Source organism: Pseudomonas sp. W2Jun17 (genome assembly GCF_023127795.1).
Taxonomy (GTDB): Bacteria; Pseudomonadota; Gammaproteobacteria; order Pseudomonadales; family Pseudomonadaceae; genus Aquipseudomonas; species Aquipseudomonas synxantha_A.
In genome coordinates this window covers 170,050-226,741 of sequence record NZ_SPKO01000029.1, presented here as the reverse complement: position 1 = coordinate 226,741, position 56,692 = coordinate 170,050, and the positions used below count along the sequence as shown (strand labels likewise).

Below are 56,692 nucleotides of genomic sequence, written 5' to 3'. Positions count from 1 at the left end.
TAGGTATGGCGCCCGCCATTTTTGAAGCTGCGAAAGTTCGCATCGCTCATCAAGCGGATGTTGCAGGTCTGTGAGCATTCGATAACGACAATGTCTCCCTCGTTGAGGTGCTCACGCTGGTGAATGAATTTCATGCGGGTGTCTCCAGAAGGGCTTTTTCTGAAAAATCAGAACGATACGTAGGTTAAGATGGAGTTTATCAGCCCCAGCGCGTTTATTATCGGGCCGTCGTCGACGACTTCGACAATTAAAAACAGTTATTTACCGTGTTATCAGAGATAAATCCTACGTTGCTGGGAGAAATTTACCATCCTCGCTGTCGTAGGGTCTTTATCGGAGGTTTTAGTATGAAGTGGAGTGTGTTGGTGCTGGCCTTGGCAATTGCTGGGTGTGCTTCGGTTGCAGATATCAAGCAGACCCCGCCAACGTTGGTGGTCATCTCAGGGAAGAAACCGCAGGAATATGCGGCGTGTGTTGTGCGCAAACTGGAGGCGACCCGTCGGCCGCCACAGATCGAACCCCATAAAGACGGTATCCAGGTCATCGTGCCGCAGAAGTTTTCGGCGGACCCTTCTGCGATCTTCGAAATCGAAGACCGCTCCAGTGGTAGCAGTATCAAGCTCTATGAAAGCATGTCCAACGTGCCGATCCGGCCGGGCGACGTGAAGAAAGCTGGGGAAGAGTGCATTTCCGGCTGAGTCTGGTTGCGCCGGCAAGGCGTCTCACCCTACGCACTGAATCCGATAAAAAGCCCCGATCCTGCAGGATTGGGGCTTTTTTTGCCTATGCGTCCGTGCTGATCGGGCAGGGCATCCGTTAAACTGTCGTGCATTCACTATAAAGATGCCGCTCAAACCTTGGGTTCGAGCGGCATTTGTTCTTTCTGGAAAGCCCGTTATGAAACGAGAACACGTCAAAGCCCGTCAGGCCGAAGGTCAGATTTCGGCGACCCATGTCATCCAGAACCCCGCCGATCTGGGCGAGTGGATCGTATTCTTCAAGAAAAGCGGCGGCCGCAGTTACTTCCTGGTAGACGATCAGGACGAGGTCGAATCATTTGCACGCCTGGATGACCTCATCGAAATCTTGCGCGGCCTGGGTATCAAGTTTGCCGAAGTGCATCTGTAGCCCGGCGGTTTACTTGCACACCACCACCACACTGCGGCCCTTGAAATTGCCTACGTCCTGGCCCAGGGTCTTGTCGCTGTCCTTGAGGGCTGGCGTGCCGTTGGTGCCGACGATGCGGTAACCGGTGCCGGCACAAGAGGCGTCAGCTTTCTCGTAGCAACTGGCCCATGAGTTGGCCTCGCCCGAGCAGTCGATAGTCAAGCCTTGTTCGCCATTTTTCAGCAAAGTGTCGGAAGCGGTCGTGCAGCCGGCAAGTGCTAGTACCGCAGTCAGTGCCAGGATTTTTTTCATAAAAGGTCTTCGTCGAGAGGGTAGAGGGCGCTGACACTATCGTGGGGCGTTGGCGCGGATTATAGCGAACTGCCACCTGGTGTGCAGTCGCCGTTGCAAGTACTGCGCTTGCGCACCTTTGGTTAGCGTAAGTCAGCTGTTGGTGGCCGTCAGGGCACTCCCATCACCAGCACGCCGCTCCCGCTGATTGCCCCAGCTGCAGGGAGCGAGCCCGCTTGTCCCACCAGCGAAAACGTCACATCATCGCCTCCTACACTGTTGGTAATTTGGGTCAGGAATGAACCGTTGACTCGAACCGCAGAGCCTGCACGTACAAGGGCGGTACCTACGTTGGGGTTGGTCATTGTCAGGAGCCGATTATCAAACGACGACGGGATGCCTTTGTAGGTGATGGTTATCGGCGTGGTAATTCCGCTATTCGGGCATGAGTAGCTTAGCCTGCGGTTGGTGCGAATGGGCGTGGTCAGTGGATCGCTGCCGATCGCCCGCTGGTTTACGTCGCCGAAGTTGATCTCGATCGGGTTGTTATTGTTGATCGTGCAAGTCGATGGGGAGACGCCGAAGTTGTTCGCGGCGGTGTACGTGAGTACGAGCCTCGTAGTTCCCGAACTGTAATTGTTCGTTTGGTAGAGATTCAGCATGCCCAGGACATCCCCTCTTTGAACCTCGATAGGGTTGCTCGGATCGTTTCGCAGCAAGATATAGGGGGCCACACTGATGGGATACGCCGCACCGTTATTAGGCATGGTCGCGATCCGGATGTTAAACGGCACTGGAGTGTTATAAAACGCGCCGTTTATGCGTAAGCCGGTACCTTGGTTGGAAAATTTCGGACCGGGCACCCAGGGAGGGCCGGCTGGCGCCGCTGTTCCCCAAAAGTCTATGCGCGTAGGGTGAGCAGCCCAGAAGGTAAATCGGCAGTCCAGCCACGCGCCTTCAAGAATGATACGGGTGCTGTCCGAGCCGAGACTAACGTTGACGGGGACCTGCAGGTTAAGAATTCCGCCGTCGCCTACGTATTGCCATGGTCCGCCATTAACGCGGCAATCCGCTGCTCGCACGGTCGTGGTGACACTACTCAGCAGCACGAGAAGCACTATAGCTCCATAGAGTTGTTTCATTTTTGATCTCTCATTGCTCCTCTGTCCGCAGGTCGCTGCGCAGGTATACAGCCCCGTGCTGAAACCGTCCGGAAGAGAGTTAAGGGTTTGTCCATGCCGTTCTCTGCCGAGGAGCGGCTACGGATAGTCCAACGTAAAAGTAGAGGTCACCCTGTACACGCCTTGCCCGATGGTCTGGTCACTGATGGCCTGCGGCTCGCCCTGCACAAAGGCTTTAAGCGCGATCACATTGCTGCCGTCACTCAACACCTGCGCATCACTGACGGTGTTCAACGGCAGTGGCTTGTTGCTCGGCGTCTCTATGCCAACCCCGATACCCGAGGCGCCACTTCCTGCGTCCAGCGCGAGCATTCCGGGCAGCGCGGCATTTTCCCTGCCGCCAAACGTGATGGTGACGGTGGAGCCAACCGTGGTGTCGCAGTTCTCCAGGTGCAGCCTGAAATCTTTGCCCTGTGAGCGTGTGTTGATATAGAGGTGTTTGCTGGTGACGTCCCAGAGTTCCAACGTGACGGCATCGTCACCAGGACGCAGCGTGCAAGCCTCCTGAACCAGGTTGCCCTTGAAGCTCAGATTGTCCGCTGCTTGTCCCTCGCCGATCAGGCCCAGGGCCAGTATCAGCGCAGTAGACGGCCAAGCTGTATGGCGCTTGTGTCCCATTGATTCGACTCCTACTGGTATTCGGCCAACAGCGTGGCCACCGCCGTAAACCTTGCGGGCGCCAGGGTTGCCCCCGGCTGTTTGACCGGTACCACTTCCAGTAAGGGCGGTGACGACAGGATGATGTCCAGGGGTGTGTTGAGTGGAAACGGCTGGTTATTCTGGAAAACCCGAATGCCCAGCTCCGGCACGCTGGTCTGTACGGCTGAACCGTCAAACGATGTGGCGGTACCGTTGACGCTCAACTTCAGCTCCCATGGCAGGGTGTCGGTGCCACAGCTAATGGTGTAGCCGACGCCCTGGCGGTACCTCACACCGTCGACGCGCTTTATCCCGACGTCACCAAAATCGACTTCAATCGTGTTGCCGGCATCGATGGTGCAAGGCGGCGGCTCATTCAGCGTGCCGCTGAAAGTCAGGTTGGCTGATGCACCACTGCAAAGGCCGATGGAACACAAGGCGAGCAGCGCTCTCTGCGGCCAAAGGGTCATGGCTCGGTTCTCTTTATCGGTGATCGATTTCATTGGTAATCCACCACCAGAGTGGCTGCCGCATCGAATGTTCCACCGGTCAAGGTGCTGCCTGCGCGTTTGACCGGTACTGCCTGCACCACCGGAACGTTGGGATAGGTAAAGTTCACCGCCGTGTTCAAGGGCCAATCAGCGCCATTGACGAACAGCTTCACGCCAAGATCCGGTTTGCGGGTCACGAGCACGCGATTGTCAAACGCGGCACTCGTGCCCTTGAGTTCCAGTGTCAACGCATTGCTGAAAGGGGAGGCGCAGGTGACGGTGTAGGGCACATCTCGACGGTAGTTGACGCCGTCAATCCGAGAGGTCAGCAGGTCATTGCCAAAAGGCACGTTGAGCGTGCTTCCGCTGTTGATGACACACGGGGGCGGCGCGATGATGACCGCTCGGATGGTCAGGTTGGTATCGGCCTGAACCCCCTGGCTGAGCGCCAATAGCAGGTTGCTCGCGATAAATACAGCCCACGAACCGTTTGATTTAGCCATTGCTCTGCTCTTACTCATAATTGAGCCTGAAATCCACCACGGCGCGGAATGCCCCGCTGGACAGTGGCGCGGAGGTGCGAGTGGGCCGGACGTTCCAGGTTTTGGTGTTGCCGCCCAGGGGCAAGAACAGCGGTTCGCCCCTCGATCCCAGTTGTACATCCCGCCCAAGCGAGTCGGTCAGCTGCAGGCCCATCCCGGTGATGCCTTGCACTTTGACCAGCCGTGAATCATCGGCATCCGCAGGCGCAAGGAATGCGACCGATAGCACCGGCTGAAAGGCACTCCACGTAAGATTGCCGGTGCGTTCACTGCGGATGCTGCCAGCGGTGCGATTGCAATCGGTAAAGCGCAACTGGAACGCCACCTGGTTTGCCTGATCGCCGGGCCGGCGTAACTGGCTGGTGGATACCACGCCCAGGTCAATGGTTTGATGCAGCGAGTTCATTTCCAGGCTGCAAGGTGTTTCATGCATGGACCCGGAAATATTCAGCACGCCATTCATACCCTCGACATCCGCGGCCTGCGCACTCCCCCAACAGGCCAGTAACAGGCCGCTCAGTACCTTCATATAGTGCGGTTTCATGGCTTACTCCGGCGGCAGACTTACTGGTTAGGCGGTGCTGCTTGCAGGTTCACCTTGCAAGTCTCACCGCTGCAGGAGAAGGCCAGCAGTGGGCGTGCGCCGTAATCATTGACGTAGGCAAGATGAGGCGTGGAACCGAGGGCTTTGACCGTCGGGCCTAACGTCACAGCACCTTTGGGCGGGACCATCAGCGGCTCGAAGCCCGCGACGGTCTTGCCGTCCTTGCTGCTACGTGCGTCCACCAGCGTCACGTAGTAAGGCGTCGGGTTATTGACTTGATAACGCTCGCCTTGTCGGGTAAGGGTCAGGCGCTCCTGCCAGGGGTTGGAAACTTCTTGTTGGCTGGGCGCGATGGCTTGTGGTCGGTAGAACAATTTGATACGGGTCTGCAACGCGATTTGCAACGTGTTGGCCTTATCGGTGCGAGGTGGAATTTCCCGCAGGTTGAAGTAATAGACCGTCTCCCGGTCTTGGGGCAGGGACTTGGCTGCCGGTAACGCCTGGACCTTCACTTGGCTTTGTTTGCCGGGTTCTACGCGCTGCACCGGTGGCAACACGATCAAGGGTGTGGTGATCTTCTGGCCTTGCTCATCCTCGATCCAGCCTTGGGCCAGATAAGGCAGCTGGGTGTTGTTATTGGTGATGCTCACGCTGGTGGCATCCTTGCCACCATCAAAAATCACCCGGGTACGGTCCAGGCCAATCGCTGCGGTGGCGTTTTGGCTCAGGCTGAGCGCCAGCAGTGTGAGGGTCGAGAGTGTGATGCGTATGTTCAATGTCATGATGATGTAGTCTCCGGGGCGGTGTGCTTGCCGGTCAGCTCTGCCGGCGCGGACAAGGGTTGATCGGTGACTGCCATCCGGCAGTCCAGTTGCAGTGCGTTGGTCAGGCCATCCGCAGGCAAAACGACGGGTAAGGTGAGGGTGCATTGCTCGCGGCCGCTCCAACTGACGACCATCTGCTCGCCTGGCTGGATACCGCTCAGGTAGACATTGCCGCCGTCATTCACAATCCCGGTGTCCTGCTGTTTTGTGTTTTTGACCATTGCACCGAAGGGCGGCGCACTGCCATCCGGCAGACGCAGGACAGCCATGGCTTTCTCACCGGAAATGAGTTCCAGGGCGCGATAACCGATGGCCCCTTCCGTGAGCGTCAGTTGGGTGACCGACTGGGTGGCTTCGACATTGCTCGGCAAGCGTTCCAGGTCGACACTGGCGGCCGTACGCTGGTAGCTGCTCAAATCGGAAATGACGGCCTTGCCAAACGCATTACTGCGGGTTGGCGTGCCGTAACCGCGCACCGGCACATCAGCAACACCGCCGGTATCGACCATCAGGCGGGTCCCGCCCATGCTGTTGGTACGATGCAGCGCTGCCCCGTGAGGCGTGAGCGTGCCACCGCCGCGAGCTGACATGCTGAGGCTGGTGTAGTTGCCTTGCTGTCGACTGGCAGCAAGCGTCAAGTCAGCCTGGTCACCCGCATGGCTCAGATAGCCGCTGGCCGAATTGTCGCTCGCACTGAGTTGGTAACTGTTGCGCTCATCAATGCGATCACTGTAGCGGGTTGAAAACCCGTTTTTGCCCGCGGTTCTGTTAGCGTCCAACGATAGTGTGCCGCTGCGCCCCAGTGGCACACTGACCGTCAGCGCCATACCGTTATCCTTATAGTTGTAATCCTGAGTGCGGTACACGTTCAAAGACAGGCTCATGTTTTTGACGGTGCCAATATTGAGATAACGTGACAGCGTCAAGTTCCAGCGTTGAGTCGCCGGTCGGGTCCAATAAGTTTGTTTGTTGTAACTGGCGTAGACAGTGGCGCCCAAGTCTCGAAACTGCTTATTTACAGTGGCTGTATAAAGCGCCTTGCTGCCACCCACAGGCTTCCATCCACCCGTGTATTGACCGTGCTCATCGTATTTTTCGCGCCCAGCCAGTTCGCCGTTCATTCCGTAGTGACGAGCATCCAAGTATTCACTCATGCTCAAGAAGTTCTTGTCGGAGAACCGGTAGCCGGCAAAGGTTACTTGGCTGTCGTATTGTTCAAAGTTCTTGGAATATTGCAGGCGCAAGGATTTACCGGACAGCGTTTCATTCCACACGTTGGCGTGGGACTGGGTAACATCCAGCGAGAGGGCGCCCAAAGCCAAAAGGTCACGTCCCGCCCCAATCGTTGCCGCCCGGTAGTACTTATCCGTTATAGCGCCGCCAAACAGCGACCAGCCGTTGCTGACCCCCCACGAAAACTCGCCCGTGCCAAAGAGATTACCGTCAGCGCCGTACTGAAGACTGGAAGGGCGACCAGTTGCCAGTTTGTATCGAACCTGCCCGGGGCGCGTGAGGTAGGGCACACCAGCAGTGTTGAGCTTGAAAGTCTGCACCGAGCCGTCCTGCTCCTCGACGCGCACATCCAGCGTGCCGGCGACGGCATCATTAAGATCCTGAATGCGAAATGGGCCGGCTGCCACCAGGGTTTCATACAGCACGCGCCCTTGCTGGCTGACTACCACCCTGGCATTGGTTTTGGCCACCCCGAGCACTTCAGGGGCGTAACCGCGCAAATTAGGTGGCAACTGGCTTTCGTCCGAGTTGAGCGCCGCCCCGGTAAAACGGAAGCTGTCAAACAGATCCGAATACAGGTAGTTCTCTCCCACCAACAGGCGCGCCTTCAGCGCAGGTATCGCGCGATAAGCGTAGTAACGACTCCATTCCAGTTTTTGCTCCCCGGCAGATCTGTCCCTCGCGCTGTCGACACGCCCCTGCCAATCGGCACGCAGGCGCCAAGCCCCGGCATTGGCACCCACGGTGCCATTACCACTGAGGTGATTGCGGGTACGCTCGTTTTTTTGAGCGTTGGACTGCGCCGTCATGTTGTAGTCAATCAAAAGCCCTGGCACCCCTTCATCCCAGCGTGCGGGTGGGTCCCAATTGATCGCGCTGTATTCAAGGTAGGCGTGGGGGAGGTTGATGCTCAGCGTGGAGGTCGCCAGATCCGCGCTGACCTCCGTACCTGGCAGGCTGTGAATGTCCAGGCACTCGCTACCTTTCCACCAGGTCAGGCTGGCCGCTTCGGATGCCTTCAGGCCCAGTTGTTCCACCAGGTCAACTGACAAACACGCCTGGCTTCCTTTGGGGTCATCCTCGGGCGGGTAAAATGCCACCGATTGCTCGGAAACAGGCTGGCCATTTATCTGTACAAGCATCGTGTAGGTGCCGGGCAAAATGAACCCGCTGCGTGCAAATCGAGACAAATCGATATTGGTGCGATCATTGAGATCAAGAACGTCCGTATTGAATTCGATATCACCGCCGGCCCATGCAGTTCCTGCCAGTGACATCAGCCCGCCAACCAGACTCGGACGCAGCTTGTTTTTGATCTTCGACGCATTCAGCATGAAAGCAACCCATCAATGTTCAAAAGTATTCCAACTTGAACCGCACGGCGACGCGATGTGCGCCAGGTGCCAGCGGCAGCCCGTTACCCACCAGCCGCAGCGTGTAGTGAAGTGTCATGTCACCTTCCGCCAAGGGGTGCGGCGCCATCTGCTCACCCGGAACACTCTCCTGGCCGGCCGAATCCCAAATATGGAAGGCGATCCCCTGTGAATCACCAAAGGCGGCAAAGGAGCGGCCTTCTCTGTCACGAGGGCCGTCAAACGTGACGCGCAGATGTTGCCAATCAGGCAACGTCGCCCCTGGGCGATGTGGGTCGGGACGGGTCAGCGAGCAATTGACCAGGCGCAACTCGAAAGGGTGAGGCTCTCCCAACGCATTGCGTAAAAGCCGACCTATGGGTTCGGGCGTCATTTCAATGGATTGATCAGCACTGGTCAGCTCCAACCCGCAAGCCGAGTCAACGACTTCTCCGCCCAGCGTGACCACACCCTCGCCCTGTGCAAGCGTCTGCGCAAAAACGTAAGGGCTGATGAGCATCGCCAGCGACGAGGTGATCGCTAGACTTATGAATGTTTTCACCGCTATCTCCACCAGCCCCCCGCCACCGAAAGTGGCGGGGGGAAAACTTACTGATAAGCCAAGGTGAAATTAGTGACTGCACTGAAATCGCCCGGGACGATGTCGCCGGTAGCAGCGCCTTGAACATAGGCGCCGAACTCCAGGGTGTTATCACCGGTAGAAATGGCCTGGGGCACCGTCGCCACACCGAGCTGAACAGGACTGCCGCCATGGGTCATCATGATGCCCACGCGGCCTGCACTACCGACGGTGCCGATCGCCCCAGGGACGTCGGTTGACGGCGCCGCGGTAAAGGTTGTGGTCACGGTGTTGTCGGTGAGGCCCGCCAGGTCACAGCCTTCAAGCTCTATCAGCACACGGCGGGCTTCAGACTTTCCGCCTGCCTGCAATTGATGCTTTGCGATTGCGCCCAGGTGAACGCTCTGATCTACGGATTCAGGCTTGATGGAGCAGGCCCCCGAGTGGACCGATCCCAGAAAGGTAATGGTCCCATCTGCCGCGTTAGCTCCAGAAATCGAGCCCGCGAACAGCCCGAGGGTAAACAGCGCAGTTTTGAACTTGGTTTTCATTTGCAGATGCCCGCATAAAAATGTCATTGAAGAGCCCCGTCACCATTGCGAGCGGGACTGACTGTTTCACCCCAAACGTAGCTCCCGGAACGCCGGCCAGTCGTCGGCCGAGTCGGCTGTTGAATAATCACAGTTTCCAACTAGTTGTATTGCAATTCACGGGTACGATCGAAGTGGAAGTGATTGTGCTGTTTTGCCATGAGAAAGTAAGTCGGCACATTCCGTTAGTTGTGTAGCTACACGGTGTAAGGATATATAGGAAGGATATGGCGATTTGCCAAAAAGCTGATTTTGACTGTAGGAAATGAGCCACGCTCTAATAAATAAGAATATGTTAGTTGGGGCTGCGGATGTAAGAATGGGATTACGCGAACTAAAAAACAATAGTTAATTACGAAGCGAAACAACTAAGTGTCGAGGGCGGAGAGGTCGCACGGCGCCGACAAATACAGGCGTCCAAAAAAAAGCCCCGTCGACCGGGGCTTTTTTGTGGCGGTGTGGCGAGGCTTACTTGTTTTTCGGACGTTTGCTCGACGCGTGGCCTGCTTCATCCACAAACACTTCAGCTACGGCAATCGCCTGGCTCTCGGTCGCAAATGTTCCGGCAACGCTGTCGCCGTGAAAATTGATCAAGTGCCAGCCGTCTGCACGCTGCGTGATCAGGTAGCCGTTTACACCTTTGGGTTCTGACATCTATTGGCAATCTCGTGGTCTGATTCAAGGCGGCCATGATACCTCCAAACGGCTGAGGGGGGCGCAAGTTGTTGCAGGTCAGTGCCAGGCGGCGAAAAGCGTGCTAAAACCATTGCAGCCCTTTTAAATAAAGGGGGGCGGGTGTGTTTCGTCTGATCGTGGGCAACCCCTTTGCAAGATCAGCGGAACTTACGCCGACATTTTTTCTCTATGATGACATCGCAACGCCAGCAGGACCCATTGTAAGGTGACTGCGGCCTGATTAGACTGCGCCGAATTCCGTACGCACAGCCCTTTGTAAGGACTCATATGATCAAGAAATGCTTGTTCCCAGCAGCCGGTTACGGCACTCGCTTCTTGCCAGCGACCAAAGCCATGCCCAAAGAGATGCTGCCGGTGGTGAACAAGCCACTGATTCAGTACGGTGTGGAAGAAGCCCTGGATGCCGGCCTGAACGAGATCTCCATCGTTACCGGCCGCGGCAAACGCGCCCTGGAAGACCACTTCGACATCAGCTATGAGCTGGAAAACCAGATCAAAGGCACCGACAAGGAAAAATACCTGGTCGGTATCCGTAAATTGCTCGACGAGTGCTCGTTCTCCTACACCCGTCAGACTCAAATGAAAGGCCTCGGCCACGCTATCCTTACCGGTCGCCCGCTGATCGGTGACGAACCGTTCGCCGTGGTTCTGGCGGATGACCTGTGTGTGAACCTGGAAGGTGATGGTGTGCTGACCCAGATGGTCAAGCTCTACCAGAAATACCGCTGCACCATCGTTGCGGTGATGGAAGTCAACCCAACCGAAACCAACAAGTACGGTGTTATCGCCGGCGACGATATTGGCGATGGCTTGATCCGCGTGCGTGACATGGTCGAGAAGCCAGCGCCGGAAGATGCTCCGTCGAACCTGGCGATCATCGGTCGTTACATCCTCACCCCGGACATCTTCAAACTGATCGAAGAAACCGAGCCGGGCAAGGGTGGCGAAATCCAGATCACCGATGCGCTATTGAAGCAAGCCAAAGACGGTTGCGTAATTGCCTACAAGTTCAAAGGGCAGCGTTTTGACTGCGGTGGCGCCGAAGGCTACATCGAAGCAACCAACTTCTGCTACGAGCACTTCTACAAGACTGGCAAGGCCTACTGATTCACGCTTGCCGCACTGTTTCAAGAGAAAGCCACCTTCGGGTGGCTTTTTCGTTTTTCAGCCCCATGTAAGTCGGTATGCTGGTGTTCTGCCGAGGAGAGTGAAATGGCCTACGATTTTGACCTGTATGTAATTGGCGCCGGTTCCGGCGGTGTTCGTGCGGCGCGCTTTGCCGCAGGCTTCGGTGCCAAGGTGGCCGTTGCGGAAAGCCGCTATCTGGGCGGCACCTGTGTGAACGTCGGCTGCGTGCCGAAAAAGCTGTTGGTGTACGGCGCGCATTTTGCCGAAGACTTCGAGCAAGCCAGTGGTTTCGGTTGGTCATTGGGCGAAGCGAACTTTGACTGGGCAACCCTGATTGCCAACAAGGATCGCGAGATCAACCGTCTTAATGGCATCTATCGCAACCTGCTGGTCAACAGCGGGGTGACCCTGCATGAAGGCCATGCGCGTCTGGTAGATGCGCATCAGGTAGAGATCAACGGCGAGCGCTTTACTGCCAGGCACATCCTGATCGCTACCGGCGGCTGGCCGCAGATCCCGGAAATTCCAGGGCGTGAACACGCGATCGGTTCCAATGAGGCGTTCTTTCTTAAAGAGCTACCCAAGCGCGTACTGGTGGTGGGTGGTGGTTACATTGCAGTGGAATTCGCCGGAATTTTCCATGGTTTGGGTGCCAACACCACCTTGCTGTATCGCGGTGACTTGTTCTTGCGCGGTTTCGACGGTTCGGTGCGCACCCATCTGAAGGAAGAACTGACCAAGCGCGGGCTGGACCTGCAGTTCAATGCCGATATCGAGCGCATCGACAAGCAAGCCGACGGTAGCCTCAAGGCCACCTTGAAGGATGGCCGCGTGCTGGAAGCCGACTGTGTGTTCTATGCTACCGGCCGCCGCCCGATGCTCGACAACCTGGGGCTGGAAAATACCGGTGTGAAGTTGGACGAGCGCGGCTTCGTTGAGGTGGACGATCTTTACCAGACCGCCGAACCATCGATCCTGGCCATTGGCGATGTGATTGGTCGGGTGCAACTGACGCCGGTCGCCCTGGCTGAAGGCATGGCCGTGGCGCGGCGCCTGTTCAAGCCTGAGCAGTACCGTGCGGTGGATTACGCCAACATCGCAACGGCGGTGTTCAGCCTGCCGAATATCGGCACCGTCGGGCTGACGGAAGAAGACGCGCGCAAGCAAGGTCACAAGGTGCAGATCTTTGAAAGCCGTTTCCGGCCTATGAAGCTGACCTTGACCGACTGCCAGGAAAAGACCCTGATGAAACTGGTGGTCGATGCCGACACCGACAAGGTCTTGGGCTGCCACATGGTCGGTCCGGATGCAGGCGAAATCGTGCAGGGGCTGGCGATCGCGCTCAAGGCGGGCGCGACCAAACAGCATTTCGACGAGACCATCGGCGTGCACCCGACGGCGGCCGAAGAGTTCGTCACCATGCGCACGCCTGTGGCCGATTGATCAGGATGGTTGTGCTGTCTCTGGCGCCGCTGCAACGGCGGCGGCCAGGCGCAGCGCGTCGATGCTGGCCTGGGCCTTGATCAGGTCCAGTTCCAGTGCCTTGTTGCGCTGCTGATTTTCAAGTAGCGCCTCCTGGCGTGCCTGACTGTCCAGTGCTGCAACCCGCAGGCGCTCCTGAAGCAGGGCGCGCTCGCTGTCGATCTTGCTCAGATGCTCATTGAGCTTGAGTTGTGCGGCCTGATCCTTGCGGGTCTGATCCTGCAATGCGTTCAGTTCCTTGGTGGTCACTCGCTGCTCAATCAGCAGGCGTTCATTATCGCGATGCAGTTGGGTGATTTCATCCTGGCGTACGAGTGCGCTTTGCTGAGCCTGGCGCAATTCGGCTTGAACCTGCTGCAGCTGGCCTTCATGGCGACGCTGCTCTTGCTCGCGCTGTTCCTTTATCGCGTTGCGGTAATGCTCAAGCGCGTCGCGTGCGTGCAGGTGTTTCTCTTCCAGTGAGCGAATCTGTTCGTCCTTGTCGTTGATCCGCAACTCGTAATCACTGCACGCCTGGCTCAACCCGGCGTTACGGGTTTGCTCGGTTTGCAGGCTGGTGCTGACGGTTTGCAGCGCAGCGCTTTCTTCCGCCAGGGCTGCGGCCTGGATATCAAATTGCTGCTTGAGCTGAGTGTGTGCCTCTTCAAGCGCCTCAACCTGGGCGAGCAGGGCGGTTTTCTGCTGTTCAAATTGCGCCAGCGCCAAGTCAATCGGCTCCTGAGCCTTCTCTTTCAGGCGCTGGGCCAGACGTGCAACCAGCTCGCCTAGCTCGTCGTCAATCGGCGCCTCGGTAATGGTCAGCCGGGTTTCACTTTCGTCCAGCTCCTTCAAATAGCGATGAATAGTGGTTTTGGAACCGGTATTACCCATCTCGATCCGTACTGCGTCGATGCTGGGGTTTTCGCCGCGGGCAAGGATTGCCAAGCGTGCCGTTTGAACTACTGCTTTGTTTATGCCGCCGCGAGCCATGGAGTCTCCGTCGATTTAGTACTGTGGTACATGGTATGTATATACATACTTTAGCACGTATAAAAAATCGTTGAAATTCATGATTTAACAGATGGGATATTGGCGTATTATCCCGTGTCATAACGGTTTTAACCGCCACTTCCCCTGCCGGCAGTACGAAACGACACCCATGAGCGAGCTGGATCGATATCTCAACGCTGCGACCCGAGACAACACGCGCCGCAGCTACCGTGCGGCGATCGAGCACTTCGAAGTGAGTTGGGGAGGGTTTCTGCCGGCCACCAGCGACAGCGTGGCGCGTTATCTGGTGGCGCACGCCGGAGTGTTGGCGGTGAACACCTTGAAACTGCGGCTTTCGGCACTGGCGCAGTGGCATACCAGCCAGGGCTTTGCCGATCCGACGAAAGCGCCCGTGGTGCGCAAGGTGCTCAAGGGGATTCGTGCCGTGCATCCAGCGCGCGAGCGGCAGGCAGAGCCTTTGCAGCTACAGCATCTTGAGCAGGTCGTCACTTCACTGGCGCTTGAAGCAAGCCAGGCCAGCGAAAACCAGGACCAGCCCCGATTGCTGCGCGCCAAGCGTGACACTGCGCTGGTCCTGCTGGGCTTTTGGCGGGGGTTTCGCAGTGATGAGCTGGTCCGATTAAGCATTGAGCACGTCCAGGCTGTGCCCGGCGCCGGGATCAGCCTGTACCTACCGCGTAGCAAAGGCGATCGGGAAAACCTGGGCAAGACATACCAGACGCCAGCGCTGCTGCGCCTGTGCCCGGTGCAAGCTTACAGCGACTGGCTCAGCGCCTCGGCGCTGGTTCGCGGCCCGGTCTTTCGCGGCATCGACCGTTGGGGCAACCTGGGCGAGGAGGGGCTGCATCCCAATAGTGTCATCCCATTATTGCGCCAGGCCCTGGAACGTGCAGGCATCCCCGCCGAGCAATACACCAGCCACTCCCTGCGGCGCGGCTTTGCCACCTGGGCCCATCGCAGTGGCTGGGACTTGAAGTCGCTGATGAGTTACGTCGGGTGGAACGACATGAAATCCGCCATGCGCTATGTTGAAGCGACGCCGTTTCTCGGCATGACCTTGGCCACCCAGCCGCTGATTTGAAATTTCTTCTATTAATACCGCCACTTGATAGAGAAAGCCAATCATCAGCATCAGGTTTGCCAATGGGCCATCGACCGAAAGAGTCGGTAGGATTCATCTCATCAACTTCTTAACCCCTGACGGAGAGTCAACGATGCCTATCATCAACAGCCAAGTAAAACCGTTTAAAGCCACCGCTTTCAAAAACGGCAGCTTCCTGGATGTGACCGACGCTGACCTGAAAGGCAAGTGGTCGGTAGTATTCTTCTACCCAGCCGACTTTACCTTCGTTTGCCCAACCGAACTGGAAGACCTGGCTGACAACTACGCCGAATTCCAGAAGCTGGGCGTCGAAATCTACAGCGTGTCCACAGACACCCATTTTGCCCACGCTGCCTGGCACAACACTTCGCCAGCCATCGGCAAAATCCAGTACACCATGATCGGTGACCCAACCCTGACCATCTCCCGCAACTTCGACGTACTGATCGAAGAAGCCGGCTTGGCAGACCGCGGTACTTTCGTGATCAACCCGGAAGGTCAGATCAAGATCGTTGAACTGAACGACGGCGGTGTTGGCCGTGACGCTTCCGAGCTACTGCGCAAGATCAAGGCTGCTCAATACGTCGCTGCCCACCCAGGCGAAGTGTGCCCAGCCAAGTGGAAAGAAGGCGAGGCTACCTTGGCTCCGTCCCTGGACCTGGTCGGCAAGATCTAAGTCTGTGAAGACGTATCAAGGGCGGGAATCCGCACTTAAGTAAGCTGCATCCGCCCTCAAAACGCCCGGGCGAGATTCGCTCGGGCGTTTTTTTGTCTGCAATAAACCGAATGAACAGGAAATCGCCCGTATGTTGGACGCCAATCTTAAAGCTCAGTTGAAGTCATACCTGGAACGGGTCACCCAGCCGATCGAGATCGTCGCCTCCCTCGACGACGGCGCGAAATCCCAGGAAATGCTTGCTCTTTTACAGGACGTCATCAGCCTCACCACGCTGATTACCCTGAAAACCGATGGCGATGATGCGCGCCGGCCATCGTTCTCCATCAACCGCCCGGGTGCCGATATCAGCCTGCGCTTCGCCGGCATCCCCATGGGTCATGAATTCACTTCGCTGGTGCTGGCTCTGTTGCAAGTCGGTGGCCACCCGTCGAAGGCCAGTGTCGAAGTGATTGAACAGATCCGCGCCCTTAAAGGTGAGTTCAGCTTCGAGACATACTTTTCGCTGTCGTGCCAGAACTGCCCGGACGTGGTCCAGGCCCTGAACCTGATGGCGGTGCTGAACCCCAATATCCGTCATGTGGCCATCGACGGCGCGCTGTTCCAGGCCGAAGTCGACGAACGCCAGATCATGGCGGTGCCCAGTGTCTACTTGAATGGAGTGAACTTCGGCCAGGGCCGCATGGGCCTGGAAGAAATTCTTGCCAAGCTCGACACTAGCGGCCTCGAAAAAGCCGCCGAGAAAATCAGTGCCAAAGAGGCGTTCGATGTATTGGTTGTCGGCGGCGGCCCAGCCGGTTCCTCGGCGGCCATCTACGCAGCCCGTAAAGGTATCCGTACCGGTGTAGCGGCGGAACGTTTTGGTGGCCAGGTGCTAGACACCATGTCCATCGAGAACTTTATCTCGGTACAGGAAACCGAAGGGCCGAAACTGGCCAGTGCGTTGGAAGCGCATGTGCGTCAGTACGACGTGGACATCATGAACCTGCAGCGCGCCAGCAGCCTGGTGCCGGCGAAAAATGCCGGTGAGTTGCATGAGATTCGCTTCGAAAGCGGTGCGACCCTCAAGTCCAAGACCGTTATCCTGGCCACTGGCGCCCGCTGGAGAGAGATGGGTGTGCCGGGCGAGCAGGAATACAAGGCCAAGGGCGTGTGCTTCTGCCCGCACTGCGATGGGCCGCTGTTCAAGGGCAAGCGCGTTGCGGTGATCGGCGGCGGTAACTCCGGTGTGGAAGCGGCTATTGATCTGGCCGGGATCGTCAACCATGTCACGTTGCTGGAGTTTGACAGCAAGTTGCGCGCCGATGCGGTGCTGCAACGCAAGCTTTACAGCTTGCCGAACGTGGATGTGATTACCAGCGCGCTGACCAGCGAAGTCAAAGGCGATGGTCAGAAAGTCACCGGCCTTGCCTACAAGGATCGCGACAGTGGTGAGTTCAAGACTATCGACCTGGAAGGTATCTTCGTGCAGATCGGTTTGTTGCCCAACACCGACTGGCTCAAAGGCACGGTGGAGCTGACGCCGCGCGGCGAGATCATCGTGGATGCCCGTGGCGAGACGTCACTGCCGGGTGTATTTGCGGCCGGTGACGTCACTACCGTGCCCTACAAGCAGATCGTCATTGCGGTGGGCGAGGGTGCCAAGGCCTCCCTGAGTGCATTCGATCACTTGATTCGCACATCAGCCCCGGCATAAGTGACACGCGAAAAACCAAAAAAGCCCCATGAGCAATCATGGGGCTTTTTCATTCCTGCGTACTGCGCGAGACGCGCCGCGTGTTACATCGGCGCCGGCTGGATGATCTCGACCCAGTAACCATCCGGGTCCTTGATGAAGGCCAGGCTCTTCATGCGGCCATCCGTCAGGCGCTTCTGGAAATCGCAGCCCAGCGCTTCGAAACGCTCGCACGCAGCGACGATATCCGGTACCGAAATACAGATATGGCCAAAGCCACGCGGGTCGGTATTGCCGTTGTGATAGGCAAAGTCGGCGTCGTTTTCGGTGCCGTGGTTATGGGTCAGCTCAAGGATGCCCGGAATCGATTTCATCCACTGGGTGCGCTCGGCGGCGTCGGCCGGGATTTGGGCCTTGTCCACCAGGGCGAGGAAATACAGGCTGAATTCGGCTTCCGGGAAGTCGCGTTTTTCAACCAGGGAGAAACCCAGCACGCGGGTGTAGAAGTCCAGCGATTTGGTGATGTCCTTGACCCGCAACATGGTGTGGTTAAACACAAAATTTGCAGTGGCGGTGTCAGGTTGGGCAGTGACGCCCGGGAAGGTGTTCAGTTCGTGCAGGCTCATGGGCCCTCCAGAAAAAATGGGGCAAAGCGGTCCCTTGGCGTGCGGCAAGCATCCGTGCTGCCGGCTCATGATACGCAAGGGCTACCTGCCGCGCCAAATGAAAAAACGCAAGCGGCCCTTGCGAGCGGCGGGTCCGGGGCCGCAAACTTTGCGGCTTGAACCCTGGGCGTTTTTCATAATGATCGAGTTTCGTAAATCGCTGTTGAGTACGTTGTGCCTGATGCTGGGGAGCCCGTTCGTATTGGCGGCCGACCCGGAGATTCATTGGCCCAGCGGCTGGCAGGTCGAAGAAGTCATACCTGACGACGAAGTCCCCGCGAAGGCTCAAACAGTGTCTCGCCAGCGCGCGATCAAAAATGATGAAAACGGCGCAACCCTGATGGTCATGGAGTTGACCGGCACGCCAATTGAAACCGGACATAAAGTTAATCTTCCAGGCGTGTTACTGGAAATGCGCAAATCGATTCAGAAAGATTTCGCCCAGGGCGGTTATCAAAGCGTGTGCAGCAAGATGCATCCTACGACACTGAGTCGCCTTGAAGCGTTGGAGACTACTTGCGTGATAACCGAAAATGGACGGCACGTGTTGTCACAAACATTAGTCGGCGCAGTGGATACAGATAAGGCCTATGTATTTTCTTACGCGGGCCAGGCGCAAGCCTACGAGGCGAGCAAAGACGAAGTCAGTTCGGTGCGCAACAGCCTGAAACTTTGAATCGACCCTTTTTAGTGGTTTTGAGCAAAATGAACGGCTGGTTAAGTTCGCTTTCGAACCGTCAACTGCAAAAAAGCCCCGCATGTGCGGGGCTTTTTTTAGTGCGGAATGATTAACCGCGCAGCCAGGAATCTACCGTGGCAGCGCCGTACTCTTCTTTCCACGCTTTCAGGCCGCGGTGGTTGCCGCCTTTGGTCTCGATCAGCTCACCGGTATGCGGGTTGTGGTAAACCTTGACGACCCGTGCACGGCGCTGCTTTGGCGCTGCGGCGATGGTTGCACCCGCCTTGCGCGGGGCTGGATCAAGAATGGCGATGACATCGCGCAGACTTTTGCCGTAGCTGTCCATCAGCTTTTTGAGCTTTTCTTCGAATTCGATTTCTTTCTTCAAGCCTGCGTCATTCTTCAAGGATTCCAGCTGGGCCAGCTGCTCTTGAAGGGCTTTTTCTGCTGCGCGAAATTCGGCGAGTCTGGACAAAATCTGTACTCCAATAGTGTAGTGGCTGATATCAACTGCAGACAAAGCTATAAGCCAGAAACGTTAACACGACGTCAACGAAGAAGACCCTTCTGCGAGTTCTGCACAGGCAGAAAAATTGTAGTAGTTAATCCCTCTGGAGTAAATCATGTCTTCTGTCCAAATAACAATCTTTCATCGGTTGCCTAACGATTTAATGAACTCATCGCAGGGTAGCGGCTTGCCGAACAGGTAACCTTGTAAGAAATCCACACCTTGGGCGACGAGGTATTCACACTGTTCTGCTGTTTCCACGCCTTCGGCAACAATGCCAAGGTCAAGCTTGGCTGACAGTTCTATGATGCTGTCCAGAATATGCCGTGACAGTGCATCCACACCGATCATGGCGACAAAGCTCTGATCAATCTTCAAGTAGTCGACATTGAAGTTGCGCAAGTAACCGAGGCTGGAATGGCCGGTGCCGAAGTCATCGATCGCGATCATCACCCCCAACTGATGCAGGGCGTCAAACAGTCTGCGGGTGGTCTCGGTGGGCTCGATCAGCTCGCGTTCGGTCAGCTCCAGTACCAAGGTGACCTGGCCGGGCGGGAAGGCTGCGAGAAACTCCTGGCAATCGTTCACCAGTTCGAGGTCCTGGCAATGCCGCGCGGTAATGTTCACGCCAATATGAAAACCGGGGTTGAAGCGTTCGGCATGGGGCGCCAGTTGCGTGGCGGTCTGGCGCAGCAGGGCGCGGGTCATCGGCACGATGAGGCCGGAGTCTTCGGCCAGGGGAATAAACAAATCTGGCCGCACCAGGCCCTCTTTGGGATGTTTCCAGCGCATCAGCACTTCGCAACCGGCCCACTGACGCGTATCACCGCGCACCACGGGTTGGAAATACGGGATAAATTCGTTGGCGCTTAATGCACGTTGCAGTTCGTGGGTGGGTGCCGACGAGCGTTTTTGCAGCCAATGGGCGAGGATGCCAGCCAGCACACCAAAGAACGCCACCAGGCTGAACACCGCCGGATAGCGGGCCTGCATATAACGCCAGGTTTCCCCGGCAGGCATCCCGGCCTCGACGCTGTAGTGATAGCGCGCCGACGCCAGGTGATGATGCGCCACGGCGAACACGGGCACTGCGTCGTTATGCACTTTGCCGTCGGCATCCAGCCAATTGGGCCCGACTTGCAGCACCAAATAGGCGTAACGACTGATCAGGCGCAAGGCATTGGTGAGGTGGTAGCTGTCGATCGAGGCAAACGCGCCTTGCTCACCCTCCACCAGGCGGTAAACCAGTAACGCAGTATCTGGCGTGACAGGGTTGCCATTCATCAACCACAACCGGCCATCCACATAGTCGTCCGGGTTGACCGGCGATTGGTAGTCGCCGCCAAACAGTGAGCTGCAATAAATGTTTTTCTGCCAGGACAACGTGGTGGCGCGTACGAACGGCCGGCGCGTGACCTGTTCGCGCAGCGCCAGTTTCGCCGCGTTATCGCACGGTTTGCCTGCCAATGGCAGCAAATCCCGGGCGGCGAGGGCGGTATTGTCGAGCATCAAATCGAACTGGCGCACTGCTTCCTGAGCCGTTTGTGTGGTGCTTTGTTCAAGTGTGCGTTCAGCTTGCCAGTAAAGAATCGCGACCCCCAGCAGAATCGGGAGCAGTCCACAGGTTGCGCTGATGACGTAACGTGTGGCTCGGCCTCGTGGGCCTTTGGAGGTCAGGGGCATAGGGACAGTCAGTCGCTGAAAAAAAAGGGTATGTGCCGATGATAGATGGCATTGCTCAAGTACGCTCGCTACCGATTGTTGATTCTGGGCTGAGGGCCTATTCACGCGTGTCCCGGGTGCTCAACCAGCCGGCGCGCTTGCTACAAACCTCTTGCACGAAGGAGGGCAATGGGGATTTGATAAGAGTACGGACAAATCTGTTTACGCTGTGTAGAATCGGTTTACGCATACAAGAATATGGACTTGCGCTCACGCAAGCCTCGGCCGTCAGAGACTGATGACACCATGAAGCTACTCGGCTCCCCCCTCATCTTTGGTGACTTCCTCGCCCGCAGCGTGCGGGGTCTTTCCTGTGCGCCACCCTCGAACCTCATCCTTGCTCGCAACTGATCAATTGCTACCTACAAGAATGATGAGGCATCGAAATGACCGACCAATATGAAAACCCGATGGGCCTGATGGGCTTTGAATTTATCGAATTCGCATCGCCGACGCCTGGCACGCTGGAGCCGATCTTCGAGATCATGGGCTTCACCAAGGTGGCGACCCACCGTTCCAAGGACGTGCACCTGTATCGCCAGGGCGAGATCAACCTGATCCTCAACAACGAACCCGGCAGTCTCGCCGCCTACTTCGCGGCCGAACATGGGCCGTCGGTGTGCGGCATGGCATTCCGCGTCAAGGACTCGCAAAAAGCCTACAACCGGGCCCTGGAACTGGGCGCCCAGCCGATTCATATTGAAACCGGGCCGATGGAACTGAACCTGCCGGCGATCAAGGGTATCGGCGGTTCGCCGCTGTACCTGATCGACCGCTTCGGCGAAGGTAACTCGATCTATGACATCGATTTCGTCTATCTCGAAGGCGTTGACCGCAATCCGGTAGGCGCCGGCCTCAAGGTCATCGACCACCTGACCCATAACGTCTATCGCGGACGCATGATCTACTGGGCCAACTTCTACGAAAAACTGTTCAACTTCCGCGAAGCGCGCTATTTCGACATCAAGGGCGAATACACTGGCCTGACCTCCAAGGCCATGAGCGCACCGGATGGCAAGATCCGCATCCCGTTGAACGAAGAATCGTCCAAGGGCGCCGGGCAGATCGAAGAGTTCCTGATGCAGTTCAACGGCGAGGGCATCCAGCACGTGGCGTTCCTCACCGACGACCTGGTCAAAACCTGGGACGCGTTGAAGAAGATCGGCATGCGTTTTATGACCGCACCGCCAGACACTTACTACGAAATGCTGGAAGGCCGCCTGCCGAACCACGGCGAGCCGGTAGACCAGTTGCAATCGCGTGGCATCCTGCTGGATGGTTCCTCGATTGCAGGCGATAAGCGCCTGCTTTTGCAGATCTTCTCGGAAACCCTGATGGGGCCGGTGTTCTTCGAGTTCATTCAGCGCAAGGGCGACGATGGATTTGGCGAAGGCAATTTCAAGGCGCTGTTCGAGTCGATTGAGCGCGACCAGGTGCGTCGTGGCGTACTGACTGCCGAGTAATTCAATGGATAACGAAAAAGCCCGGTTTTTACCGGGCTTTTTTGTGTCTGTTATATCGGGTTGTAATTGCCGGGCGGTGAAATAGGAACAAATGGTTTTTCAAATATCACACAGAGGCGAGGAGCGCAGAAAAACCTGCGCTTCCATTCCGAAGAGGTCCGCTTATGAATGTGAATTGTCCTACCCCTCAACGCCCGATCGAGCCCAGCCTACCAGCGGAACAGACCGAGCCAGTTCGCTATGTGCGTTCATCCGATGATGCAGACCTGGTCAATCAGGCGCGTAAGAAGTTTCTGGATGATGGCGAAACCGAGTTCCTGGGCGACACCCTCAGTGCCGAGGGTTATCAGTTGGTGAAGGCTGTGGTCTCACCCAACAAACCGGGTGCGCCCGGAGTGCAGGTCTCGACATTCGCGGTTGATGGCGCCCAGTCCAATGACATGATGGTGATCAAGCGGGTGCCGCCTACCGAAGATGGGCCTAATCTCGTCCTGTATATGCCGGAAGATGACGTGACCTCGTTTCATGAGTTCAAGGATGCAGAGGAAATGACGGCCTGGCTCAAGGACGTAGCCAATGACCCGACTGAGCGAAAGCGATTTACCCAGCATTTTTCCAATCCTGAAGCACCCAAACAGCAGGAACGGGTCAACAAGCAGTTCGGCGAGTTCGCGGCTGGCGATATTAATGCGGTCGTGGGTAGTTTCGGCCATGAGCGGGGGGATATTTTCGAGCGGTTGAACAAAGACGCCTCGGTCCCACCCGCTCAGGTCGACGGGCTGGTGCGAACGCAGCTCTATAAACTGGAACCAGATGGAAAGGCGTTTTATGTCGGGTATCGGCCAGATGGAGAAGCCATCGTCTATAGCTACGACGCTTATGGAAACTTGCAAGGCGGCGGCCAAAAAAAGGACGCCAAGGCGAGGAGATTTTATTTCGTCCAAAACGGGTTGAACCAAAACAAACCGCTTGAACCCATGACCTTCAACGAGTTCCGCAAGAAAATAACCAGTGTCTCCCTGGACAACGTGCGCGCTAATGACCTAATGGGTCTTTACGACGAGTTCCTGAAGCAACTCAGAAGTCCTGGGCATGGCCTCGCCACCGCGTTGAAAGCGCTGGGTCTTCCTGACAACGTGGCGAATTCCATCGAAACCATCCTGAAAGACCCCATCAAAGGAACGCTGCTTGAATTGAATCACGACAATCGTGTCGGCAAGGTGTTTGGTGTTGATAAGGCAGAGATGGATGCCAACTTGGAAAGGGTGGGCAGTCAAATCCAGAGCAACATCCCCCATTACGGTAAGTGGAGGAAAAGGTTGGAGAACACAGCCGACGTCATTGAACAAAGCGTAGGTACGCCTGAATTACCGACGACCGAAGTCAGGACCTGACTCGACAGAGGGGAATGGATACCCCACGCCATTGCGCCACTTCCATCCAGCCACTCAAGCTCGGTGCTGACGCACTAGATGTTTGAACCCTTCATACACCAGGACCATCACCGCCAGCCAGATCGGGATATAGGTCAGCCATTGCCCGCCTTGGATGCCTTCGCCCAACAGCAGGGCCACCGCCAGCAGCAGCACCGGTTCTACGTAGCTCAGCAGCCCGAACAGGCTGAAGGCCAGCAAGCGACTGGCAATGATGTAGCTCACCAGCGCCGAAGCGCTGATCAAGCCCAGCATCGGAATCAACCCGTATAGCTTGGGATGCACATCGAGCACCGCAAAACCCTGTTCGCCGCTCTGCACAAACCACCAGGCCACCGGCAGCATCAACGCCATATCCAGCCACAGCCCGCCCAAATGATCGGTGTTCAGATATTTGCGCACCACGAAATACACCGGGTAGCCTATGATCACCACCAGCGTTGCCCAGGAAAAACCACCAGCCTGATACAACTCGTTCAGTACGCCCAGCGCGGCAAACACCACGGCGATCTGTTGCAACCGTGACAACCGCTCGCCATAGACCAGGCGCCCGGTGAGCACCATGGTCAGCGGCAGCAGGAAGTACCCCACGGAAACGTCCAGGCTGCGCCCATTCAGCGGCGCCCACATAAACAGCCACAACTGCACGCCGAGCAAGGCAGAAGACACCAGCACCCCGGCGATCAGGCGCGGCTTGGCCGCCAACATCCGCAACAGTTCCCACACCCGCCGCCACTCGCCGCTGACGATCATGAACACCGTCATGCACGGTACTGTAAGCAACATGCGCCAGCCGAAAATCTCCAGACCACTCAACGGTGTGAGCAGTGACGTGAAGTAATACATCACGGCAAACAACACCGAGGCCAAGACCGATAACACAACACCTTTAGACACACTGTCCTCGCGAAAGCCGATTCATATCCAGTTCCAGGAGGGGAGTATGGCGTTTTTTGCGAGAAATAGAATGTGGGCGGGAGTTTGCTCCCACCCACATTTTAATCTCCATGCTATCAGGCAGATTTCAGCCCGCTCGCAACGCCACGCGGCCGGAAACAAAATGGCCCACGTCGTTGAACCCCGGAGTGGACGAGTGCCCGGGCGTGACCAGCGAATCAATGAAGGCCTCATCCTCAGGCGTGATGTTTACGTCCAGCGCGCGAGTGTAGGCATCCCACTGCGCCTCGGTACGCGGCCCCACAATCGCCGAACTCACTGCCGCGTTGTTCAGCACCCAGGCAATTGCGAACTCTACAATCCCCACGCCACGTCCCTGGGTGTATTGCTGGATCAGCTGGGCGATGCGTAGCGACTCCACCCGCCATTCGGTTTCCAGGATGCGCTTGTCCTGGCGCGCGGCACGGCTGCCTGGCTCAGGTGTAACGTCAGGTGCGTACTTGCCACTGAGCACCCCACGTGCCAGCGGGCTGTAAGGCACTACACCCAAACCATAGGCTGCCGCCGCTGTGATTTGCTCGACCTCGGCCTGGCGGTTGACGATGTTATACAGCGGCTGGCTGATAATGGGTTTATCTACCCCCAGGCGCTCGGCCACGCGAATCACTTCAGCGATGCGCCAACCGCGATAATTGGACAGGCCCCAGTAGCGGATCTTGCCTTGGCGGATCAGGTCGCCAATGGCCGACACGGTTACCTCCAAAGGCGTGTCGTGATCTTCACGGTGCAGATAGTAGATGTCCAGGTAATCGGTATCCAGGCGCGCAAGGCTGGCTTCCAACGCATTGAAGATGCGCTTGCGGTTCAGCCCGCTGCGGTTGGGCAAACCATCGGCGGGGCCGAAGCCGACCTTGGTGGCCAGCACCCAATCCTGGCGATTGCGCGCAATGGCTTCGCCGACGATCTCTTCGGAGCGCCCGCCGGTGTAGACGTCGGCGGTGTCGATAAAATTGATACCCTGGTCCCAGGCCTTGTCGATGATACGCAGCGAGTCTTCGGTGCTGGTTTGTTCGCCAAACATCATGGTGCCGAGCGTCAGTGCGCTGACTTTCAACCCGGACTGGCCCAATGTGCGGTAAATCATGCAAAGCTCCTCATTGCAGGCAAATGTGAGTCATGCAATACCAGACCCGACGGCTCTGGAACAAGCCCTGGGCGCATTTCTTCATCCGCGCAGCAATGTCTGGCAGCGGGCCTGTAAAAAACGATGCAGCACTTTCACCCGCTCCGACACTTGCAGACGGTGAGGGCACATCAGGTTGAACGGCGTGGGTTCGCCTTGCCAGTCGGGAAGCAGCGGCACCAGCCGCCCGGCCTGGATGTCTCGGGCCACATCCAGGTTGGCTTTATAGGCAATGCCATGGCCGGCCAGCGCCCAGCGCCGAACGATTTCGCCGTCATCGCTGAGGTAGTCGCCGCTGACTTCGACCTCCTGCAGCAGTGTGCCCTGGCGGAAATACCAGGTGCTATTGGCCTGCCCGCGGCGCATGTAGCGCAGCGTACTGTGCTGCGCCAAATCTGCAGGCACCTGCGGTGCACCGTAGCGCGCCAGGTAGTCGGGGCTGGCGCAGACGATGCGCTGGTGGCCGGGCACCACCGGCAGCGCCACCAGGCTGGAATCCCTCGGCACGCCAAAGCGCAGGGCGATATCGACGGTGTCGCGAAACAAATCGGCATTGCTGTCGTTGAGTAACAATTGCAGGCGGATGTTCGGATGCTCGAGCTTGAACTCATCCAGCCAGCCCAGCAGCACATTGCGGCCAAAGTCCGAGGGAGCGGCCAATTGCAATAAACCACTGAGGCTTTGGCCTTGTTGCTTGATGGCATGTTCGCCTTCGGACAGGGCTTCCAGCGCCACTCGCACGCTGTCCAGATAACGCCGGCCTTCTTCGGTCAGGCGCATGCTGCGGGTGGAGCGGGCAAGCAGGCGGATGCCGAGCCGGGTTTCAAGACGCTTGAGGGCAATACTGGCCGCTGCTGGGGTAAGGCCGAGGCTACGGGCGGCAGCGGTCAGGCTACCGGTGTCGGCGCTGCGCACAAAGACTTCAAGGTCGAGAATCGAGCCCATTGATAAAAATCCTTTAAAGATCTTGTCGTTTTACCCGGATTTTTCACCGATTGCCAAGCTGTGAAGATGAAGGCTCACTTTCTTATCCAGGTAGTTTGCACATGGTCTCTTCTCTGAGCGGTAAAACCGTCATCGTTATTGGCGGCAGCAGCGGTATCGGCGCGGCAGTGGCCCAGGCGGCCATTGCTCGCGGCGCGCACGTGGTGCTGGCCGGGCGTCGCTTGACCTCCGGCATCGAGAAAGGCGCACGCAGCGAACCGGTGGACGTCACCGATAGCGCGTCGTTGCAGCGATTGTTCGAAACGGTGGGGCATTTTGACCACCTGGTCTACACCTCGGGCCCTTCGGTGCGGGCCAAGCCCCTGATCGAAACCGACCTTGACGAAGCCCAGGAAAATTTCAATGTGAAACTCTGGGGCGCGCTGCGTGCGATTCAACAGGCGCTGCCGTTCCTGAATGAACACGGCAGCATCAGCCTGACTTCCGGTCAGTTGGGGCGCAAGCTGGCACCGGGGCAGTTCATCAAGACCGGCATCAACGCTGCGACCGAAGCATTGGGCAAGCAACTGGCCAAGGAACTGGCGCCACGTCGAGTCAATGTCATCAGCCCGGGCGTGATTGACACCCCGGCCTATGCCGGGTTGGCGCAAGAGCAGCGCGTGGCGATGTTTGCCAACGCAGGCGGGGCATTGCCGGTTGGCCGGGTAGGGCAGGCTGAAGAAGTGGCGGCGGGGTATGTGCTGGCCATGGAGAACAGCTTTATAACGGGAAGCATCATCGATATCGACGGCGGCGGGCAGCTGTAACCGCCCACCGCCGGTGCCCTTTGGTTAATGACGGGCCTTGTCCAGTGTAAACGTCCCTATGGCAGTAAACTCAGGCCCGTCATTTCTTCGAAAGGAACAGGCAAACTCACCCGAGCCATGCTCGTCAGTGACTTCTTCGTTCAGTTTCAGCACCCCAGCATGGGCTGTCACCGTCCCATAAGTGTCGAGTCGTTGAAACTGAACGCGGACGTCATTATTGCCGGCCAGGTCATGGATCAATCCCTTCGCGTCGTTATAGACCACGATGGCAAAAATATTCCGAGTCCGCGGCAAGCCGTCATCGTAATAGTCGCCCATGAAGATTCGGCGATCCGGGCGGTGGCCCCCGAAGTCGGAGCTATCAATCCGCAGGTCGGTTTTGAAAGAGTAAGAACCCGGTAGCGGCCCACCCTCGAAAGTCAGGTCCAGTTCACCCTTGGCCGGATACTGGGCGCTGTGAACCATTGACACGCCTGTCAGGTCGACATCACCTTTTGTCAGCGTTATTTGTTTATCGCTACCAAACTGCGCTTTACCCGAGAAAGACGCCTGCATCCGTTCACCGTCGAATGACACTGTTATCTCCCCGGCAGTTGCCCAATAGGGAGAAATGCCCGAGTTTTCATACGCAGAAAAGAGCAACCTGGCGTGCCCATCGGCAAAGCTATAGCTGTGTTCGGTCTCGTCACTCGGTAGCTCAGCGGGAAGATAAATATCAATGCCATAAAAATGGTTGGGCTCTGGCGAGAGACGTTTTGTCGCCACCAAATGCCATATTCCATTTGGCTCCTGGTACATATCCATTTTATCCGCGTCACCTTGGAAGGTCAGGTTGTGCGCGCCTGCTACTGTGACTGTTAACTTACCTTGGGTGCCCTGTGCTGTTTTACTGATCATCTCGATAGCCCTTCAAGAAGTGAAATGAATTCACAGTGAAGGCTAAATGCGATCCAAAAATTTGAATACTGTCAAAAGTGACAGGTATAAAAAGCAAGCCTTTAATTCCATTCAAGGCAGCGTGTGCCGGCGCAAACACCCTCACGCCTTCCAAGAGCATCTGCGCCGTCCCATGGAGGTTAAACCTTGAGCGCACGCGTCATCCGCAAAGCCAACATACTCCCACCCACAATCACCGCCGCCAGCAGGTACAACGCCACATCGGTTGAACCAGTGGCATCTTTCACAAAACCGACGATATACGGGCTGAGAAACCCCGCCATCTGCCCCATGGAGTTGATCAACGCCAAGCCACCCGCTGCGGCACCGGCACTGAGCATGGCGGTGGGCACCGGCCAGAACATTGGCAGGCCGGTAAGTGCACCCATGGTGGCGATGGTCAAGCCAAGGATGGCGATGGCCGGAGTGGTGGCGAAGTTAACCGCAATCACCAGGCCGATGGCGCCCATCAGCATCGGCACTACCAAGTGCCAGCGGCGTTCCTTGCGCAAGTCAGCGGAGCGGCCCACCAGCAGCATGAACACCGCCGCCAGCAAATAGGGGATCGCGCTGAGCCAGCCAATCACCAGGTTGTCGCTGAACCCCAGGTTCTTGATGATCGAAGGCAGCCAGAAGTTGATCGCATACACGCCGCTCTGGATGCAGAAGTAGATCAGGCCGAACGCCCAGATCGCCGGGTTCTTGAAGACTTCGGCCAGCGAATCGCTGGTGGTTGCGGGCTTGTTCGCCAGGTCCGTGGCCTGGTCGGCTTCCAACACTGCGCGCTCATGGGGCTTGAGCCACTTGGCATTGGCGAAGCTGTCACTGAGCAGAAAGTAGGCGAGGGCGCCGAGGATCACAGTCGGGATGCCCTGCAGCAGGAACATCCACTGCCAGCCCGCCAGGCCACCTTGGCCGGCTGCGAAGTGGTTGAGGATCCACCCAGAGAACGGGCTGCCGAGCAAGCCGGACACCGGGATTGCCGACATGAACAGCGCCATGATCCGCCCACGGCGGAAGGTCGGGAACCACTGCGAGAGGTACAGCACCACGCCGGGGAAGAAGCCGGCTTCAGCGGCACCGGTAAACAGGCGTAAGGTGTAGAAATGCGTCGGCGTGGTCACAAACAGCAAGCAGGTAGACAGCGTCCCCCACACGATCATCATCAACGCGATCCAGCGCCGTGGGCCGAACCGGGTGAGTGCCAGGTTGCTCGGCACGCCGCACAGCACGTAGCCGATAAAGAAAATCCCGGCGCCCAGGCCGTACACGGTTTCGCTGAACTTCAACGCATCGAGCATCTGCAGCTTGGCAAAGCCAACGTTTACCCGGTCGAGGTAATTGAACAGGTAGCAGATAAAGATGAAGGGGATCAGGCGCAGGGTGATGCGCTTGTAGATGGCGTTTTTATCGTCATCGCTGGCCAGTGCTGCAGTGGCGCTCTGTGGCATGGGATTCTCTCTTTATTATGATTTTTCGCGGCGCGAGGGTAACGTTGACCGCCCCAACAGTCTCGGCGACGTAATGGGCGACTGTCTTTGTGCCGGCGCACAGCGAAGCCGCGTTTGCGCTGTGCCGGTGAACAACCCGTCTTTTCAGGAAATTAGCCCCATGTTCGAGTTGGATCATGACTTGGCGCAGGAGATTGTCGATCGCACCATGGCAATCCTGCCGTATAACGTCAACGTCATGGACAGCCAGGGCCTGATCCTCGGCAGCGGTGAGCCGGAGCGTATCAATACTCGTCACGAAGGGGCGCAGTTGGTCCTGGCCAATGGCCGGGTGGTGGAAATCGACGGGCAGACCGCCAAGCACCTCAAGGGCGTGCAACCGGGCATTAACCTGCCGCTTATGCACGATCAGCGGCTGATCGGCGTGCTGGGCATTACCGGCGAACCCGATGGCCTGCGCACCTATGCCGAACTGGTGCGCATGACGGCTGAAATGTTGGTCAGCCACCGCCATCAGCAAGCTGAGCAGCAATGGCGACGCCAGCGTTGCGATGATTTGCTGGCCTTGCTGCTGGCCGACAATGGCGACTCCCCCCGCCTGGTGGACGAAGCCCGGCAACTGGGCCTCAAACCGCATCTGGCGCGCACGCCATACCTGTTCGAACTGGGCCCGGGCCAATCGGCAGAAGCCTTGAGTGCCTGGCTCACCAGCCGCTATCCCGACAGTTGGTGCGTCAGCCCTGCGCAGTTCTCCCTGCTGTGGTGCCGGCCTGCCGCTGTGCAGGTCGATAATCCGCGTTTGCTGGAAAAGCTCGACGGCCTGGGTTGGACTATCCTGCGTGTTGCGGTTGGCGGGCAAGCGGATGGCTTGCCAGGGCTGCGCCGCTGTTACCGCAGGGTCAGTGATCTACTTGCCTATGGCCGCGATCTCCTGCCGCAAACACGCCTATTGACCCTCACCCGTTATCGTCTGCCGGTCATGCTCTGGCGTCATCGCAACGACGACGCGCTGGACGAGCTGCTCAACCCATTGCGCAAGGTGCTGGCCAAGGATAGCAATGGGCAACTGCTGGCGACCTTGCGCAGTTGGTGCGAGCACGACGGGCAAAGCCAGGCGTGTGCCGATGCCTTGGGCATCCACCGCAACAGCTTGCGTTACCGCATGGAGCGTATTGCCGAACTCAGCGGCGTCGACCCGCTGACCCTCGACGGTATGCTTACCTTATACCTGGGCGTGCAGTTGTTGCCTCAGCCTCTGGAGGCGCAGGCTTTGTAGAAATGACCAACAAACCCCACCTGCACTTGTGCATCGGACCGGCGTCATTGCCCAGGCCAACTGGCAGCATGGGCATTATAAAAACCGGAGAAAGCCCATCATGAAGATCATCATCGCCCCCGACTCGTTCAAGGACAGCCTCAGTGCCGCAGGCACGGCCCAGGCCATTGCCGAAGGGTTGGCCCAGGTCTGGCCGGATGCGCAGTTGGTCGAATGCCCGATGGCCGATGGCGGCGAGGGCACGGTGGATGCGGTACTTGCCGCGTGCAATGGCCAGTTGCGCCGGCAAACCGTGCGAGGCCCACTGGGAGACGAAGTCGAGGCGCGTTGGGGCTGGTTGGCCGACAGCCATACCGCAATTATCGAGATGGCCGAGGCCAGTGGTTTGCAACTGGTCGCGCCCGGCCAGCGCGACGCGTGTTCGACGACAACATATGGCACCGGGGAGTTGATCTGCGCCGCCCTGGATGCGGGGGCGCAGCGTATTATCCTGGCGATTGGCGGCAGTGCTACCAACGATGGCGGGGCTGGTGCGATGCAGGCCCTGGGTGTGCAACTTTTTGACGCAGAAAGTCAGCCGCTGTCCCCGGGTGGGCTGGCGTTGGCGCGCCTGGCGTGTATTAGCCTTGAAACGCTCGACCCGCGTTTGGCGCAGGTGCGTTTTGAGATCGCTGCTGACGTCAATAACCCCCTGTGCGGTCCTCACGGTGCCTCAGCGATTTTCGGCCCGCAGAAAGGTGCGAGTCCCGAGCAGGTGGCACAACTGGACGCCGCCCTTGACCATTTCGCCCACCACTGCGCCCAGGTGCTGCCCAAGGATGTGCGCGACGAACCCGGCAGTGGTGCTGCCGGTGGTCTGGGCTTCGCCGCCAAGGCATTCCTCGGTGCGCAATTTCGTCCGGGCGTGGAGGTGGTCGCCGAACTGGTCGGCCTCGAAGACGCCGTACGCGGCGCCGACCTGGTCATCACCGGCGAAGGCCGCTTCGACGCTCAGACCCTGCGCGGCAAGACCCCGTTCGGGGTTGCGCGCATCGCCAGCCAGCACGGCGTACCGGTCATTGTGATCGCAGGCACCTTGGGCGACGGTTACGAGCAGATGTATGCCCACGGTGTGGATGCAGCATTTGCCCTACCGTCGGGACCAATGAGCCTGGAACAAGCCTGCAGCGAGGCGCCACGCCTGTTGCGCGAGCGCGCCGCGGATATTGCGCGGGTGTGGCGCCTTGCTGCTAATCGCTGACCCCCTGCGCCAACCGCTCCACCCACTGCTCCTGAAACGCTTGCAGCGCCGCACCGGGTTGCTGCAATTGCACAAACTCCAGCATTGGGTCTTGCACCGCGGTGCGCACGCCGCTTAATTCCTCCAGAGTCGCCAACCCGCAAAACGGTACGTAGGCTTCGCTGTAACCGCCTTCATGCACCAGCACCAGACGGCCCTGGCACAAACGCTCGGCTGCCTCGCGCAGGCTGCGGGTCATCAGCCGGAACGATTCGCTGTGCAGCAACATGCGCGCCAGTGGGTCGACGGCATTGGCGTCATAGCCGCAGGCGATGATGATCAACTCTGGCTCGAAACGCTCCAGGGCGGGCAGCACAATGCGTTCCATCGTATGCGCATAGGTTGCGTGACCACTGCCCGGTGGCAGCGGGATATTGATGTTGGCGCCCAGACCGGCACCCCGGCCACGATCCCGTTCGCCGCTGTAGCCTGGTGGGTAGCAAGCGTCCTGGTGCAGTGAAACCGTCAACACATCGGCGCGCTCCTCGAAGATTGATTGCGTGCCGTTACCGTGGTGCACGTCCCAGTCGATCACAGCGACTTTGCCGAGCCCGTTATGGACCTTGGCCGCTTCGATGGCAATGGCAATATTGGCGAGAAAGCAGAAGCCCATGGCGCTGTCTGCCAGGCAGTGATGCCCAGGCGGCCGAGACAGGGAATAGGCATTGTGCGCCTGCCCCTTGAGCACCGTGTCTACGGCGGCGATGGTCAAGCCTGCAGACAGTTTCGCGATCTCGTAGCTGCCCGGCCCAATCGGCGCCTGCGGGCCGAGCTCGCCGCCGCCAGCATCGCTCAGGGCCTTGAAGCGTTGCAGATAAGCGCTGCTGTGCACCCGTAGCAGGTCTGCTTCACTGGCCGGCGGTGCGCTAAGCAGGTGCAGATGACGCGTCAATCCAGACACATCCAACAAGCTTTTCAAGCGGCGTTTGGTCTCCGGGGATTCGGCATGACCGCTGCCAGCCGGCGGCTGTACCCAGCCGCCTACGGGTAATGTCAGCGCGTGCGCACCTGCGCTGTGCCACAGGCTCATTTCATCGAAGAAAAATGCGGTGGTTCGGTTCATACCGGCTCCAGTTCGGTGAGGTGGTTGGGACGGCTGGTGAGGATCATCACCAGGGAAAGCAACGTGATGACGGCAGCGCCCAGCAGCAGGAGGGTGAGCCCGCCGCTGGCCTCGATCAGGCGGCCGGCAATCGCCGGGCCGATGGCCAGGCCACCGCCGATCACCAGGTTGGAGGCGTTCATGAGTTTGCCGCTGTGATCAAGGTCGGCCAGGCAGGCCAGCACCAACGGCAGGATGAACGTCCAGGTGAACTTGAACAGCAGCGCCGCCAGGGCAAAACGCAGCAGCGCTGGCTCGCCGAGCAAAAGCAGCACAGCCGCCACCATCAGCGCATAACCCCCGAGCAACAGCATTGCTCGGGGCAGTCGCCCGCCAATCAGCGACGCGCTCGCGGCGCCAGCAATGCCCATTACGGTTGCGATGGCGAGTACCTCACCACTGTGTTGCGGGGAAATCCCGACACTGGCGCCCAAGGCACCGATAAAGGTCCAGACACCGCCCAGGCTGATGTAAAAGGCCAGGACCGCGCCGACCCCCAGCGCGGCTTTCCAGCGCGAGCCAGGCAATGAAGGGCCGTGGTTTGCCGGTGCCGTGGCATTGCCAGCGGGAAACGCCCGGGCCAGAGGCAGCAACAGGGACATCAAGCCCGCAAGGATCAGGTAGCAGGCGTTCAGTCCAAACCGCTCGAACAAGCCCGGCAGTACGATCAGCCCGAGTGCACCGACGACTAATTGGCCCATCACCCACAGCCCGTAGACACGGCTGGGATTGGCGGTAGTGGCGGCGCTGGCCAAGCAGAGGATCATCAATGAGCCGCCGGCCAGGGCGCTGGCACAGCGCAGCGCCAGTAACGCTGCATAGGTGTCGGCGCGCATCGACAACAGATTGGCCACGATAAACAGCAGCGCTGCAATCAGGGCCGCGGTGCGCCAGTCAACGCGCTTGAGCCACCACCAGGCAGGCAAGGTCGCCAGGCTCATCGCGCCCAGCTCCACGGAAAACAAATCGCCAATGCGTGCCGGGCTCAGTTGCCATTCGCTGGCCAACTGCGCGGCCACGGCGGGTGCGGTCATCAGGATGGTCGGGGTGATGGCGGCAAACAGCACGATTGCTGCCAGCCGTGCCTTTGCCGCAGAGGGTTGAGTAGGCATTTTCAAACTCCAGGAATGGGGATCAGAACACATGGACCAGACGCAGCAATGCCTCGGTCCCGGCATAGCCGTTGGAGGCAGCGACGTTTTGCGAAAGGCTGACCATCAGTTGGTTCTGGGTGTCGAGCCAATGCCCCAGTTCCAGGCCCAGTTGCGTGTAGCGTTTGTGGGTATCGTCGATACGGAGATTGTTGATGCGCAGCGCACCACCATCCGCCTGGATCAGGCGCAGTGCCCCGTAAGTGGCGGCGCTGAAGTCATAGGACGCAAAGGCTTGCAGGCGATACAGCGGGGCTTGCTTGAGTTCGCTGCCAAAATAGTCGTCATTCTTGGCGTAAAACTGGGCTTCGAGGTTGGCTTCCAGCACCCAGTTATCGCCGATGCCCTGGGTGTAGTTGTAGACAAAGGTGGCGCCCCAACGGTTGGCACCCGGGGACACATCCGGGTTCTGGCTGTGGTACTCACCTAGAGGCACGGTGATCAGGCTCAACAGGCCGCTGTAGGTGCGCGATGCCGGGTCGTTGATGAAAAACAGCGTGCCGCCCACTTGTGGATCGCCCAGGCCGCGCTCGCGGGTGCGCTGCTCAGTGCCGGGCAAGCGCGCCGTAATGTCGGCAAATGGCAGGATGAACTGCGGCGTACACAGCGTGCCGCAGGCGTCGGTGAAATACACCTGGCGGTAGGCCAGGGCGTTGACCTTGAGGTCGGCCTTGCCGGTGCTGTCGGCGGGCCCATGGAAATCGCCGGCACGGGTGGCGGGCAGGTACACCACCCCCAGGCTGGTGCCCGCCGGTGCGCCAAAAAAGTCCCGAGCGTTAAGGTCGGCAGCCTGGTTGTCGAGGCTGAGCAGCGTGCCGCCAAGCAACACTGTGATCTTGCGTAGAGGTGAATGAATCATGGCAAGGCGTCTCTTGTAAGGGGCAGCCAAAAAACGGGCAACAGTTGCCCGCGACCGTGAAAACGAGCGTGGCAAAGGCTTAAGTTGAAAGGGCGAGGATCAGTCGGGTGGGGCGTGTACCAAGTGCGCTATACGCGCCTTGTCGTTGACCCCCAGCTTGGTGTAAATGGCGCGCAGATGGTGACGTACCGTATTGGGTGAAAGGCCAAGGTCGCGGGCCACTTGCTTATAAGTCTTGCCCTCGCCAAACCCCTGGGCCACGTCGTTCTCTCGCGGGCTCAACTGGGGCAGTGCACGGTTGAGGCGCGCCGCCAGCAGCAACTGGTCGCCCACTGCCGAAACCTGGATGTGAATGTGCTTGCCGGCATGGCCGCGTTCATCCAGTTGTACCGGCAGGGTAGGGCCGCTCCAGCGCGGCCACTCACTGAGCAAAATGTCGATAAAGCCGCGCTCGGCGCATTGCAATACGCCTTGAGGGTCGCATACAGCCAAGGCGAGGTTGCGTGGGCTGGTCAGGGTTTCACGCATGGCCACCAGCGTGCGGATCTGGTTCGCGGACACTGCCGCCACCAGATGCAACATCAGATTATTGAGCAGCAGGCAGTCATGGGTGTTGAACCTGGGCGCACCGGGTTTGCGGTATAGCGTCAGGTGGTCGCTGAGGTGGGTTTGCGGGTCGATATGGATCACGCACAGCAATTGGCCCAGGCCGTGGCGCTGCCCCAGCCAATTCAAGGCGCTGCCATTGGCCGGGTCGCGCATGTCGATGATCACGGCCTGGCCGGGTCGCGCATGAACTCGGCCGACGGTCACGTCCAGATGGCGGATCGACTGCCAGTCGGCCAGGTAGTGTGGTGGCAAATGGTACAGGTAGCTGTTGTGCTCCTCCGGCATACCGTCAATCACCGCCGCGCGCCCCCACCAGGCACTGTCAAATGCCAGCAACTGGCTCAGCCGTGCCAGGGCATGGTGCTGGAAATGTTCGATGTCTTGATGTTGGGCCAGGCGCTGCAGATCCAGGGCCAGGGTACTGAAGGCCTGCAACAGGCCATTGGGATCAAGGCGACTCATAGGTATTCCTCTGTGGGACTTTTTTTGTTGTTCTCGTCACAGGGTGAAGGCCGGGGCCTGGGGTCAGGGGGCAGGGCCTGGGTTGAGTATCGATGTTGCACGGCTGGACTGCCATCGTTCAGATGCAGGATGGCGCTGGTTGATGTGTGGGAAAACGCCGGGCTCGTCAGGCGGCTGACTTTGCCCCTACACTGGTCCGCCATTGGTCTTTCAAAGGATGAAACGCAATGCACACACCTGAGCCCCATATCGTGATCCAGCGCTTTACCGAGGCCCACCTTGAGGGCGTCGCCGCGCTCTACAACGAACCGGCGGTCTGCCGTCAGGTGCTGCAAATGCCTTTCCAATCGGTGGAAGCCTGGCGCAAGCGTTTGGTGATGGATAACGAGCGGCGCTTGCAGCTGGTGGCAGTACATGGCGGTGAAGTGGTTGGCCAACTGGGCCTGGAACAGTACCTGCGCGTGCGTCAGAGCCATGTCGGTTCATTCGGCATGGGCGTGGCGACTGCCTGGCAGGGCAAGGGCGTCGGCTCGCGGCTGTTGACCGCCGCGCTGGACGTCGCCGACAACTGGATGAACCTGCACCGCGTGGAACTGACGGTGTATGCCGACAACGAAGCCGCGCATCACCTGTATCGCAAGTTCGGCTTCGAAGTGGAGGGCCGGTTGCGCGATTACGCCCTGCGTGACGGTGCGTTTGTCGACACCCTGAGCATGGCGCGCCTGCGCAAGTCGGCTTAATCCGCTAGAGCAAACGCCACCGCAGCCTGCGCATGCAGCGCGGTGGTATCCAGCAGCGGCAGGGCGCTGTGTTCGGGCTGGATCAACAGGCAGATTTCCGTGCAGCCGAGGATGACCGCCTGGGCGCCGCGCGCGGCGAGCGCCCGGATCACCCGCTGATACACCTGGCGCGAAGCGTCGCTGATGACTCCCACGCACAACTCTTGATAAATGATTCGGTGCACTTGCTTGCGCTCTTCCGCGTCCGGTATCAGCACGGTCAGGCCCTGGGCGGCGAGGCGGGATTTGAGGAAGTCCTGTTCCATAGTAAACGCGGTACCGAGCAGACCCACCGTCAAGGTTCCGGCCTCAAGGGCTGCGGCCGCCGTGGCGTCGGCAATATGCAGGAATGGAATCGACACCGCCGCCTCAATACGCGGCGCCACCAGGTGCATGGTATTGGTACACAGCACCACGCACTCGGCGCCCCCTGCCTGCAAACGGCGCGCGGCGTCCTCCAGGATCAGCGCGGTATCGTCCCAGCGCCCGGCGTGCTGGGCCTGCTCCACCGGGCCGAAGTCCACGCTGTACAGCAAAATCTGCGCGCTACGCAAAGGGCCAAGCTGGTCACGTACGCGCTGGTTGATGAGGCGGTAATACTCGGCGCTGGATTCCCAACTCATGCCGCCGATAAGGCCGATGGTGCGCATGCAATGCTCCGGACAAGGGGGTAAGGCACCACCTTACTCATCGACGGTGGGTTCGTCATACGCAGTTGCCGACAAAATCACCGGAGCAGTTTTTAACCCATACGGTAATGCTCTGCATCTGCCATGATCAGGCTTGGCAACCTGGCTCACCCAAGGAAATCCGCAATGGACGATGTACAGCAACTGGGCGAGATGCTTCGTCATTACGCCGATAGCGAAGCACACAAACAACAGCAGTTCGACCTGCAATCAGCACGTTGGGCGCAGAAGCTTGGCGAGCTGTTCGGCCAGATTGAACAGTGGCTGGAGCCGGTAAAAACCGTAGGTTTGCTGGAGGTTCAGCGTGAGGCTTACACCGCCAGCAGCCCGAGCGTGCCGGTGGAGAGTTCACCCTTCAAGAGCGAAAAACTCAGTGTGCACATCACTGGCAAAAGCGTGGAGTTCGTGCCGGATGTGATGGGCGTCGGTGGTTTGATTTCAGTATCGGTGATGGGCCTCACCGCCGCTCGCCACGGCAGTGTGTCGCTGGTCCTGCCGGTGGATAAGCACGACTGGCTGTGGAAGAAAACCAACGGCCTGAAAGACCCGGACACCTTCGGTTTCGACGCCAACTTCCTGGCCACTCAGCTACAGAGCCTGATCCCGCGCGAACGCGCATGATCGGCACAGAAGAAAACAGGCTCTGCATTTAATCAGGTGCATTGCCCAAGTATTGGCTATACCTAAAACTCATTCTTACGATGATGGTCGCCAGGGAGTTCAACAATGAAATTAAGGCTCATGATCAGCACACTGTGCGTCGCCTCGCTCGGCATGGCAGGCTGTGCCAGCAAGGTGCCGCAACCAGATGAGTATTCAGGGTTTCTCTCCAATTACAGCCAGCTCAAGGAAGCCAAGTCGCCCTCCGGGGCAGAGGTGATGCGCTGGGTCGATCCGCAGTTGGACTTGAGCCGCTACACCGCGGCGTACATCGAGCCTACCCAGTTCTATCCCAAACCCCAGGCCACCGCAAAGATTCCGGACAGCACCCTGCGGGGCATCAGCGACTATTACAACCAGGCGCTCAGGCGTGAACTGGCCAAGTCACTGCCCCTGGCCAATGCTCCAGGCCCAGGCGTGATCGTGGTGCGTGCGGCGATTACCGCCGTGAGCAGCAAGACCGAAAGCCTCAAGCCCTATGAGTTTATCCCCGTGGCGCTGGTGGCCGCAGCAGTCAGCACCGGCACGGGCATCCGCGATCAGGAGACCACGCTGGGCACTGAGGCGCAGTTCCTCGACGGAGGCACGAACAAAGTGGTGGCTCAGGTGGTACGCAAAGGCACCGGCAAGCCATTGGCCAATGACTCACAGGTGCTCAAGGCCGACGACGTGAAAGTCGTCATTGATGGCTGGGCGTCGGACCTGCATCAGTCCTACGTGAAGCTCAAAAAACATTGAGCCTCGGCAAGCCCAGGTGCTATTTCAGCGGTGTCAACGGGGGCAGCTTCCATTGACCGTTACCCACCTCGGGCTTGGGCAGGTAAATACGCAGGACCGCATAGAACGGACCGGGCGGGGCCGGCAGCCAATTGCTCTGTTCGGCCTTCGGTGGCTCGTGGTGTTGCAGCGCCAGGGTGAGGCCACCGTCGGCGTCACGCTGGAGGGTCGATAACATCCGCGAGTTGATCAGATAGCGTTTCTTGTGGTTAGGCACCAGCATTTTTGTCTTGGCGTCGTACAGGGTCAGCGACCAGAACGCATCGGTCGGTGGCAGCTGGTCCTTGGCAAAATGCACGGTGTAGCTGTGGCGTGCGCCGTTGGCCGGCTTACCCTCACTGTCGACGTCGTAGGTCAGGTGAGCCGCTTCGTCGCTGGAGTGACCGAAAATGCCCAGCTCGGCACCGGCGTAGCGATACAGGTAGTTGTTTTGCAGGCGGTCGCGGCTACCGAACAGATCAGCCTGGGCAACCTGATGAGTGTCGAGTTTGTCCTTTTTGAACGCGGCAAATTCGGCCCGGCCATCGGCGATGCCTTCTTCCAGGGCCTTGCGCTGTTCTGCTGTCAATTGGTTGACCTTGAACGGCGCACCCGGCGCTATGCCGATTTTGGCAAAGCGCGCCAGCAGGTCTTTTTCGCTGTCCTGTGGGGCGGCGAAGGCCAGCATGAAGTTCAGGTAGCGAAACAGTTGCGGGCCTTCGGTCATGGTCGCCGTCGGCTTGGGCCATTCGATCTTCGGCACCTTGGCCGGGGCAGGCTGCTTCACATAGCTGCTCAGGGGCTGCACTTTATAGCCGCTCTGGATTTGCTTGACCTTGCCCATGTCCTTGTCATCGAACAGCTGCGTGCGGTATAGGGCGTAGGCGATGTTGCTTTCGCTGTAGACCACGCGGTCGATGTCCACCGGTTGCTGACCTTTCCAGTCAGGCCCGGCAATCATGTAGTGACCGCCGTTGTTACCGGTGCTGCGGGTGCCCAGATAAGCAATGTTCTGGGAATAGAGGTCGATCAACTGCACCGAGTAGTAGCGCTCGTCTTCAATCCTGGGCAGGGTCAGTACCAGAGGCTCTTTGCGCAGATCCATCCATACGAATGAGTAGGGTGTGTCGGCGTTCGGGCTAGGGAGCGCGGTGTCCTTGGGGGTCAATACCTGCGCGGTATTACCGATATGGTTGAACGGCGCCTTGAAGTGGGCGCCGCCCTTGTCAACGGCCTGGGTGTAGAGCGTCTTGTACATTTGCACCACCGGGAAACCGTACAGGTAGGCTTCCTTGGTGATTGCCCGGGCTTCACTCGGGCTGGCGGTGAAGTCAGCCCAGGCGCCGGTACTCATAAATATCGAGAGGCTCGCCAACAGCAGGCGCGTCGGTTTTCCAATCATGTTGTTGCGTCCTTCCTGAGTTCTGTCTAAGAGCGTGAGGTGAAGGCGCAGAGTTTCCAGTTTTATTGGCTGAACGTCACGTTAATCCCTTCGCCGACGCGGACAGATCCTAAAGGAGGTGTCAGGCTGGAAGCATTGATTTGACTTTGTCACGTAGTTGGTCGATGGAAAATGGCTTGGCGATCACCTGCATGCCGGACGTCGCATCAATATTTTCGGCATAGCCACTGGCAAATAGAATAGGCAGGGTGGGGCGCAGTTCGCGGACCTTGGTCGCCAGCTCCCTGCCATTCATGTCTGGCAGGCCGACGTCGGTCATCATCAGGTCGATCACCTGGCTAGTGTCCTGCACCATAGAGAGTGCCTCTTCGGCGTCAGCGGCCTCAAGCACCTTGAACTCCAACTCTTCGAGTACATCGACGATCAGCATGCGCACGATGGCATCGTCTTCGACTACAAGGATGGTGGATGCTTCAGCGGACATAAGGGAGATTCCTGAAAAATAAAGGGCGTGTCTTCAACGCTTGAAAGACCATTCTCTAATGAGTCGCGCCGATCTCGGCAAGTTCCGTTGCGGTGGGGCATTGTGAAGGGTATGCGAGCAAATGTCGCGGGAACAAAGGGAAGAACGTCAATGGCACTGCGCAACCATGCCATTGACGCAAGTGATTCAAACGAAGGTCAAAGATTTGCGGTGATCAGCGGATAGGGCTCGTTGTACGGCACGGTGTTGACAAAGCTCTGTTCGTTGAAATAACTGACGTTGAACTCTGGTACGCCGCTGGCAACGTCGACGGGTTTAAGCGTGCCGGCGGCCCATCCACTGTTCAAAGAGACCTCCAGCCCCCGGCGCATTGAGGCCTCATCCGCAAACGTCGCCAACCCGAAGTTGGGGTTGAAGAAAAACCATTCTTTCTCGTTGTTTTTGTTCAGGGTGACGCCTGCGAGCAGCCCATGATCTTTGGTACTGATCGCCAAGAGTGTCGGAGGAGTTGCCTTGCTGAGATTGTCGATAATGTCGGTGTACGGCAATTGGCTGAAAGGTTGCGTACCGTGATACTGACTACTCAGAACCTGATGCATTTGGTTCAGTTGCTTACGAAAAGCCTTTACGTTGGGGTCGTCAGCATTCCCAACTGCTTTCATGAAGTTACTGATGAACTGGTCCCTGCGACCGTGCAGAATCGCCAGCGCCATGGTATTCACGATAGCTGCGCACTCCCCATTAGAAGCCAGGTCCGTTTGGCTGAGGTAGAGGTTTTGCGGCATTGCGTAGGCTTTACCCCCTTGGGCAACTATCTCATTTTGAAAAGCTTTGTAATGTTCAAGGCTAGTGTGCGCCATGCGTTTCTGTATTTCCTTGGCCAATGTGCCTACCGCCTCAGGATCATTGGTCTTCGTGACTGCCAGATCCCTAACCTCCGATTGCTTCATCGTTGGGTGGTAGCCTGGGACATCTTCGACCCGGCCCGAGTTAAAGCCTCGCATGTAGGCAACGCTATCATTTCTCTGGGCGCTCTCTAATGTGTCTCTGAATATCTCGCGACTGGTGGATGGATTGGGCGCGGCATACCTGGCTATCCAGTCAATAAAGTTACTGTTTATTTGACCATTGGCGGCAACGGTCGCAGGTGTGAAATCATCCAGCGCAGCTCCATAAGGCTTCTGCGTGATAGGGTCGTAGGCGTACCACTTGCCCTCTCGAAACACAGCGCCGCCTTCGACCGTCTGCTCTGTAACCTTGTAGGTGCCGGTTGCTACGATGCCCTCCTGTTTACTGGCGGCTTTAAGCAGGTCATAACTACCGGTTGCGCCTTTGAGCATGTTCACGCATTCGAGCCCCTTGGTCGCAATTTTATGTAGCACGGTCCCAACCCCGGTTATCCCGCCGACCAGACCGCCGAGTACGTTGAGTGAATCAATTGCCATTGCACCGAAGAGCTTTGCTGTCTTCACGGCCCTGGCGCCAGCACTCAAGGTCCGCACGCCCTTGAGCGCGGCATTGCCGGCTTGCGCAGCTTTGCCCACGCCAAAAGTGAGGAATCCGAGGATATCGAAGGCCAGGTCAGATACCGCCTCGCCGTAGTTGCCTTGCCGAATGTTGTTAACGGCAGGCCGAAATGGGATCAAATTGAGCAGGAACTCACCCACCTGACTATCGCCCATCCGATCATGCTCGAAGGAAGTAACGCTCTTGGCGTAATTGAGCAACTCCTTGCGGTCGAGGTCCATTTTTTCCAGGTAGAAACTGGCAATCGCATTGGTTCGGCTGGAGTCGAAGCTATTGGGAATCGCATCACTGCCAGGTTTTTCTGCAGAGTCAGGGGCGGGCGAGTTAGTGAAAGGGTGATAAGGCCTTGATATCGCGTGGAGTTGTTCCCCGGCCTTATTGGTTTTTTCTAGGGGGAGCAGGCCAGGGAAATTTGAGATCAGCTCGTTTTTTTTCTCGATACTGCCGGTGCTGGTGTTGATGTGGTAAAGGGTTTCCACACCTTCTCGGGTGGTTTTCACATACAAGGTACGGTCACGTTTGACCAACTCTAATCTGCCGTTCTTTGTTTTGCGGTATTCATCGTTGTAGAAGTATTCAAGTTTGCCGAATTCAAAGTTTTTGCGATCTTCCAATGGCAGCTCGCCAATCAGATGTTTGACCATCCCATGGTGGCCTTTCTTTTGTGCCGTTATAGCCTTTTCATATTGGTCCATGAAGTTTGCGGTGATGTCACACTCTTCGGTGCGTGCAAAGCGATTGAATGCAGTGATCGGAAGCCGTTTGTCGTTGGTGATCCATGCGTATTTCTCCCCTAGACGCTCCCCCTCCAGCAGAATATCGAGCATGGAGCGCATTCTCGGGTCACCGCGCAGAGGGCCGTCTCCGGTGTAACGCATGGCCAATACTCGGGCTTCGAAAACCGCCGGATCTACGTCGGGAAACTCAGCTTTCAGGCAGTCAAGCGCCATCTCCGTGCGATTGGGGATAGGCACCTGTATGGAGGACGAGATATCCGTCAACGTTTTCAGATGGTTGTTGTAAGCCACCCTGACCTGTTCGATTTGTGAAGGTGTAGGTTCGCTGTTATGGCGATCCAGCAGGTTTCGTGCCCCACCCCAAAGTATCAGGGCATCGCGCTGGGCCGTTTGAACGGCGTAGGTATTGGCCGGTAAGGATTCTGCTGCTATCAGCACTTCGGCATAGGTCATGCCGGGAACCCGACCAGGTGTGTGGGCTTCGATTTTTGCGGCGGCGATGGTCAGTTGGGCCCACAGGGCACTGCCGACTTTCACGCTGGAAGGGATGTCCTTGATCAGGTACTCAGGCGCACGGCCGGCCAACAGCAGGTAGGCCCCCACCTTGGCCATTTCCGGGGACGTTTTGCCTTTATCGATCAGCCAATTGGACAGGTTATCGATGATAGTGGACGCAGGCTTACCCCAGTGCTGGTTGCTGGCCAGATCGAAACCGGCGATTTTATTGCGATGAGGAGCGGTGATCGACTCCGGGTCCAACTGCAATGTGATGCCCGCCAAGAGGTAGTCGGTCACGCTGCTGTCGCTGGCAAGGCCTTGCATTCGCTCCTGCAGGTCTTTGCCCATCAACTGTGCCTGCGGGGTACGGATCAGTGCCAGCAGTATTTTAGCCGGATCATCCTGAGGCCCTGTGGTAATGGGTTGCTGGTAGCGCAGGAACTCCAATACACCGCCTTTGGTTTGCATCAATAACGGCTTATCACCCAGCGCATGTTCTTGATTCAGGGTGATGTTACGCAAGCGTTGTTGTTCATCTTTGCTCAAGGGCACCGGCCAGGACAGCGCGCCGCTCAGGTTGCCCAGCGGGTTTTCCAGCGAGCGGCTGGTCACCGTGGACGCGAGGCCCGTGAGTTGGACATGGCTACTGGGCAACGGCAACCCCAGGAACTTCTTGATGAAGGTCTCCAGGGTCACACTGCCACCCGCTTCTTCAGCGTAGGAAGATCCAGGGTGAATATCCAGCGGGGTGCTGCCCAGCGCGGCGAGGACGGCTGAGGGCTGCGCCTCTTCACCCAGTTTCGCCGCAATCTGCTGGAGCTTTTGGCCCAGTGACTTCAAATTTTCTTTGTCTGCCAACTGGGCGACCAAACCGGTTTTCCGGGAAGGTATCAGGCTGGTGCGCGCAGGGGGGGACGATAGGGTCGATTGAGTTTGAGGGGTGTCGGGGGCTTGTGTTTCTTCAGGGAATGGAATGGCGCTTGACACAGAGGACAAAGCACGTCGCTCGATATTCAACATGATAGATAAACCTTAAATGTGGATAGGAAATGCGCCCTCCTAATGGAGCCTCCTTGTCCCGAGACGCCCTCCTGAGTGGAGGGGTGGATGGGGCAGGTTCCGATACTTCCTACTCCGCTGTGTGAGAAATAACGTCAATAACCGAATGTAAAACAGGCAAAGCCATGGCGTATTTTTTGCTCGCGGGTGATGCTTCTTGTGTATTTCGGCCTTAGAAAAATAGCGTTCAAGCGCAACTTTGGGGCAAACTCCCGGTTTTTCCGCATTTGGCCAAGGCATCCCCATGACTCCCACGTCGTCCGTCGATGAAAAGAGCTTTCGTACTCTGTTGAGCCGTAACGTGGCCCTACCCTTGGGCGTGGGGGTGCTCAGTGCGGTATTTTTCGTCTGCCTGATTACCTATCTACTTTCGGTGATCCAGTGGGTGGAGCACACCGATCGGGTCATCAATAACCTCAATGAGACGTCCAAGCTGACAGTTGACCTGGAGACCGGCATGCGCGGTTTTCTGATCTCCGGTGACGAGCATTTTCTCGACCCTTATGAAGTGGCCAAGCCGCGAATCATTGCCGACCTGCGTAATTTGCAAGACCTGGTGGCAGACAACCCCCAGCAGGTCGACCGCCTCAAACGCCTGGAAGCCTTGCAGAACGAGTGGAACACCTACGCCCAGTCGATGATTGATATGCAGCGCCAGAACGGTGACTACCGTGGCGCCGTCAAGGCTGGCCGTGGCAAACGCCTGACGGACGAGATTCGCCGGGAGTACGAAGACGCGGTGGCGATGGAGCAGCAGTTCCGCATCACCCGTAACCAAGAGGTCACCCGCACGACGGTGCTCAGCGTCACCCTGTACCTGGTGTTCGTACTGGGACTGAGTGGGTTTCTTGCTTATATCGGTAGAAAGAATTTAGTTTCACTTTCAGACAGTTACAGTAAGAACCTCGCGTCACAACAGAAGATTGCGCGACGCCTCGAACAGCAAGCCTGGCTACGCAATGGCCAGACCGAACTGGCTGAACAGGTGCTTGGCCAGCTGACCCTGAACATGCTCGGGCGCAACATCCTGCAGTTCTTCGCTCAGTACATGGGCTCGGCCGTTGCCGCTTTGTATGTGCGCGATGAGCACGGCGGCCTCAAGCGCGTGGCCACTTATGGGTTCTCCCGCGAGCAAGAGCAGCAGGAGCAGTCGATCTATAGCGACGAAGGCATCGTCGGGCAGGCCGCCCAGCTGGATCGCCTGATTCGCCTGGACGATGTGCCGGTGGATTACTTCAAGGTCAGCTCCGGCCTGGGCGAAGGCGCTACCCGCAGCGTGCTGGTGATGCCGACCAGCGATGAAGACCGCGTCAACGGTGTGGTTGAACTGGGCTTCCTGCGTGCGCTGGATGAGCGCGATGTCGAACTGCTGGAACTGATCGCCGGCAATATCGGCACCTCTATCGAAGCCGCCCGCTATCGCCAGCGCTTGCAGGAAGTACTGGCCGAAACCCAACAGCTCAACGAAGAGCTGCAAGTGCAGCAGGAAGAACTCAAGACCGCCAACGAAGAGCTGGAAGAACAGTCGCGTATCCTCAAGGAATCCCAGGCCCACCTGGAAACCCAGCAGGCCGAGCTTGAGCAGACCAACGAGCAACTGGCCGCGCAGACCCAGACCCTGGCCGAGCAGCGCGACGCCATGGATCGCAAGAATATCCAGCTCAACCAGGCCCAACTGGAGCTCGAAGATCGCGCCGATGAGTTGCAACGCTCCAGCAAATACAAGTCCGAGTTCCTCGCCAACATGTCCCACGAGCTGCGCACCCCACTGAACAGCTCGTTGATCCTGGCCAAGTTGCTGGCAGAAAACCCCCAGGAAAACCTCAGCGCCGAGCAGGTCAAGTTTGCCGAGTCGATCTATTCGGCCGGCAATGACTTGCTCAACCTGATCAACGACATTCTGGATATTTCCAAGGTTGAAGCCGGCAAGCTGGAAGTGCGCCCGGAGAACTCCAGTGTGGTACGCCTTGTCGACGGCTTGCGGGGCATGTTCGAGCCGCTGGCGGCAGATCGCAAGCTGGGCTTTGAGGTGGACGTGCAGGAGGGTGCACCGACTTTGCTGTTTACCGACCGGCAGCGTCTGGAGCAGATCCTCAAGAACTTGTTGTCCAACGCCATCAAGTTCACCGAACAGGGTGAGGTCAGCCTGACGGTCTCCAGGGCGCCAGGGGAGGGCATTGCCTTTACCGTGCGCGACTCTGGCATCGGTATCGCCCTGGACCAGCAGGAAAGCATCTTCGAAGCCTTCCGCCAGGCTGATGGCACCACTAATCGCCGTTATGGCGGCACCGGCCTGGGCCTGTCCATTTCCCGCGACCTGGCGGCGTTGCTCGGCGGCTACATCAGCGTGACCAGCGAAACAGGCAAAGGCAGCATTTTCACGCTGGTATTGCCGGAGCAGTACGTGGAGCGTGAGGAAGACGCAGCACCTATCGAGCAACCGCGCCAAGCCGTGGTCGCGCCAAGCCCTGCACCGGTGAAGATTTCTGCGCTGCCAGTCACTGATACCCATCAGATCCCACGTTTTGCCGATGACCGTGAAAAGGCCCCTTTCAGCACCCGCTGCATCCTGGTGGTGGAAGACGAACCCAACTTCGCGCGCATCCTGTTCGACCTGGCCCATGAGCTGGGCTACCACTGCCTGGTCGCCCACGGCGCCGACGAAGGCTACAGCCTTGCCGAGGAATACATCCCGGACGCGATCCTTCTGGACATGCGCCTGCCAGACCATTCCGGGCTGACCGTGCTGCAGCGTCTCAAAGAACACGCCAACACCCGCCACATCCCCGTGCACGTGATTTCCGTGGAAGACCGCGTTGAAGCTGCCATGCACATGGGCGCCATCGGCTATGCGGTCAAACCCACCACTCGTGAAGAGCTCAAGGACGTGTTCGCCCGCCTGGAAGCCAAGCTGACCCAGAAGGTCAAGCGCGTGCTCCTGGTAGAGGACGATGATCTGCAACGTGACAGCATTGCCCGCCTGATCGGCGACGATGACATCGAGATCACTGCCGTAGGCTTTGCCCAGGAAGCCCTCGACCTGCTGCGCAACAACATCTACGACTGCATGATCATCGACCTCAAGTTGCCGGATATGCTCGGCAATGAGCTGCTCAAACGCATGGCCACCGAAGACATCTGCTCGTTCCCGCCGGTAATCGTCTATACCGGGCGCAACCTGACCCGCGATGAAGAAGCTGAGCTGCGCAAGTATTCCCGCTCGATCATTATCAAGGGTGCACGCTCACCTGAACGCCTGCTGGATGAAGTCACACTCTTTCTGCACAAAGTCGAATCCCAGCTGTCCCATGACCGCCAGAAGATGCTCAAGACTGCCCGCAGCCGCGACAAGGTCTTCGAGGGGCGCAAGATCCTGCTGGTGGACGACGATGTACGCAATATCTTCGCCCTGACCAGCGCCCTGGAGCACAAGGGCGCCGTAGTGGTTATCGGACGTAACGGACGCGAAGCTATCGACAAGCTCAACGAAGTCGAGGATGTCGACCTGGTATTGATGGACGTCATGATGCCCGAGATGGACGGTTACGAGGCCACGGCCTTGATCCGCCAGGACCCGCGCTGGAAAAAACTGCCGATCATTGCGGTGACGGCCAAGGCCATGAAAGACGATCAGGAACGCTGCCTGGCGGCCGGGTCCAACGACTATCTGGCCAAGCCGATTGACCTGGACCGTCTGTTTTCGCTGATTCGCGTATGGCTACCGAAGATGGAACGTATTTAAGTGGAGCAGTGTTTTTTGGACAAAAGCAGCGACATTGAGCTGCGCCTGTTGATTGAGGCGATTTACCTCAAGTACAGCTACGACTTTCGTGACTACTCCGGTGCGTCGGTCAAACGGCGCGTGGCCCACGCCTTGCGCCAGTTCGACTGCGCGACCATTTCGGCGCTGCAGGAGCGAGTGCTGCACGACCCGGCAGCGTTCATGCAGTTGCTGCAATTCTTGACGATCCCGGTGAGCGAAATGTTTCGCGACCCGTCGCACTTCCTGGCCATCCGCCAGGAAGTGGTACCGCTGCTCAAGACCTACCCGTCGATCAAGATCTGGATCGCCGGCTGCAGCACGGGCGAGGAGGTATACTCCATGGCCATCCTGTTGCGCGAAGAGGGGTTGCTGGAGCGCACGATCATCTACGCCACGGACATCAATCCGGCATCGCTGGAGAAAGCCAAGCAGGGCATCTTCTCCCTTGAGAACGTTCGCGCCTACACAGCCAATTATCAGCAGGCAGGTGGGCAGCGTTCATTTGCCGACTATTACACCGCAGCCTACGATTATGCGATCTTCGACAAGACGCTGCGCGAGAACGTGACCTTCGCCGACCACAGCTTGGCGACCGACAGTGTATTCTCAGAAACACAATTAATTTCATGTCGTAACGTATTGATTTACTTCAATAAAAAGTTGCAGGATCGCGCATTCGGATTGTTTCATGAGTCGCTGTGTCATCGTGGCTTTCTCGTCTTGGGCAGCAAGGAAACCCTGGATTTTTCTGCCTACAGCAAGCAATTCGAACCCTTGGTCAAACAGGAACGGATCTACCGAAAATCATGAGCGAGGCGCATGACCCCCCGATGCGTGGGATTGAAGCTATCGTTGTCGGCGCTTCCGCCGGCGGCGTTGAGGCCTTGCTGAGCATTTTTGGTGAGCTGCCTGTGACCTTCAGCCTGCCGATCATCGCCGTGCTGCACCTGCCGGATGAGCGTCGCAGCCAGTTGGCAGAAGTCTTTGCGCGGCGCCTGAGCATTCCGGTCAAGGAAGCCCGGGACAAAGAGGCGGTCGAAGCGGGCACCTTGTATTTTGCCGGGCCTGGTTATCACTTGTCGGTGGAACATGACCGCAGCCTGTCCCTGAGCCAGGAAGACCGTGTGCACCACTCACGGCCGGCCATCGACTACCTGTTTGCCTCGGCTGCCGATGTGTATGGGCCGCGCCTGCTGGCGATCCTGTTGACCGGCGCCAACCAGGACGGTGCGCAGGGGCTGGCCCACGTCAAGCAATCCGGCGGCACCACCATCGTGCAGGACCCCAAACAGGCACGGATCGCCGTGATGCCCCTGGCGGCCCTGGCCTTGCATACACCTGACCATATTCTTTCCTTGAGCCAGATCGGCTCATTGCTGGCTTCCCTGGAACCCTTCCCATGTTAAGTACTGTCCAGGCCAAACTGCTGATCGTCGACGATCTGCCGGAAAACCTGCTGGCCCTTGAAGCGCTGATCAAGCGCGAGGATCGCCAGGTCTTCAAGGCATTGAGTGCCGACGAGGCGTTGTCCTTGTTGCTGGAACACGAATTCGCCATGGCGATTCTCGACGTGCAGATGCCCGGGATGAACGGTTTCGAACTGGCCGAACTGATGCGCGGCACCGAAAAGACCAAGAACATTCCCATTGTGTTCGTCAGCGCCGCCGGCCGCGAACTCAACTATGCCTTCAAGGGCTATGAAAGCGGGGCGGTAGACTTCCTGCACAAGCCGCTGGACATCCACGCGGTCAAGAGCAAGGTCAATGTGTTCGTCGACCTGTATCGCCAGAGCAAGGCGATGAAGCTGCAAGTCGAGGAACTAGAGCGCAGCCGCCGCGAGCAGGAGCTGTTGCTCACGCGCCTGCAAGCTACACAGGCCGAGCTGGAGCAGGCGGTGCGTATGCGAGACGACTTCATGTCGATTGTCGCCCACGAAGTGCGTACGCCTCTGAACGGGCTGATTCTGGAGACCCAGCTGCGCAAGATGCACCTGGCCCGTGACAACGCTGCTGCGTTTACCCTGGACAAGATGCATGCGATGGTCGACCGCGATGAGCGGCAGATCAAAAGCCTGATCCGCCTGATCGAAGACATGCTCGATGTGTCGCGCATCCGCACCGGCAAGCTGTCCATACGCCCGGCGCGTTTTGATCTGGCGCAACTGGTGCGCAACCTCGTACATAACTTCGAACCACAGGTCGCCGCTGCCGAGTCGTCGATGCAGTTGGTGGCCGACGAGGCTGTGGAAGGCAACTGGGATGAGTTTCGTATCGAGCAGGTGATTACCAACCTGCTGACCAATGCCCTGCGCTACGGGGCTAAAAGCCCGGTGGATGTGCGGGTGTATACCGAGCATGGCGAGGCGCGCGTGGAAGTACGCGACCGTGGCATTGGTATCAGTGAAGCCAACCAGAAGCGCATTTTTCAGCAGTTCGAACGGGTTTCTGCCAACCATGCCGCCGCTGGCCTGGGCCTGGGGTTGTTTATTTCCGAGCAGATTGTTGCCGCCCATGGCGGCACCATTGAGGTCGAGAGCCAGATAGGCGAGGGCGCCCTGTTTCGGGTGTGCCTGCCCCTTGAGGCGGCTGCGTGAAATCAATCGTCAGCTCAACGCAACCTCTGCGTGACCCCATGGTCGTAACTGCAGCAATTGACCGGACAAAGGCTTCCCATGAGTGAAGATGCGCAAGATGTCGTACTGATCGTCGAGGATGACGAATCCATTATGTTTGTGCTGGGTGAATACCTGGCAGGTTTGGGCTACCGGGTCTTGAAGGCAATCGATGGGGAGCAGGCCTTTGAAATCCTAGCGACCAAGCCGCACCTGGACCTGATGGTCACCGATTATCGCCTGCCTGGCGGGATTTCCGGGGTGCAGATTGCCGAGCCGGCGCTCAAGCTGCGACCGGAGTTGAAAGTGATTTTTATCAGCGGCTACCCGCAGGAAATCCTCGACTGCAACAGCCCGATCACGCGCAATGCACCTATCCTCGCCAAGCCGTTTGATTTGGATACGTTGCAAGAGCATATCCAGCGTTTGCTTGCATAAGTACACGTCCTCCACCGCGAGGGAAAATCCTCGCGGATGAGTCCAACATCAGCCGATGGAGTAATAACTTCAGGTTGGGCAACTCTGCTCACCCGGTGAAAGGCTGACTCAAGCAAAAAGGTAGTGGCAACATTCATATCGATCTTGGTTTTTTAAGCGAGGAAAGTGGTAACAATGTCGGATGACATAACGAAAGTATATTTCAGCCTGTCATGACGGCCTTTTGCCAAGGCGGCGTCGAAATATCGTTGCTTTATATATCCTGATCGGAACCTTCTGACAGATTCAGCCCATTAATCTCGTCGGCGATGAGCCACATTCATCACTGACTTTATTAATTTGTCTTTCAGAAGGTTGACCCATGACCCTATCCAATATTTCCTCAAGCAACCGCCTGTCTGATCCGGTAATGAACTCGCACCCGCTTTCTATCGAGGCGCCCATACAACAAGCCCAAGCCACCGGGGAAACTGGCGATAGGCGGCTGTTGGAGCTTTATGCGAGTGCCATACGCCAAGCAACGCAGACAAACACGGGCGATGAAACAATTGACAATATTCCTAATGACTCGCGGTTTGGCGCATGGTGGCAGCAACTGTACAACGCTACCCATAGCCCGGTTTTCCTGGAATGGGCGAAATCGAAGAATATCGATACCTCACAAGCCATCACCATCAACCCTCACAGTGACGTGCTGACCGTTACGATCAATGGCGAACGTACTGAATTGCGCGGTTCGGAACAAGGCCCCGGCTGGCGGGAGGCTACGGGCCCGATCATGGTGGCCGCGAAAGCGTTGGGGTCTTCCACCGTCGACGCGCCAACCCGCCCAGAGCTGGCGCCGTTGATTCTGGTTGCTCGATTTTATGGTGAGGTACTGCTGCCTTACAGAAAAGAAGAAGTGCTCGCCCGAGCCACGCAGCTTGAACATAATCAGGAATTCGATGTGTTGGGAGCTGAGACTTATGTCGATCTTGGCGCTCAATCGCCCGAGATACTGGAACAGCAAAAGCGCGAGCTAGGCGATAGCGCCAACAAATTCGCGTTGCTTGAAAAACTGAAGAAATTCAACCACGTCCATCCTCAGTTCCTTGCCGGGTATCTGGCCGATACACGGGTCTCGGCCCACCCAGACTCATCCTACCGAGAAGACACTCAACAGCCCGACGCCAGTCTGCAAGACCTGCTTCATGCAAACGGCTGGTACGTGCCAAATAATGTGGACGAACTGAAAAATCTGATCCATGTTCTGGGCTCCCCTGCATTGCCTCAAACAACCGACGGAAACTTTGCCGGCGCATTGGCATGGCCCACGCCAATGTCCGCCGAGGACCAGTCTGAACTGGTGCGCATAGTCATTGACAACCAGCCGCCATTGCCTGGCTTGAGCAGTGACGCTCGGCTTGGCAGCGCTGATGTGTTGGGGGCATTGGTAAAGCAGGTCCCCCGTGCCGTACTCGATCAAGGGGATCCAGTCGCCACCGTAGAGTGGATCCTCAACAGCGGTGTGGGCCAAAAATTAGGCACGGAGCTGAAAAAGCGAATGGGGGCGGTGGCGCAACACTCCACACCACGGGAAGTATTGTTGACGGTATTGGCTGTGACACTGGACTCACAAAGTCTGGTTGAGGCAAAGCCCGATCACATTGCCGGGTTTAATCTCACCGCGCCCGAGTTCAATCACCAGCCCTTGTCCGTCATCAAACAAGGGCTGATCGATCATCTGGTGCAGACCAACAAAACCACACCAGAGGCCGCGCCAGTTGCAGCAATGCTTCTACTGAGTCGTGCCGCACCAGAGCTATGTGTCAAAGACATTCCCGAAGACGTGACCTATCTCTCAGCTAACTGGCTCAAGCTCAAGGCAGCGGTAGGCCGGCTCGAAGCAACCAGCCCGGGTGCCGCGACACGCATGAGCTTTAGCGAAATTGTTAATTTCGACGCTATTGAGCCTATTACAGACCATGAGCAAGAGATTCAAACGCTGACGGCCTTGCCTGGGCTCCGCGAATGGGGCAAAGCTCATGGCAAGCTCTCGATAACAAAGGAGCATACAGCTCAACAGCTGGAAGAAACCCAGAAGGCATTCAGTCAGGAGCAACAGCAGATATTGAGCGCCGCTGACGTATTGACGTCCTCACCCCCGACGCAGCGTTCTATAGCACTGGCCGAGCTCAAGGCGCACTTCGGTGAGGACATGCCGTTTGAAGAAAAGAGTATCCGTAGCCACGTCACTCGGACGGATGGCTACAGGTTAACTCCATCGCTTACATTAGATCCTGAAGGCAGTTATTCATTGCTGGACCTTTTTCTGGCGAAGAAGGCAGGGTTGACGGTGGGTTGGTACTCCACCAACCCCAAGATTACTGAAACAGTCATCAACAAACTTTTAACGTTGCCGGATCCGATAACAAAACACAGCGAGGTGTTCGATCAGTACGCGGAGAATTTGTCGCAGGCCTGGAGTACAGTGACCAAAAAGCTTATTTCCAACTTACCTCTGGAAGACCGCAAAAACATCGAATGGGGCGATTTGGAGTTTTATGAAAAAGGTCAGACAACGCGTACGGAAACAATCGCAGGCCGTGCGGGAGCTCTACACTATTCCAACGGTTTTTCACGGCCTAAAGAAGACAGGTCACTGATTATTAAAACCGTTCGTAACGGTGTCGAGACTTACTATGAGTTTGATCCTCAACGCAAGGCGATACGAAAACGAGACGATTGGAAGGACACCTTCCATGAGGGGCCTCAAGGTCCAGAGACTGAAATCCAGTACGGCGGTCTTGGCAAACAATTCACCGTTGATACCATTCAAAAACATCCGGCTTCTGATGACGCCGCCACTAGGCGGGGAGCCCCAGAGAACGAAGATTTCCTACCTGATTCATTTTCCAGTGACCGAAGTAATTTTTTGGGCATGCTGCTCTCTAAAAACATTATAGGATCCTACGGCATGGAGGAGGTGAAGGCCTCCACTCGCGAAGTAACAACGTTTGATCAAGAAAAAGAAAAACAGACGTTTTTTCGTAACCTGATCCTGGGTTTAATCCCCGGAGGGTCTGCCGTGTGGAATTTGGCACACGGCAATTACAAAGATGCAGCTGCGGATATCATTTTTGATATCGTGTTATACGGCGCCACCGCAGGGCTAGGAAAGCCGGTTAGTGGAGCATCTCGTGCGGGGTCAAGCCACTTCGGAAAGTTCCTGACTGCTGGCAAATCGACAGCTGGCGTGGGTAACTTGCTTAGGTCGACAACAAACGGTGGGGGGAAACTGGTATCCACAGGCCGTCAGTGGTTCGGCAGGTTGACAGGATCCTCCGACAGTGTCGACTTACTTAAGCTCTCCAATAGACACGATATTGCAATAGGTACTTATAAACCGCTCAACGGCGAGCCAATATCGAACGTCGCTGCGAAGTTCGATGAGGCGACTGGCAGATGGTCACCTTATGATGTAACCAAAAACAAAGTCTATGGCAAACCCCTGGAAAACTTCACCCCTGAAACCGCCAGGTATTTTGAGGACAGCTTGGGCGTTGCAGATGATGTTGCAGATGGCGTCGGTGAAGTGGTACGCCGCAGAAAAAAAACCAATCACCTGGAAAAAAGCCTGGCCAATGATCGCGCAATACATTTAGGGCGCGAAATCAAGGACTTCAAGGTGCTCGGCGATGGTATTTTTTGCTATGTGGATAAATATAAAGGCGTGGAGAGGCTTAATATCTGTGCCCATGGCGTCAATCCGAACTTTAAACAACTTCTCACTGATGAGCCAATGAGTATGTTTTTTAATGGTAAGAAGAACACGCCCGCTGATCTGCTGGAGCATCTTCGCGCTTCGGGTATTAGCCCTGAAAAGTTCAACAATGTACGCTTGTTGATGTGTCACTCAGCCAATGGTTCTGCCAATTCTTTTGGGAGTCAGTTTGGGAAATTAATAAAGCGTGATGTCAAGGCGTTTCAAGGGCCTGTTCGTGCGTATGTCGTGCCTGAACATGTTGATGCTTTAAAGACAGATATAAATCTGACAAGTCCCGGAGCTTCAGCCGCTGATATTAACCAGAGGATCTACAATCAGCTTCAGCTGAATTTATCTCTTGGCACAAGTAAAACCAGCTCTAAAGGAATTAGCGGCTCTCGGTCTGGAAAGGAAATACCCTTTTATTATCGCCCAGTAAAGTTTAAGGCAAGTTAAAACATGATCAGCCCCTTCGTCACAGCGAAAGGGCTGTCAGTTCTGATAAAGGCCCTTACTCCCGAATCATCTCCCGTACTGTGGCCGTTAATAAATCAAACGTAAACGGCTTGGTGATCAACTGCATCCCTGGGTCCAGGAAACCACCGCGCACCGCTGCGTGTTCGGCATAGCCTGTAATGAACAACACCTTGAGTTCAGGTCGAATTTGCCGGCCGATTTCCGCCAATTGCCGACCATTCATACCGGGTAACCCGACATCGCTGATCATCAGGTCAATGCGTTGTTCGGACTCAATGATTGGCACCGCCGTATTCGCGTCCTCAGCCTCGATAAACCCATAACCCAGTTCCTTGAGCACGGCGCTGACCAGCACCCGTACTGCGGGGTCATCCTCGACGATCAACACCGTTTCCCCTGCATTGGCAAACGGTAGCAAAGTCGGATTGAGCGGTTCCTGGGCTTGGGGCTCGCCGATAAAACGCGGTAGGAACAAGCTGACCGTGGTGCCTTTGTTGACTTCGCTGTGGATGGTCACA

The 56,692-nt window shown here is 57.5% G+C and carries 52 protein-coding genes (2 of these 52 running past the window's edge); 22 read left to right on the top strand and 30 right to left on the bottom strand.

Annotated elements, in window-relative coordinates; all coding sequences use genetic code 11:
* Positions 1 to 134, bottom strand: the start of a protein-coding gene (locus E4O98_RS18100) for a DUF1883 domain-containing protein (protein WP_003173824.1). Its footprint begins 169 nt before the window's first position; only the first 134 of its 303 coding nucleotides appear in the window; the start codon lies at positions 132 to 134; its stop codon lies off the left edge, out of view.
* 213 nt (positions 135 to 347) lie between these two features.
* Between E4O98_RS18100 and E4O98_RS18095 the strand changes: the two genes are divergently transcribed.
* Positions 348 to 698 carry a hypothetical protein gene (locus E4O98_RS18095; RefSeq protein WP_005788197.1) on the top strand — a complete coding sequence of 117 codons (351 nt, stop codon included), beginning with the start codon at positions 348 to 350 and terminating at the stop codon, positions 696 to 698.
* A gap of 199 nt (positions 699 to 897) precedes the next feature.
* A complete protein-coding gene (locus E4O98_RS18090) occupies positions 898 to 1,128 on the top strand; it encodes a hypothetical protein (protein WP_032875489.1) in 231 nt (76 codons plus the stop codon).
* Positions 1,129 to 1,137: 9 nt separating this feature from the next.
* Here the strand turns inward: E4O98_RS18090 and E4O98_RS18085 are convergent, their stop codons facing one another.
* From E4O98_RS18085 to E4O98_RS18035, 11 genes are all read right to left on the bottom strand, one after another.
* Positions 1,138 to 1,419 (bottom strand): hypothetical protein, encoded by a 282-nt coding sequence (locus E4O98_RS18085; RefSeq protein WP_032875487.1) that lies wholly within the window; start codon positions 1,417 to 1,419, stop codon positions 1,138 to 1,140.
* A 149-nt stretch (positions 1,420 to 1,568) separates the two neighbouring features.
* Positions 1,569 to 2,540, bottom strand: coding sequence for a fimbrial protein (locus E4O98_RS18080; RefSeq protein WP_032875484.1), 972 nt, complete (start codon positions 2,538 to 2,540; stop codon positions 1,569 to 1,571).
* Between the two features lie 117 nt (positions 2,541 to 2,657).
* Positions 2,658 to 3,197 (bottom strand): fimbrial protein, encoded by a 540-nt coding sequence (locus E4O98_RS18075; RefSeq protein ID WP_103735139.1) that lies wholly within the window; start codon positions 3,195 to 3,197, stop codon positions 2,658 to 2,660.
* Between the two features lie 11 nt (positions 3,198 to 3,208).
* Complete coding sequence (locus tag E4O98_RS18070) at positions 3,209 to 3,688, bottom strand: fimbrial protein (RefSeq protein WP_248135964.1); 480 nt, start codon at positions 3,686 to 3,688, stop codon at positions 3,209 to 3,211.
* A gap of 29 nt (positions 3,689 to 3,717) precedes the next feature.
* Positions 3,718 to 4,212, bottom strand: a complete 495-nt coding sequence (locus E4O98_RS18065; RefSeq protein ID WP_032875478.1) for a fimbrial protein — start codon at positions 4,210 to 4,212, stop codon at positions 3,718 to 3,720.
* A gap of 10 nt (positions 4,213 to 4,222) precedes the next feature.
* Positions 4,223 to 4,795 (bottom strand): fimbrial protein, encoded by a 573-nt coding sequence (locus tag E4O98_RS18060; RefSeq protein WP_032875475.1) that lies wholly within the window; start codon positions 4,793 to 4,795, stop codon positions 4,223 to 4,225.
* Between the two features lie 20 nt (positions 4,796 to 4,815).
* On the bottom strand, positions 4,816 to 5,577 hold the full coding sequence (locus E4O98_RS18055; RefSeq protein WP_103735141.1) for a fimbria/pilus periplasmic chaperone: 762 nt from the start codon (positions 5,575 to 5,577) through the stop codon (positions 4,816 to 4,818).
* Complete coding sequence (locus tag E4O98_RS18050; protein ID WP_081883267.1) at positions 5,574 to 8,186, bottom strand: outer membrane usher protein; 2,613 nt, start codon at positions 8,184 to 8,186, stop codon at positions 5,574 to 5,576. Before E4O98_RS18050 ends, E4O98_RS18055 begins: the two co-directional genes overlap by 4 nt.
* A 19-nt stretch (positions 8,187 to 8,205) precedes the next feature.
* Complete coding sequence (locus E4O98_RS18045; RefSeq protein ID WP_032875469.1) at positions 8,206 to 8,766, bottom strand: fimbrial protein; 561 nt, start codon at positions 8,764 to 8,766, stop codon at positions 8,206 to 8,208.
* Positions 8,767 to 8,813: 47 nt separating this feature from the next.
* The gene (locus E4O98_RS18040) at positions 8,814 to 9,335 is read right to left on the bottom strand and encodes a fimbrial protein (protein WP_032875466.1); all 522 of its coding nucleotides are present in this window, start codon (positions 9,333 to 9,335) and stop codon (positions 8,814 to 8,816) included.
* Between the two features lie 507 nt (positions 9,336 to 9,842).
* On the bottom strand, positions 9,843 to 10,028 hold the full coding sequence (locus E4O98_RS18035; RefSeq protein WP_032875460.1) for a hypothetical protein: 186 nt from the start codon (positions 10,026 to 10,028) through the stop codon (positions 9,843 to 9,845).
* 309 nt (positions 10,029 to 10,337) lie between these two features.
* Here E4O98_RS18035 and galU point away from each other — a divergent pair, with 309 nt between their 5' ends.
* A complete protein-coding gene (gene galU, locus E4O98_RS18030; RefSeq protein WP_003173830.1) occupies positions 10,338 to 11,177 on the top strand; it encodes a UTP--glucose-1-phosphate uridylyltransferase GalU in 840 nt (279 codons plus the stop codon).
* A gap of 105 nt (positions 11,178 to 11,282) precedes the next feature.
* Positions 11,283 to 12,641: a glutathione-disulfide reductase gene (gene gorA, locus E4O98_RS18025; protein WP_078821335.1), complete on the top strand. Its 1,359-nt coding sequence runs from the start codon at positions 11,283 to 11,285 to the stop codon at positions 12,639 to 12,641.
* On the opposite strand, the gene E4O98_RS18020 is transcribed toward gorA, so the two are convergent.
* Positions 12,642 to 13,649 carry a DNA-binding protein gene (locus E4O98_RS18020; protein WP_228308379.1) on the bottom strand — a complete coding sequence of 336 codons (1,008 nt, stop codon included), beginning with the start codon at positions 13,647 to 13,649 and terminating at the stop codon, positions 12,642 to 12,644.
* 169 nt (positions 13,650 to 13,818) lie between these two features.
* On the opposite strand from E4O98_RS18020, the gene E4O98_RS18015 reads away from it, so the two are divergent.
* From E4O98_RS18015 to ahpF, 3 genes are all read left to right on the top strand, one after another.
* On the top strand, positions 13,819 to 14,751 hold the full coding sequence (locus E4O98_RS18015; protein ID WP_228308378.1) for a site-specific integrase: 933 nt from the start codon (positions 13,819 to 13,821) through the stop codon (positions 14,749 to 14,751).
* Between the two features lie 133 nt (positions 14,752 to 14,884).
* Complete coding sequence (gene ahpC, locus E4O98_RS18010; RefSeq protein ID WP_005788226.1) at positions 14,885 to 15,448, top strand: alkyl hydroperoxide reductase subunit C; 564 nt, start codon at positions 14,885 to 14,887, stop codon at positions 15,446 to 15,448.
* 130 nt (positions 15,449 to 15,578) lie between these two features.
* A complete protein-coding gene (gene ahpF / locus E4O98_RS18005; RefSeq protein ID WP_032875448.1) occupies positions 15,579 to 17,144 on the top strand; it encodes an alkyl hydroperoxide reductase subunit F in 1,566 nt (521 codons plus the stop codon).
* An 83-nt stretch (positions 17,145 to 17,227) separates the two neighbouring features.
* Here the strand turns inward: ahpF and gloA are convergent, their stop codons facing one another.
* Positions 17,228 to 17,749, bottom strand: coding sequence for a lactoylglutathione lyase (gloA, locus tag E4O98_RS18000; RefSeq protein ID WP_005788230.1), 522 nt, complete (start codon positions 17,747 to 17,749; stop codon positions 17,228 to 17,230).
* 178 nt (positions 17,750 to 17,927) lie between these two features.
* On the opposite strand from gloA, the gene E4O98_RS17995 reads away from it, so the two are divergent.
* Positions 17,928 to 18,464 carry a DUF4946 domain-containing protein gene (locus E4O98_RS17995; RefSeq protein ID WP_078821338.1) on the top strand — a complete coding sequence of 179 codons (537 nt, stop codon included), beginning with the start codon at positions 17,928 to 17,930 and terminating at the stop codon, positions 18,462 to 18,464.
* Positions 18,465 to 18,576: 112 nt separating this feature from the next.
* On the opposite strand, the gene E4O98_RS17990 is transcribed toward E4O98_RS17995, so the two are convergent.
* Positions 18,577 to 18,942: a histone-like nucleoid-structuring protein, MvaT/MvaU family gene (locus E4O98_RS17990; RefSeq protein WP_032875443.1), complete on the bottom strand. Its 366-nt coding sequence runs from the start codon at positions 18,940 to 18,942 to the stop codon at positions 18,577 to 18,579.
* A gap of 174 nt (positions 18,943 to 19,116) precedes the next feature.
* Complete coding sequence (locus tag E4O98_RS17985) at positions 19,117 to 20,658, bottom strand: EAL domain-containing protein (RefSeq protein WP_248135821.1); 1,542 nt, start codon at positions 20,656 to 20,658, stop codon at positions 19,117 to 19,119.
* A gap of 425 nt (positions 20,659 to 21,083) precedes the next feature.
* Here E4O98_RS17985 and hppD point away from each other — a divergent pair, with 425 nt between their 5' ends.
* Positions 21,084 to 22,160, top strand: a complete 1,077-nt coding sequence (hppD, locus tag E4O98_RS17980) for a 4-hydroxyphenylpyruvate dioxygenase (protein ID WP_032875438.1) — start codon at positions 21,084 to 21,086, stop codon at positions 22,158 to 22,160.
* A 164-nt stretch (positions 22,161 to 22,324) separates the two neighbouring features.
* Complete coding sequence (locus E4O98_RS17975) at positions 22,325 to 23,554, top strand: DUF6543 domain-containing protein (RefSeq protein WP_177464517.1); 1,230 nt, start codon at positions 22,325 to 22,327, stop codon at positions 23,552 to 23,554.
* Between the two features lie 54 nt (positions 23,555 to 23,608).
* On the opposite strand, the gene rarD is transcribed toward E4O98_RS17975, so the two are convergent.
* From rarD to E4O98_RS17960, 3 genes are all read right to left on the bottom strand, one after another.
* Positions 23,609 to 24,490 (bottom strand): EamA family transporter RarD, encoded by an 882-nt coding sequence (gene rarD / locus E4O98_RS17970; protein WP_248091349.1) that lies wholly within the window; start codon positions 24,488 to 24,490, stop codon positions 23,609 to 23,611.
* Positions 24,491 to 24,617: 127 nt separating this feature from the next.
* The gene (locus E4O98_RS17965; RefSeq protein ID WP_005788244.1) at positions 24,618 to 25,634 is read right to left on the bottom strand and encodes an aldo/keto reductase; all 1,017 of its coding nucleotides are present in this window, start codon (positions 25,632 to 25,634) and stop codon (positions 24,618 to 24,620) included.
* An 81-nt stretch (positions 25,635 to 25,715) separates the two neighbouring features.
* Entirely contained in the window at positions 25,716 to 26,618 is a 903-nt protein-coding gene (locus E4O98_RS17960) for a LysR family transcriptional regulator (RefSeq protein WP_078821340.1), read from the bottom strand.
* Positions 26,619 to 26,719: 101 nt separating this feature from the next.
* On the opposite strand from E4O98_RS17960, the gene E4O98_RS17955 reads away from it, so the two are divergent.
* On the top strand, positions 26,720 to 27,424 hold the full coding sequence (locus E4O98_RS17955; RefSeq protein WP_223018334.1) for an SDR family oxidoreductase: 705 nt from the start codon (positions 26,720 to 26,722) through the stop codon (positions 27,422 to 27,424).
* 24 nt (positions 27,425 to 27,448) lie between these two features.
* Here the strand turns inward: E4O98_RS17955 and E4O98_RS17950 are convergent, their stop codons facing one another.
* Together E4O98_RS17950 and E4O98_RS17945 are read right to left on the bottom strand one after the other, a co-directional pair.
* On the bottom strand, positions 27,449 to 28,321 hold the full coding sequence (locus E4O98_RS17950; RefSeq protein ID WP_103735147.1) for a hypothetical protein: 873 nt from the start codon (positions 28,319 to 28,321) through the stop codon (positions 27,449 to 27,451).
* Positions 28,322 to 28,500: 179 nt separating this feature from the next.
* The gene (locus E4O98_RS17945; RefSeq protein ID WP_032875421.1) at positions 28,501 to 29,811 is read right to left on the bottom strand and encodes an MFS transporter; all 1,311 of its coding nucleotides are present in this window, start codon (positions 29,809 to 29,811) and stop codon (positions 28,501 to 28,503) included.
* A gap of 160 nt (positions 29,812 to 29,971) precedes the next feature.
* Between E4O98_RS17945 and E4O98_RS17940 the strand changes: the two genes are divergently transcribed.
* Together E4O98_RS17940 and E4O98_RS17935 are read left to right on the top strand one after the other, a co-directional pair.
* Positions 29,972 to 31,087, top strand: a complete 1,116-nt coding sequence (locus E4O98_RS17940) for a sugar diacid recognition domain-containing protein (protein ID WP_032875418.1) — start codon at positions 29,972 to 29,974, stop codon at positions 31,085 to 31,087.
* A gap of 100 nt (positions 31,088 to 31,187) precedes the next feature.
* Positions 31,188 to 32,327 carry a glycerate kinase gene (locus E4O98_RS17935; RefSeq protein WP_228308374.1) on the top strand — a complete coding sequence of 380 codons (1,140 nt, stop codon included), beginning with the start codon at positions 31,188 to 31,190 and terminating at the stop codon, positions 32,325 to 32,327.
* Here the strand turns inward: E4O98_RS17935 and E4O98_RS17930 are convergent.
* The 4 genes from E4O98_RS17930 to E4O98_RS17915 all read right to left on the bottom strand — a co-directional run bounded on the left by E4O98_RS17930 (position 32,317) and on the right by E4O98_RS17915 (position 36,549).
* Positions 32,317 to 33,429 carry a class II histone deacetylase gene (locus tag E4O98_RS17930; protein WP_216091400.1) on the bottom strand — a complete coding sequence of 371 codons (1,113 nt, stop codon included), beginning with the start codon at positions 33,427 to 33,429 and terminating at the stop codon, positions 32,317 to 32,319. The genes E4O98_RS17935 and E4O98_RS17930 overlap by 11 nt on opposite strands.
* Entirely contained in the window at positions 33,426 to 34,580 is a 1,155-nt protein-coding gene (locus tag E4O98_RS17925) for an MFS transporter (protein WP_248135820.1), read from the bottom strand. The genes E4O98_RS17930 and E4O98_RS17925 overlap by 4 nt, the downstream gene beginning before the upstream one ends.
* 22 nt (positions 34,581 to 34,602) lie before the next feature.
* On the bottom strand, positions 34,603 to 35,478 hold the full coding sequence (locus E4O98_RS17920) for a transporter (protein WP_248135819.1): 876 nt from the start codon (positions 35,476 to 35,478) through the stop codon (positions 34,603 to 34,605).
* A gap of 99 nt (positions 35,479 to 35,577) precedes the next feature.
* The gene (locus E4O98_RS17915; RefSeq protein ID WP_248135818.1) at positions 35,578 to 36,549 is read right to left on the bottom strand and encodes a LuxR C-terminal-related transcriptional regulator; all 972 of its coding nucleotides are present in this window, start codon (positions 36,547 to 36,549) and stop codon (positions 35,578 to 35,580) included.
* A 227-nt stretch (positions 36,550 to 36,776) separates the two neighbouring features.
* Here E4O98_RS17915 and E4O98_RS17910 point away from each other — a divergent pair, with 227 nt between their 5' ends.
* Entirely contained in the window at positions 36,777 to 37,289 is a 513-nt protein-coding gene (locus E4O98_RS17910; RefSeq protein WP_032875400.1) for a GNAT family N-acetyltransferase, read from the top strand.
* Here the strand turns inward: E4O98_RS17910 and E4O98_RS17905 are convergent.
* Complete coding sequence (locus E4O98_RS17905) at positions 37,286 to 37,978, bottom strand: aspartate/glutamate racemase family protein (protein WP_032875398.1); 693 nt, start codon at positions 37,976 to 37,978, stop codon at positions 37,286 to 37,288. The genes E4O98_RS17910 and E4O98_RS17905 overlap by 4 nt on opposite strands.
* A gap of 165 nt (positions 37,979 to 38,143) precedes the next feature.
* On the opposite strand from E4O98_RS17905, the gene E4O98_RS17900 reads away from it, so the two are divergent.
* Both E4O98_RS17900 and E4O98_RS17895 read left to right on the top strand, forming a co-directional pair.
* A complete protein-coding gene (locus E4O98_RS17900) occupies positions 38,144 to 38,638 on the top strand; it encodes a hypothetical protein (protein ID WP_032875395.1) in 495 nt (164 codons plus the stop codon).
* A 105-nt stretch (positions 38,639 to 38,743) separates the two neighbouring features.
* Positions 38,744 to 39,415, top strand: coding sequence for a DUF3313 domain-containing protein (locus E4O98_RS17895; RefSeq protein WP_005788271.1), 672 nt, complete (start codon positions 38,744 to 38,746; stop codon positions 39,413 to 39,415).
* A gap of 19 nt (positions 39,416 to 39,434) precedes the next feature.
* Here E4O98_RS17895 and E4O98_RS17890 read toward each other — a convergent pair whose 3' ends face one another.
* The 3 genes from E4O98_RS17890 to E4O98_RS17880 all read right to left on the bottom strand — a co-directional run bounded on the left by E4O98_RS17890 (position 39,435) and on the right by E4O98_RS17880 (position 45,101).
* Positions 39,435 to 40,835 carry a DUF1254 domain-containing protein gene (locus E4O98_RS17890; RefSeq protein WP_248135817.1) on the bottom strand — a complete coding sequence of 467 codons (1,401 nt, stop codon included), beginning with the start codon at positions 40,833 to 40,835 and terminating at the stop codon, positions 39,435 to 39,437.
* A 121-nt stretch (positions 40,836 to 40,956) separates the two neighbouring features.
* A complete protein-coding gene (locus tag E4O98_RS17885; RefSeq protein ID WP_078821353.1) occupies positions 40,957 to 41,319 on the bottom strand; it encodes a response regulator in 363 nt (120 codons plus the stop codon).
* Positions 41,320 to 41,516: 197 nt separating this feature from the next.
* A complete protein-coding gene (locus E4O98_RS17880) occupies positions 41,517 to 45,101 on the bottom strand; it encodes a hypothetical protein (protein ID WP_148853343.1) in 3,585 nt (1,194 codons plus the stop codon).
* 283 nt (positions 45,102 to 45,384) lie between these two features.
* Between E4O98_RS17880 and E4O98_RS17875 the strand changes: the two genes are divergently transcribed.
* The 6 genes from E4O98_RS17875 to E4O98_RS17850 all read left to right on the top strand — a co-directional run bounded on the left by E4O98_RS17875 (position 45,385) and on the right by E4O98_RS17850 (position 56,153).
* Complete coding sequence (locus E4O98_RS17875; protein WP_248135816.1) at positions 45,385 to 48,882, top strand: response regulator; 3,498 nt, start codon at positions 45,385 to 45,387, stop codon at positions 48,880 to 48,882.
* 15 nt (positions 48,883 to 48,897) lie between these two features.
* Positions 48,898 to 49,713, top strand: coding sequence for a protein-glutamate O-methyltransferase CheR (locus E4O98_RS17870; RefSeq protein ID WP_005788281.1), 816 nt, complete (start codon positions 48,898 to 48,900; stop codon positions 49,711 to 49,713).
* On the top strand, positions 49,710 to 50,309 hold the full coding sequence (locus E4O98_RS17865; protein ID WP_005788283.1) for a chemotaxis protein CheB: 600 nt from the start codon (positions 49,710 to 49,712) through the stop codon (positions 50,307 to 50,309). Before E4O98_RS17870 ends, E4O98_RS17865 begins: the two co-directional genes overlap by 4 nt.
* Positions 50,303 to 51,496 carry a hybrid sensor histidine kinase/response regulator gene (locus E4O98_RS17860; protein WP_078821356.1) on the top strand — a complete coding sequence of 398 codons (1,194 nt, stop codon included), beginning with the start codon at positions 50,303 to 50,305 and terminating at the stop codon, positions 51,494 to 51,496. Before E4O98_RS17865 ends, E4O98_RS17860 begins: the two co-directional genes overlap by 7 nt.
* Before the next feature lie 78 nt (positions 51,497 to 51,574).
* Positions 51,575 to 51,952: a response regulator gene (locus E4O98_RS17855; protein ID WP_005788286.1), complete on the top strand. Its 378-nt coding sequence runs from the start codon at positions 51,575 to 51,577 to the stop codon at positions 51,950 to 51,952.
* Between the two features lie 361 nt (positions 51,953 to 52,313).
* Positions 52,314 to 56,153 (top strand): hypothetical protein, encoded by a 3,840-nt coding sequence (locus E4O98_RS17850; protein ID WP_248135815.1) that lies wholly within the window; start codon positions 52,314 to 52,316, stop codon positions 56,151 to 56,153.
* A 55-nt stretch (positions 56,154 to 56,208) separates the two neighbouring features.
* On the opposite strand, the gene E4O98_RS17845 is transcribed toward E4O98_RS17850, so the two are convergent.
* Positions 56,209 to 56,692, bottom strand: partial view of an ATP-binding protein gene (locus E4O98_RS17845; protein WP_248135961.1) — the 3' end only. It continues 1,112 nt past the right edge of the window; the window shows 484 of its 1,596 coding nt (coding positions 1,113-1,596); its start codon lies beyond the right edge, outside the window; its stop codon occupies positions 56,209 to 56,211.

Excerpts from the sequence above, each read along its gene's own strand:
- E4O98_RS18070 (WP_248135964.1), bottom strand. The coding sequence starts at position 3,688 with ATGACCCTTTGGCCGCAGAGAGCGCTGCTCGCCTTGTGTTCCATCGGC.
- E4O98_RS17890 (WP_248135817.1), bottom strand. The coding sequence starts at position 40,835 with ATGATTGGAAAACCGACGCGCCTGCTGTTGGCGAGCCTCTCGATATTT.
- E4O98_RS17920 (WP_248135819.1), bottom strand. The coding sequence starts at position 35,478 with ATGATTCATTCACCTCTACGCAAGATCACAGTGTTGCTTGGCGGCACG.
- E4O98_RS17995 (WP_078821338.1), top strand. The coding sequence starts at position 17,928 with ATGATCGAGTTTCGTAAATCGCTGTTGAGTACGTTGTGCCTGATGCTG.
- galU (WP_003173830.1), top strand. The coding sequence starts at position 10,338 with ATGATCAAGAAATGCTTGTTCCCAGCAGCCGGTTACGGCACTCGCTTC.
- E4O98_RS18040 (WP_032875466.1), bottom strand. The coding sequence starts at position 9,335 with ATGAAAACCAAGTTCAAAACTGCGCTGTTTACCCTCGGGCTGTTCGCG.
- E4O98_RS17885 (WP_078821353.1), bottom strand. The coding sequence starts at position 41,319 with ATGTCCGCTGAAGCATCCACCATCCTTGTAGTCGAAGACGATGCCATC.
- E4O98_RS17950 (WP_103735147.1), bottom strand. The coding sequence starts at position 28,321 with ATGATCAGTAAAACAGCACAGGGCACCCAAGGTAAGTTAACAGTCACA.
- E4O98_RS17940 (WP_032875418.1), top strand. The coding sequence starts at position 29,972 with ATGTTCGAGTTGGATCATGACTTGGCGCAGGAGATTGTCGATCGCACC.
- E4O98_RS17925 (WP_248135820.1), bottom strand. The coding sequence starts at position 34,580 with ATGCCTACTCAACCCTCTGCGGCAAAGGCACGGCTGGCAGCAATCGTG.
- ahpF (WP_032875448.1), top strand. The coding sequence starts at position 15,579 with ATGTTGGACGCCAATCTTAAAGCTCAGTTGAAGTCATACCTGGAACGG.
- E4O98_RS17985 (WP_248135821.1), bottom strand. The coding sequence starts at position 20,658 with ATGCCCCTGACCTCCAAAGGCCCACGAGGCCGAGCCACACGTTACGTC.
- E4O98_RS18050 (WP_081883267.1), bottom strand. The coding sequence starts at position 8,186 with ATGCTGAATGCGTCGAAGATCAAAAACAAGCTGCGTCCGAGTCTGGTT.
- E4O98_RS17880 (WP_148853343.1), bottom strand. The coding sequence starts at position 45,101 with ATGTTGAATATCGAGCGACGTGCTTTGTCCTCTGTGTCAAGCGCCATT.
- gloA (WP_005788230.1), bottom strand. The coding sequence starts at position 17,749 with ATGAGCCTGCACGAACTGAACACCTTCCCGGGCGTCACTGCCCAACCT.
- E4O98_RS18060 (WP_032875475.1), bottom strand. The coding sequence starts at position 4,795 with ATGAAACCGCACTATATGAAGGTACTGAGCGGCCTGTTACTGGCCTGT.
- E4O98_RS18035 (WP_032875460.1), bottom strand. The coding sequence starts at position 10,028 with ATGTCAGAACCCAAAGGTGTAAACGGCTACCTGATCACGCAGCGTGCA.
- E4O98_RS17860 (WP_078821356.1), top strand. The coding sequence starts at position 50,303 with ATGTTAAGTACTGTCCAGGCCAAACTGCTGATCGTCGACGATCTGCCG.
- E4O98_RS17895 (WP_005788271.1), top strand. The coding sequence starts at position 38,744 with ATGAAATTAAGGCTCATGATCAGCACACTGTGCGTCGCCTCGCTCGGC.
- E4O98_RS17955 (WP_223018334.1), top strand. The coding sequence starts at position 26,720 with ATGGTCTCTTCTCTGAGCGGTAAAACCGTCATCGTTATTGGCGGCAGC.
- E4O98_RS18095 (WP_005788197.1), top strand. The coding sequence starts at position 348 with ATGAAGTGGAGTGTGTTGGTGCTGGCCTTGGCAATTGCTGGGTGTGCT.
- E4O98_RS18085 (WP_032875487.1), bottom strand. The coding sequence starts at position 1,419 with ATGAAAAAAATCCTGGCACTGACTGCGGTACTAGCACTTGCCGGCTGC.
- E4O98_RS18090 (WP_032875489.1), top strand. The coding sequence starts at position 898 with ATGAAACGAGAACACGTCAAAGCCCGTCAGGCCGAAGGTCAGATTTCG.
- E4O98_RS17915 (WP_248135818.1), bottom strand. The coding sequence starts at position 36,549 with ATGAGTCGCCTTGATCCCAATGGCCTGTTGCAGGCCTTCAGTACCCTG.
- E4O98_RS17945 (WP_032875421.1), bottom strand. The coding sequence starts at position 29,811 with ATGCCACAGAGCGCCACTGCAGCACTGGCCAGCGATGACGATAAAAAC.
- E4O98_RS17975 (WP_177464517.1), top strand. The coding sequence starts at position 22,325 with ATGAATGTGAATTGTCCTACCCCTCAACGCCCGATCGAGCCCAGCCTA.
- E4O98_RS18065 (WP_032875478.1), bottom strand. The coding sequence starts at position 4,212 with ATGGCTAAATCAAACGGTTCGTGGGCTGTATTTATCGCGAGCAACCTG.
- E4O98_RS18015 (WP_228308378.1), top strand. The coding sequence starts at position 13,819 with ATGAGCGAGCTGGATCGATATCTCAACGCTGCGACCCGAGACAACACG.
- E4O98_RS17935 (WP_228308374.1), top strand. The coding sequence starts at position 31,188 with ATGAAGATCATCATCGCCCCCGACTCGTTCAAGGACAGCCTCAGTGCC.
- E4O98_RS17865 (WP_005788283.1), top strand. The coding sequence starts at position 49,710 with ATGAGCGAGGCGCATGACCCCCCGATGCGTGGGATTGAAGCTATCGTT.
- E4O98_RS18020 (WP_228308379.1), bottom strand. The coding sequence starts at position 13,649 with ATGGCTCGCGGCGGCATAAACAAAGCAGTAGTTCAAACGGCACGCTTG.
- E4O98_RS17875 (WP_248135816.1), top strand. The coding sequence starts at position 45,385 with ATGACTCCCACGTCGTCCGTCGATGAAAAGAGCTTTCGTACTCTGTTG.
- E4O98_RS17900 (WP_032875395.1), top strand. The coding sequence starts at position 38,144 with ATGGACGATGTACAGCAACTGGGCGAGATGCTTCGTCATTACGCCGAT.
- E4O98_RS18055 (WP_103735141.1), bottom strand. The coding sequence starts at position 5,577 with ATGACATTGAACATACGCATCACACTCTCGACCCTCACACTGCTGGCG.
- E4O98_RS17905 (WP_032875398.1), bottom strand. The coding sequence starts at position 37,978 with ATGCGCACCATCGGCCTTATCGGCGGCATGAGTTGGGAATCCAGCGCC.
- E4O98_RS17960 (WP_078821340.1), bottom strand. The coding sequence starts at position 26,618 with ATGGGCTCGATTCTCGACCTTGAAGTCTTTGTGCGCAGCGCCGACACC.
- E4O98_RS17910 (WP_032875400.1), top strand. The coding sequence starts at position 36,777 with ATGCACACACCTGAGCCCCATATCGTGATCCAGCGCTTTACCGAGGCC.
- E4O98_RS17965 (WP_005788244.1), bottom strand. The coding sequence starts at position 25,634 with ATGATTTACCGCACATTGGGCCAGTCCGGGTTGAAAGTCAGCGCACTG.
- ahpC (WP_005788226.1), top strand. The coding sequence starts at position 14,885 with ATGCCTATCATCAACAGCCAAGTAAAACCGTTTAAAGCCACCGCTTTC.
- E4O98_RS17930 (WP_216091400.1), bottom strand. The coding sequence starts at position 33,429 with ATGAACCGAACCACCGCATTTTTCTTCGATGAAATGAGCCTGTGGCAC.
- E4O98_RS17850 (WP_248135815.1), top strand. The coding sequence starts at position 52,314 with ATGACCCTATCCAATATTTCCTCAAGCAACCGCCTGTCTGATCCGGTA.
- E4O98_RS17855 (WP_005788286.1), top strand. The coding sequence starts at position 51,575 with ATGAGTGAAGATGCGCAAGATGTCGTACTGATCGTCGAGGATGACGAA.
- gorA (WP_078821335.1), top strand. The coding sequence starts at position 11,283 with ATGGCCTACGATTTTGACCTGTATGTAATTGGCGCCGGTTCCGGCGGT.
- hppD (WP_032875438.1), top strand. The coding sequence starts at position 21,084 with ATGACCGACCAATATGAAAACCCGATGGGCCTGATGGGCTTTGAATTT.
- E4O98_RS18080 (WP_032875484.1), bottom strand. The coding sequence starts at position 2,540 with ATGAAACAACTCTATGGAGCTATAGTGCTTCTCGTGCTGCTGAGTAGT.
- E4O98_RS18075 (WP_103735139.1), bottom strand. The coding sequence starts at position 3,197 with ATGGGACACAAGCGCCATACAGCTTGGCCGTCTACTGCGCTGATACTG.